The sequence below is a fragment of the Nitrospirillum amazonense genome, assembly GCF_007828045.1.
GTDB classification, from domain to species: Bacteria; Pseudomonadota; Alphaproteobacteria; order Azospirillales; family Azospirillaceae; genus Nitrospirillum; species Nitrospirillum amazonense_C.
In genome coordinates this window covers 57,672-115,342 of the sequence record NZ_VITN01000021.1, presented here as the reverse complement: position 1 = coordinate 115,342, position 57,671 = coordinate 57,672, and the positions used below count along the sequence as shown (strand labels likewise).

Genomic DNA, 57,671 nt, shown 5'->3' with positions numbered 1-57,671 from the left:
CAGCTGGCTGCCGCCCAGCGACAGGATCAGGCGGCCGCCGGTCTGGCTGTAGTTGCCGGTGACCGCCACGGTGCCGCCGATGGTCAGGTTGGCCCCGCTGTTCACCACCGTGTTGCCGCCGACATTGATGGCGTCGGCCAGCAGCAGATCGCCGGCGATGAAGGACACGCCCGACAGGCTGTTGACGATGGTGCCGCCGGCCAGGGTGCCCACCGCCCCGCCCCCTGGGCCACCCACCACCACCAGGTCATGGGCCGTCAGGTTGCGGATGTTGCCGGTCAGGGTGCCGCTGTTGACCAGCGTGCCCAGATTGCCGCTGGTGGCGATATAGAGCGCGGTGGCGGCGGCGATGGCGCCGCTGTTGGTCAGCGTGGCCAGGGTGCCGCCGATATAGTCGTTATCGACCATCAGCAGCAGGTCGCCGCCGGCGGTGAGGCCGCTGGACGCCAGGCCGGTGACGGCGGTGACGATGGTGGCGCCGGTGTAGGTGGAACCGGCCCCGCCGGCCACCAGGGTGCCCAGCGTGCCGGCCAGGTAGGTGGCGCCGGCGCTGACGCTGGCCACGACGGTGCCGCCGGTAATGCTGGCCGCGTCGGCCACCACCAGCTGCCCCGCGCCCCGGCTGAGGTCCAGCGTGCCGCTGGCCTGGCTGTAGGCGCCGCTGATGCTGACGATGCTGGTCAGGATCAGGTCGGACCCGGCGTTGACCACGCTGCCCGCCACCTGGTCGTTCAGCCAGAGGCCGCCGCCGGCGAACACCAGGTTGCCGCCGGTGACGGTGATGGTGCCCTGCGTGTTGGCGGCATAGCCGGTGAAGGTGCCGACATTCGTGCCGCTGCCGCCGGTGATGCTGAGGTCGCCGATGGTGGCGACGATGTCGCCGGCCACGATGCCGCTGTTGGTGAAGCCGGCGACCTGGTTGCTGAACCGCGCCGCGACCGGGCCCTGGATCAGACCGGCGTTGTCGATGACGCCAAAGGCGCCGGATAGGGCGACGGTGCCGCCCACCACGGTGCCGGTGTTGACCAGGCTGCCGATGCCGCTGTTGCTGAAGACGGCGCTGCCGCCGCTGAGAAGGCCGCTGTTGTTCAGCAGGTCCAGGCCATTGATGCTGACGGCCCCAAAGCGGCTGAGAATGCTGCCGCTGTTGAGGATCGTACCGGTCGTGCCGCCGGCGCTGACGCCGGCATAGCCGCCGCTGATGGTGCCGCTGTTGCGCAGCAGGCCGATGGCGTTGTCATAGACGACGCCCTGGCCGGCGGTCATGCCGGCGGTGAGCGTGCCGCCCTGGATGGTGCCCGCGTTCACCAACGTGTCCACACCGCCATTGACGTGGACGCCGATGGTGCCGCCGTCGATGAGGCCGCTATTCGCCAGCGTGCCCACGGTTCCGGCATCAACGCCACGGGCGCCGATGACCTGGCCGCTGCCGGTGATGGACAACAGGCCGATGCGGCCGTTGCCGCCGACGCCGGTGCCCATGGGTGCCTCGGCACGGATCACGCCGCTGTTCAGCAGGGTGCCGATCGTGCCGGCGTTGTCGATGGCGAAGCCGGTGCTGCCCGTGGCCCAGATGGTGCCGCGGTTGTTCAGCAGGTCGATGGTGCTGTTGGTGCGGCGGTTGTTGATGCCCGTGCTGGCCCCCTGGACCAGGCCGTCGTTGGTCAGGGCGCCGATCCGCTCCTCACTCTGGAGGCCCAGCTGGGTGCCGGCCAGCACGCCGCCGGCGCCAATCGACAGGCTGTCGATGGTGCCGCCTTGCGCCAGGTAGATGCCGTTGGCATTGCCGCCTATGGACCCGCTGTTCAGCAGGGACAGCACCCGGCCGCTGACGTCCACCTCGGTGATGGAGCCGGCATTGTCCAGGATGCCGATGGTGCTGCTGCCGTCAACGGCCACGGCGACACCGGCGCTGATGGTGCCAGTGTTGGACAGGCTGCCGATGCTGGCCTGGGTCAGGTTGATCCCGGTGGGGCCGCCGCTGATGGTGCCGCCGTTGCTGATGAGGGCGACCAGGCCGCCGGCGCCCAGGCTGCCCATCCAGCCGGTGTTGACCAGGCTGTCCAGGTGGCCGCCCAGGGCGACCAGCACGCTAGAGAGGCGGCCACTATTGTCCACGGTGCCCAGCGTACCCGTGCCGCCCACGGACACGCCGCCCATGGCGCCGCTGTTGGACAGCAGGCCCAGGGTGCCGGCGATGCCCACCTGGTTGCCGGCGGTGCCGATCACGCCGCTGTTGGACAGGGTGCCGACGCTGCCGATGGTGTCGATATGGACGGCCAGGCTGTTGCCGCTGAGGCTGCCGGTGTTGACGAAGGTGCCGATGACACCCGCCACATCCACCTGGAAGACGCCGCCCGTCAACCTGCCGCTGTTGGTGAAGCTGCCCAGGGTACCGGTGCCGGCCACCGTCAGGAAGCTGGAGGCCAGGCTGCTGACAATGGTGTCGCTGTTGCCGGCCGACGCCAGGCTGCCGCCGATGTAGTCGCTGGTGGCCACGGCCATCAGGTTGCCGCCGGTGGAGATGGCGGCCACGCCCTGGTAGCCGGCGGTGAGCGAGGTGCCGCTGTAGTCGGAACCCGCGCCCCCGGCCACCACCGTGCCCAACGTGCCGGCCAGATAGTTGCCGGTGGCCGTCTGGCCGGTCAGGGAGAAGACGGCGCCGTTGATGCTGGCCACGCCGCTGACGGCCAGCTGGTTGCCCGGGGCCATGGTGACGGTGCCGCCGGCCTCGGCATAGTCGCCGGTGATGCTGATGCTGCCGGCCAGGGTCAGGGCGATGCCGCTGTTGACCACCGTGTGGCTGCCCACGTCGATGGCGTCGTTCAGCGTCAGGACGCCGGACGCGAACACGACGTTGCCGCCGGTGTTGCGAATGGTGCCCTGGATGCTGGCGCCGTAGCCGGTGAAGGTGCCGCCACCGAACGTACCTGTGGATCCGGCGTTGTTGATGGTCAGGTCCCGGGCGGCCAGGTTGACGATGTCACCCGCCACCAGGCCATCATTCTGGAAATAGCCCAGGGTGCCCAGCGCACCGATGGTCAGGGCCGCGGCACTGCCGGCCAGGGTGCCGCTGTTCAGCAGGGCGCCCAGCGTGCCGTCGTTGGCGAGGCCGACGACGCCCTGGATGGTACCACTGTTGGCCAGGGTGCCGAGGGTACCCAACGCGCCGGCCGAGCCTTCGTTGAAGATCGCGGCGCCGTTGGCGCTGGTGATCAGGCCAGTATTGTCCAACCAGGCGATGGTGGGGCTGAGCGCGCCGCTGACCATATTGTCGATGCCGCGCGAGGTGCCGCTGATGGTCCCGGCGTTGGTCAGCGTGCCCATGCTGCCGCCGCCGGCGTTGCCGTTGCTGCCACCAACCCGCACGCCGGTGGGACCGGAGATCTGGCCGTCGTTGATTACAGCCGCCAGCGTGCCGGCATCGACCAGGCCCGTGAACCAGCCGTGCATGATGCCGGCGGTGCCGATGCTGACCAGGCCGATGGTGCCGCCGTTGTACAGGCCTTGCAGCACGCCGGTGTTGGACACGGTGCCGATCACGGCCCCCCAGTTGTTGGCCAGGGCCGAATAGGGGTAGGAGGACGCGATGGTGCCGCTGTTCTGGACCAGGCCGATGGATCCGGCGAAGTTGTTGACGGCGGCATAGCCGGTTCCGGCCAGGGTGCCGCTGTTGGCCAGGGTGCCCACCCGGCCGCCTATGCCGACGAAGACGGCGGTTCGGCCGGTGATGTCGCCCCGGTTGACCAGGGTGTCCACCCGGCCGGCCGTGCCGTAAGGGCTGATGGCCACGGCGCGGCCGCTGGCGGCGATGGCGCCGGTGTTGGTGAAGGTGCCCAGGCTGCCGGTGCCGGCGACATACAGGCCGGTCATGACACCGGTGATGGTGCCGGTGTTGTTCAAGGTGCCCAGCGTGCCGCCGATATAGTCGCTGAAGGCCACGGCGACCAGGGCATTGCCGGCGATGCTGCTGCCGATGTTGAAGCCGGTGAGGTCGGTGGTGATGGACAGGCCGGTGTAGTTGGCGCCAGCACCGCCGGAAACCAGGGTGGAGAGGGCGGAGCCCACGGTGTAGTTGGCTAGGTTGCTGGCGCCGGTGATGGTCAGGTCGCCGCCGGTCAGGGCCACGCTGCCGGACACGGCCAGCCGGCTGCCGTAGAGGTCCAGCAGCAGGCTGCCACCGGTCTGGCTGAAGTTGCCGGCCACGGCGACGGTGCCGCCGATGACCAGGTTGGCCCCGCTGTTCACCACCGTATGGCCGGTGACGTCGATGGCGTCCTCCAGCCGCAGCGCGCCTTCCGTGAAGGTCAGGTCGGATTGGGTATTGCGGATGGTGCCGCCGGTCAGCAGGCCCAGACCACCGGCGGTGTTGCCGGCGATGGCCAGCGCGTGGGCCGAGGCGTTGGTGATGCCGCCGCTGAGCGTGCCGCTGTTGACCAGGGTGCCCAGGCTGCCGGTGCCGGCGATGTAGACTGCGGTGACGGCGCTGAGGCTGCCGCTGTTGGTCAGGGTCGCCAGCGTGCCGCCGATATAGTCGTTGTTGGCGACCACCAGCAGGTCGTTGCCCACGGTCTGGCCGACGACGTTCAGGCCGGTCAGGTCGGACGCCAGCGTGACGCCGGCGTAGCTGGAGGCGGCGCCGGCCGCGACCAGGGTGCCTAGCGTGCTGGCCAGGTAGTTGCCGGTGGCGGTAACGCCCTGGGCCACCAGCACGCCGCCGGTCAGGCTGACGGCGTCGCTGACCGCCAGGCTCATGATGGACAGGGTGCCGCCCGTCTGGACGAAGGCGCCGGTGATGGCGCCGTTGCCCAGCGTCAGGGTGCCGCCGCTGTTGGTCACCGTCTGGCCGGCGGCGTTGATATCGTCGTTCACCAGCAAATTGCCGGCGGCGAAGGTCAGGCTGCCCAGCGTGTTGTTGATGGTGCCGCGCATGCCGCCGGCATAGCCGGCAACGGTGCCGACGGTTCCGGTGCCGCCGCCGGCGATGACCAGCGCGTGGCTGGTGGCGTTGGTGATGTCGCCCGCGATGACGCCGGCGTTGGCCAGGGTGTCCAGCCGGCCGGTGATGGACAGCGCGCCGTCCTGGCCGGCGATCAGGCCGGTGTTGACCAGGGTGCCGATGGTGCCGTTCAACTGCACCGCCGTGTTGGACCGGGCGGACAAGGTGCCTTGGTTGGTGACGGTGCCGATGGTGGCGGATGTGGCCACATAGGCCGCGACGGCGGTGCCGTCGATGGCGGCACTGCTGACCACACTGGTGGTCGAGGCGCCGAGGTAGTCGGTATGCGCCGTCACCAGCAGGTTGCCGCCGCTGACGGCGCTGGTGATGGACAGATTCCACCCCTGGATGGTGGCGCCGCTCACGCCCAGGGTGCCACCCGCCTGGGCGATGGTGCTGACGTCGCCCGCCAGGATGTTGGCGTTGCCGGCGTAGACCGTCACCTGGCCGCCCGCCAGGTCGATGTTGCCGCTGGCCCGCGCCGCGCCACTGGTGGCGACGACGTCCAGCTCACCCGCCGTCTGGCGGTAGTTGCCCAGCACGTTCAGCGGCGCGTTGGACAGGATGGTGGCGCCGGTGTTGCGCAGCGTCTGGGCGCCCACGTCGACGACATCGCCCAGGGACAGGCGGCCGGCGGCCAGGACCATGTCGGCGGCCCGGCTGCGGATGGTGCCGTTCTGGAAGGCGCTGGCCTGGCTGCTGTTGCCGACGATGGTCAGCACATGGCTGCCGGCGTTGATGACGTTGCCGTCCACCGTCTGTTCATTGTCCAGCACGTCCAGCACGCCGCCGACGGCGATGGAGACGGCGGCCAGGGTGCCGGACAGGCGCCCGCTGTTGACCAGGGTGCCCAGGCTGCCCGTGCCCGCCACATAAACGGCCGTGTTGGCGCTGATGCTGCCGGTATTGGTCAGAGTCGGCAGGCTGGCGCCGATGTAGTCGTTCTGGAAGGTGGCGATCAGGCGGCCGTTGCCGTCCACCGTGCCGGCCACATTCATGCCCGCCAGCCCGCCGACCGTGGCGGCGCTGTAGTTCGAGCCCGCCGCGGCGCTGACCAGGGTGGTGGCCTGGCTGACGGTGAAGTTGGCGGCACCCTGCCCCACCACCACGCCGCCGGCGACGGTGGCCTGGCCGGTGACCAGCAGTGGATTGGCGCTGTTGACCTGCAACGCGCCGCCGGCCGCCTGGGTGTAGGCGCCGGTGACGGTCACCGCCGACCCGATGGCCACGGCGGCGGCGCCGTTGACGACGCTGCCGGCCACCTGGTCGTTCAGCAGCAGATTGCCGCCCGCCAGCACCAGGTTGCCGCCGGTGACGGTGATGGTGCCCATGGTGTTGGCGGCATAGCCGGTGAAGGTGCCGACATGGGTGCCGCTGCCGCCAGTGATGCTGAGGTCGCCAATGGTGGCGACGATGTCGCCCGCCACGACGCCGCTGTTGCCGAAGCCGGTGACCGCGCCCGTGAACTGGGCCGCCACCGGGCCCTGGATCAGGCCCGAATTATCTATGCCCCCGAAGGCGCCGGACAGGGCCACGGTACCGCCGGCGATGGTGCCGCTGTTGACCAGGCTGGCGACGCCATTATTGCTGGAAACGGCCCCGCTGCCGCCGCTGATCAACCCGCTGTTGGTCAGTACGTCCAGGCCGTTGACGCTTATGGCCGCATGGGCGCTGACGATGCTGCCCTGGTTGTCGACGGTGCCGTGGGTCCCGAAGGCGCCCACGCCCACGTAGCCGCCGGTGATGGTGCCGGTGTTGCGCAGCAGGGTGAAGTCGTTGTTGAACACGACGCCCTGGCCGCCGATGAGCGTGCCGCCGAAGGTGCCCCCCGCGATGGTGCCGTCGTTCAGCAGCGTATCCAGCACGCCATCGGCCAGCACGCCGATCGTGTAGCCGACGATGGTGCCGCTGTTCGCCAGCGTGTTCATAGACTCCGCCACGATGCCGCGCGCGCCGGTGACCCGGCCGCTGCCGGTGACGGTCACCAGGCCGATACCGCCGCCGCCGATACCGGTGCCCAAGGGGAACGCGGCCGTGATGGCACCGCTGTTCACCAGTGTGCCGATGGTGCCCTGGTTGTTGATGGCGATGCCGCTGCTGCCGGTGGCCCATATGGTGCCCTGGTTGTTCAGCAGGTCGATGGTACTGGTGCCCCGGCGGTTGTTGATGCCGGCGTCGACGCCCTGGATCAGGCCGGCGTTCACCAGGGTGCCGATCCGCTCTTCACTCTGGATGCCCAGCTGGGTGCCGGCCAAAACGCCGGCGGCGGTGATGGACAGGTTGGCGATGGTGCCGCCCTGCGCCAGATAGATGCCGTTGGCGTTGCCGCCGATGCGGCCGCTGTTCAGCAGGGACTGCACCTGGCCGCTGACGTCCACCTCGGTAATGGAACCGGCGTTGTCCAGGGTGCCGATGCTGCCGCTGTCGGCCAGCCCGCCGATCCAGCCGGTGTTGGACAGGCTGCCGATACCGCCCTGGTTGGACAGGCCCCAGGCGTTGCCGGCCAGCGTTCCGATGTTGGAGAGGACGCCGACGGTGCCGCCGGCCACATGCAGCGCCTGGCTGGCGGCGGTGAGCACGCCGCTGTTGCTGACCGTGCCGATGGTGCCGGCGACATGCAGCAAGTCGCTGCCGCCGCCGGACAGGCTGCCGGTGTTGGTGTAGCCGCCCAGGCTGCCCGACGCCGCCACGTACAACTGGGCCATGCCGCCCGCGACCTGGACGGTGCCGCTGTTGCCCAGCGTCGCATAGGTGGTGCCGATATAGTCGTTCAGCACCAGGCCGGTCAGGGTGCCATTGGCCGCCACGCCCCCCACGGCCAAGCCATCGACGCCGCTGAGGTACTGCGCGCCGCTGTAGTCGGACGCGGCGGCACCCGTCATCAGCACGCCCAGGGTGGGGTGCAGGTAGTTGGCCATGGCCGAGAGGTTGTTCACCTGCACGGCACCGCCGCCGATGCTGATGGTGCCGCTGGCGCCCAGGGTGCTCGTGGCGTTCAGCGCCAGGATGCCGCCGCTCTGGCCGTAATCGCCCGAGATGCTGGTGGCGGCGGCCAAGGTGATGGTGGCGCCGGTGTTCCGCACGGCATGGCCGGTGGCGGTGATGTCGTCGTTCAGCAGCAGGGTGCCGGCCGAGAACACCACGTCGCTGGCCGTGTTGACGATCTGGCCCCGATCGCCATTGAGGCCGGTGAAGGTGCCGGCCAGGGTATCGCCGCCCTGGATGCTGAGGGTGTTCGCGCTGCTGTTCCGGATGCTGCCGGCAATGACACCGCTGTTGATCAGCAGGCCCAGGGTGGCATTGTTGCGGATGGTGAGGGCGTTGCCGGTGCTGCTGATCAGGCCACTGTTCAGGATGGTGGCGATGCTGCCGAGGTTGCTGACAGCCACAGCCCCCACGTCACCGGTGATCGTGCCGCTGTTGCGCAGGGTGCCGATGGTGCCGCCGTTGACGCCAACGGCGGAAATGACGGCCGAAACGGTGCCGCTGTTGTCCAGCAGGCCGATGATGCCCGCATTGACGACGACCGCGCCCACCCGGCCACTGACCAGCCCGGCATTGACCAGCGTGTCGATGGTGCCGCCGACGCCCTGGCTGCTGCTGTTGCGGAAGGCGAAGTTGCCGGCGGTGAGGATGCCGCTGTTGGCCAGCGTGCCGATGCTGGCGATGTTGTACAGGCCGGTGTTGGCCGCGCTGATCATCCCGCTGTTGCTGAGGCCGCCGATGACGCCGGTGTTGCGCAGCCCGACCGAGGCGCCGATGGCGTTGCTGAAGGTGCCGCCGCGCTGGTTGATGGTGGCGGCGTTCACCAAGGTGCCGATCGTGCCGTCGTTGCTGAGGCCCGCGTACTGGCCGGTCAGCGTGCCGTTGTTGGCCAGGCTGCCGATGCTGCCCGTCGTGGCGACATACAGCGCCGTCTGGCTGCTGATGGTATCGATGTTGGCCAGGCTGCCCAGGGTGCCGCCGATATAGTCGTTGCCGATCAGGGCCAGCAGGTCACCGCCGATGATGCTGCTGGCGATGTTCAGGTTGCCCACGCCGGCGGCGGTGACGGCCGCCCCGCCGGTCAGCGTACCGCCGGCATGCACCAGGGTGCCCAGGGTGCCGGCGAAATAGTTGCCGGTGACACTGAAGCCCGCCATGGCCACGGTGCCGCCCGTCAGACTGGCGTTGCCGCTGACGTTCAGTTCGCCGCTGGCCGGCTGTATCACCAGGGAACCGGCGGTCTGGCTGTAGTCGCCGCTGACGGCGATGGTGCCGCCCAGCGTGACGTTGGCGCCGCTGTTGACCAGGGTGTGGCCGGTCACATCGATGGCGTCCGCCATCGACAGGTCGCCGCCGACCAGCGCCAGGTCGCTCGCCGTGTTGGTGATGGTGCCGCCGGTGAAGCTGCCCACGGCGCCGCCGGTGCCGCCGCTGATGGACAGGGCGCGGGCGCTGCGGTTGACGATGTTGCCGGCGATGGTGCCGCTGTTGGACAGCAGGCCCAGCGTGCCGGTGCCGGCGATGTAGACGATGGTCCCGGCGCCGATGTTGCCGCTGTTGGACAGCGTGCCGAGGCTGCCGCCGATGTAATAGTTGGTATGGAAGCCCACCAGGGCGGTGTCGCCGAAGGCGTTGCTGCTGACGCCGCCGAACACCGCCATACCGGTGACGCCGGTGACCTGGGCCGCGCCGAAGTCGCTGCCGCTGCCGCCGGCGATCAGGGTCTCGACCTGGCCCAGGGTGGCGGTGTCGGTGGCCAGGCCCGCGAACACGGTGCCGCCAACGGTCCCCGCGCCGGTGACGGTGAGGTGGGCCCCGCCGCCCACGCGCAGGATGCCGCCCGCCGCCTGGGTGTAGGCGCCGGTGATGGTGACGGCGTTGGTCAGCGTGACGTCGGCGCCCAGGTTGCTGACCGTGTGACCGCCGACGTTGATGTCGTCGTTCAGCCATAGCTTGCCACCGGTGAACGCCAGGTCGCTCAGGCGGTTGAGGATGCTGCCCTTGCCGGTCAGGTTCTGGCCGGTGAAGGTGCCGACCAGGGTGCCGGCGCCGCCCTGGATGGACAGGTTGGCGGCCACCGTGTCGACGCCCAACCCGACCAGGTTGTTGTCACCGTTGACCAGGGTGCCAGCGATCACGCCGCTGTTGACCAGGGTGCCGATGGTACCGCCGCCGCCCAGGCCCAAGGCGTAGGCGGCATTGATGGTGCCGGTGTTGACCAGGGTGCCGATGGTGCCGCCGGCGTTGGCCACGCCGGCCGCCAAGCCGCCCAGCGCACCGCTGTTGCTGAGCGTGCCGATGCTGCCGGTGCTGGCCACATACACGCCATAGCCACTACCGCCTAGGGTGCCGGTGTTGTCCAGGCTGGCCAGGCCGGCGCCGACATAGTCGTTCAGGTAATGGACGACCAGGGCGCCGCCCTGCTGCGCCACGCTGCCGCTGAAGCCGGTGAGGCTGGCCAGCGTGGCGGCGCTGTAGTCCGCGGTGGCGGCCTGGATCAGGGTGGAGGTGTCACCCGCCAGGTAGTTGCCCCGGGCGTCCGTCAGCACCCGGCCGGTCAGCGTGGCGCTGTCGGCCGTCAGCAGGTTGGGGTTGGTGCCGATCAACAGGCCGCCGGCCATGCGCAGGGTGCCAGTCACGGCCACGGCGCCGCCCAGCGTCACCAGGGCGGGGCTGTCGATGGATAGCGTACCGGTGCCGGCGTTCACGGAATCGTTCAGCCGGATGGTGCCCTGGGTGATGTGGATGTCGCCCTGGGTGTGGGTGATGGTGCCGCCGGTGAAGGTGCCGATGCTGGCGCCGCCGGCCAGCATCAGGCTGGCGCCGGCGCGGTCGTCGATGACGTCGCCGGCGATCACGCCGCTGTTGACCAGGGTGCCCACGGCCGTGGCGCCGCCGGCGATGTAGACGGCGGTGGCGGCGGTGACGGTGCCGGTGTTGGTGATGTCGGCGCCCAGGCTGCCGCCGATGTAGTAGTTCTGCGCCGTCACCACCACGGCGCTGTTCGCGATGGTGTTGGTCAACGTCAGGTGCGCCAGGTTGCTGGCGATGGTCGCGGCGCTGTAGTCCGACCCCACGCTGCCGGTCACCAGGGTGGCCTGCTGGCCCGGCAGGAAATTGTCGGTGGCCACGCCCGCGCGCAGCTGGCCCGCGATGGTGGCCCGGCCATCGACGGCCATCTGGCCGCCCTTCCCCACCACCAGCGTGCCGGCGCTGCCCTGGACGTAGGTGCCGGTGACATCGATGGTGCTGGTCAGGGTCAGACTGGCACCGCTGTTGAGGGCGGTATGGCCGGTGACATCGACATCGTCATTCAGCAGTAGGCTGCCGCCGCTGAACACCAGGTTGCTCAGCTTGTTCTGGATCAGGCCCTTGGCGGCCTGGCCGGTGAACGTGCCGACGGCCCCGTTGCCGCCGCCCTGGATGGTCAGGTCGCCGGCGACGGTGTCGCTGGGCAGGAAACCCAGGACGCCGGTGTTGCCGTTGACGAGGTTGCCGGCGATGACGCCGCTGTTGATCAGCGTGCCGATGCTGTTACTGCCCTGGGCGCCCGCCATCAGCAGGGCGTACTGGGCGTTGATGGTGCCGCTGTTGACCAGCGTGCCGATGCTGGAGGCCGCCATCAGGCCGGCGTAGGAAATGCCGACGAGGGAATTGTAGGCGCCGGTGATGGTGCCGGTATTGGTGAAGCGTGTGGTGCTGTCGCCAAACAGGGCGACAGCACCCCGGACGACGCCGGTGTTGAGTACGCTGCCCACGGTACCGGACAGCCCGATGGCGGTGACGGCGCTGACGGTGCCGGTGTTGACCAGGGTATCGACGATGCCGCTGAGGACCACGGCCTGCTGGGTCCCGATGACCGCGCCGGCGTTGGTCAGGGTGCCGACGCTGCCAGTCGTGGCGACGGCGATACCGGGAAAGGCGCTGGTGATGGTGCCGCTGTTGGTCAGGGTGACCAGGCTGCCGCCGACGTAGTCGCTGCTGAACTGCGCCAGCAGCGCGCCGCCGCTCTGGACCAGGGTGCCCAGGACGATGGCGCTGCCCGTGCCGATGGTGCCGTTCAGGGTGGCGCCGCTGTAGGCGCCGCTGGTGGCGCTGATCACCGTCTGCGCCTGGCCGACGACATAATTGCCCAGGCCGTCCAGGCCCACCTGGCCGCCGGTCACCGTGGCGCTGTCGGCCTGCAGGGTGTTGGCGTTGCCGATCACCAGCGCGCCGCCCCCCTGCACATAGGTGCCGGTGACGGTGATGGCGCTACCCAGAGTGAGGGCGGCGGCGCTGTTGATGGCGCTGTGACCCGTGGCCAGGATGTCGTCGTTCAACAGCAGGTTGCCGCTGGCGAAGGTCAGGTCGCCCGTCCTGTTGTCGATCAGGCCCTTGCCGGTCAGGCCGGCGAAGGTGCCCACCGTGGTGCCGGTGCCGCCCCGCAGGGTGAGGTTGCTAACGACGGTGTCCACCTGCCCGGTCCATGCGCCGGTGGCGTCCCCGTTCATGATGGTGCCCTGGATCAGGCCGCTGTTAACGATGCCGCCCAGGCTGGAATTGCCATAAAAGCGGAGGGCTGTGCGGGCGCTGATGGTGCCGGTGTTGACCAGGGTGCCTAGAACGGCGCCGTATTGCCCCACTATGGCGATGGCTTGGCCACCGGTCAGGATGGCCCCGGAGTTGACGACGGTACCGATCATCGCGTTATAGCTGGAGATGGCCGTGCCGCTGCCACTGACGCGGATCGTACCCTGGTTCAGCACCGTGCCGATGCTGCCGTAGCTGTTGCTGATGCCGCCGCCGCCATGGTCTGCCGCCATCAGGCCGTTGTTGACGACAGTGCCGATGGTGGCGAAGTAGCCCGTCAACAGGCTGACACTGGCATTACCCACGCCGGTGAGGGTGCCGCTGTTCGTCACCAGGGTGGCACGCGTGAACTGCAGGCTGATGTCGCTGCGACCGCTGATCAACCCCCGATTGTCAATAGTGCCGATGACGTTCGAGCCGCTGTTGGCGCTGAAGATACCGGCACGGCCGGTTATGGTGCCGGTGTTGGTGATCTGGCCGACGGTGCCGCCATTGTTGACGATGGCGTAAATGCCGTAGACGCTCAAATCACCGGGGGCGTTGGCGACGGCGATCACGCCGGCGTTGGTGATGGCGCCGATGGAGGCCAACTGGCCATTGTAGATGGCCGCCGTGTCCTGGTGCAGGGTGCCGGCGGCGGTCACGGTGATGGTGCCGCCGGCCTGATTCTCCAGCAGGCCCAGGGTGTTGTAGTTCAGGATGGGGCGATAGGCGCCCGTGACCAATCCGCTGTTGCTGAAAGTGCCGAGGCTGCCGGTGCCCCCGACCTGCAGGGCCACGGCACCCGCCAGCGTACCGCTGTTGGACAAGCTGCCATAGCTGGCGCCGATGTAGTTGCCGGTGGCGAACAGCGCCAGGTTGTTGCCGGCCACCGTGCTGCCCATGCCGGGGATGTTGCTGCCGATCACCGTGGCGCCGGTATAGCTGGACCCGGCGCCGCCGGCCACCAGGGTGCCGTAGATGCTGCCGACGAGATAGTTGCCGGTGTCGGAGAGGGCGGCGGCCGCGACGGTGCCGCCGCTGATGGTGGCGGCACCGCTGACTACCAGTTCCGCCCCTGTGGCCAGGGCCAGCGTGCCGGTCGCCTGGCTGTAGTTGCCGGTGACGTTGACCACGGTGGTCAGCGACACGGCGGCCCCGGTGTTGGCCAGGGTGCCCGTGCCGACATTGACGGTATCGTTCAACAACAGGCTGCCGCCCGCCAGCACGACGTTGGCCAGCGTGTTGGTGATGGTGCCCTGGTTGGTCAGGCTGCCGCCCGTCAGGGTGCCGGTCGCGGCACCGGTACCGCCCAGGATGGTCAGGTCGTTGGCGCTGTCGTTGGTGATGGCGCCGGCGATGGTGCCGCTGTTGGCCAGGGCGCCCAAGCTGCCAGTGCTGGCGATGTACAGGGCCGTGGGCCCGGACAGCAGGGTGCCGCTGCCCACCGTGATGGTGCCATAGCCGGCGCCGATGTAATCGGTGGTGGCCAAGGCCAGCAGCTGGTTGGACGTGGTGCCGTCGCGCAACTGCAGGTGCCCGTCCAGCGCGGTGGCGCCCGTCAGGCTGCCGCTGTAGGTCACGCCGCCGTCAGCCTGCACCAGGGTGCCGGCCGTGTCGCCCACCATATAGTTGGCGGCCGCGTCGCCGGTCAGGGTGGCCTGGTACTGGCCCGCCAGCCCGGCGGCGCCCGTGACCGACAGCCCGCCGGCCGTGCCCATGGCCAGGGTGCCGCCCAACTGGTTGTAGGCGCCGGTGATGGTGACTGGCGTGTCCAGGGTCAGGGCGGCGGCGATGTTGGTGACGGAATAGTTGGGGACGTAAATGTCGTCGTGCAGCAGCAGGGCGCCGGAGGTGAAGGTGACGTTACCCATCGTGTTGGAGATCATGCCCTTGGCCAGCATGTTCCCACTGGTGAAGGTGCCCACCGTGCCGTTGTCGCCGCCCTGGATGGTGAAATCCGTGCCGATGGTGTCGCTGGCGTAGAGGGCGCCCGTCACCGTGCCCGCGATGACGCCGGCGTTGATCAGGGTGCCGATGACGGCCCCGTTGTGGTTGGCCAGCGCGTAGCCGCTGTTGCTGGAGTTCAACAGGGTGCCGGTGTTGATCAACACGCCGATGGTGCCGGCGTCAGTGTTCATGATGGCGCCCGTGCCGCCGCTGATCACGCCGCTGTTGATCAGCGTGCCGATGCTGGCGATGCTGGCATAGTTCAACACCCCCATCCCGCCAGCGACGATGGTGCCGCTGTTGAGCACGGCGCCGATGGTGCTGCCGGCATAGTTGACGATGCCGTTACCGCCATAGCCCGTCTCGGTGATCAGCCCGGCGTTGGCGATGGTTTCGGCCCTGGCGCCTTGCAGCAGATTGATACCCGTCGCGAACACGGCGGTGCCGCCGATGGTGCCGGTGTTGGTGATCAGCCCAGCCTGGGCGTTATACAGCTCGATACCTGAGGCGGCGGCGGTGATGGTGCCGCTGTTGGCGATGGTGCCCACGGTTCCGCCCGTGTCGACCTGGACGCCGTTCCTGGCGACGACGGTGCCGCTGTTATCCACCACGCCGATGGTGCCGCTACGATCATAGACGCCGATGCGGGTGCTGCCCGTGAGGGACATCAGCCCGCTGTTGCTGAAGGTGTCCAGGGTGCCGAGGCTGCCCACCAGCACACCGAAGGTGCCCGTCAGGGTGCCGGTGTTGGCCAGGCTGCCGTAGGTGCCGCCGATATAGTTGCCGGTGGCGCCCAGCAGCAGGTTATCGCCGACGACGATGCCGCCGACGCCCCCGATCGCCGCGCTGTAGTTCGTGACCGTGACGCCGTCATAGCGGGACCCGGCGCCGCCCGTCACCAGGGTGTCCAGGATGGTGCCGGCCAGGTAGTTGCCGGTGGCGGACAGCGCGCGCGTCGCCACCAAGTCGCCGCCGGTGATGCTAGCCGCCCCGCTGACCGCCAGCGTGCCGCTGCCGCCCACGGACAGGACGCCGGTCGCCTGGCTGTAGGCGCCGCCGACGCTGACCAGGGTGGCCAGCGTCAGGTTGGCCCCGCTGTTGATCAGGGTGCCCGTGCCGACATTGACCGTATCGTTCAACAGCAGGCGGCCACCCGCCAGCACAACGTTGGCCAGCGTGCTGGTGATGGTGCCCTGGTTGGTCAGGCTGCCGCCCGTCAGGGTGCCGGTCGCGGCACCGGTACCGCCCAGGATGGTCAGGTCGTTGGCGCTGAGGTTGGTGATGGCGCCGGCGATGGTGCCGCTGTTGGCCAGGGCGCCCAAGCTGCCGCTGCTGGCGATGTACAGGGCCGTGGGCCCGGACAGCAGGGTGCCGCTGCCCACCGTGATGGTGCCGTAGCCAGCGCCGATGTAATCGCTGGTGGCCAGCGCCAGCAGGGCGTTGGTGGCGGTGCCGCTGGTCACGGCCAAATGGCTACCCAGCGCGGCGGCGTTCAGCGTCAGGTCGGCGGTGTCGCTGAGGGTGCCGGCCGCCAGCAGGGTGGCAACGGTGTCCCCCACCAGATAGTTGGCGGTGGCGCTCCCCCCGGCGGTGGCCTGGATCACGCCGGCCACAGTGGCGCCGCCACTGACCGTCAGCCCGCCGCCGTTCAGCACCAGGGTGCCCGCCGCCGACTGGCTGTAGTCGCCGGTGACGGTGATGATGCTGTTCAGCGCGATGGTGGCCGCCTGGTTGCTGACCAGGTGGCTACCGGCGTTGATGTCGTCGTTCAGCAACAGGCTGCCGCCGGTGACGGTCAGGTTGCTCAGCCGGTTGTCGATCAGGCCCTTGTTGGCCAGGGTCTGGCCGGTGAAGGTGCCCACCGTGCCGCCGGTGCCGCCCGCGATGGTCAGGTCGCCGGCGATGGTGTCGCCAAAGGAGGGGTTGCCGTTCTGGACGGTGCCGGCGATCAGTCCGCTGTTGACCAGGGTGCCGATGCGCGCGTCGCCGGTCAGCTGGATGGCGGTGGGGGCGGTGATGGCGCCGCTGTTCAGCAGGGCGCCGATGGTGGCCCCGCCGTTGGCCTGGATGCCGTCCCGGGTGGTGGCGATGACGCCGCTGTTGATCACGGTGCCGATGGTGGCGCCCGCTTGGTCGGCACGGATGCCGGCCGCCCAGCCGGTGATGGTGCCGCTGTTGGTGATCAGGCCGATGGTGCTGTAGGCGCCGTAGACGCCGGCCACAGGCGTGCCGGCGCCGGCGAAGGCCAGGGTGCCGCCGTTGGCGATGGTGCCCAGCGTACCCCAATACGCCCCGATGCCATAGACGCCGCCCAGGATGGTGCCGCTGTTGCTGATCAGCGTGCCGCCGCCGAACTCCTCATAGATACCGATGGTGCCCCGGATCAGGCCGCTGTTGACCAGGGTACCGATGGTGCCAAGGGTGGGGAAGTTCTGGCTCTGGTTGTGAATGCCGATCGAGCCGGTGATGGTGCCGCTGTTGTCCAGCAGGTCGATCTGGCCCTTGTTCCGCAGCCCGTCGCTGGATGCGCCACCGGCGATCAGGCCCGCGTTGGCCAGGGTGCCGATGCTGCCGCCCACCGTGTTGAGGATGGCGGTGGCGCCAGCGGTGATGGTGCCGAGGGCCTGGTTCTCCAGGGTGCCGATGGTGGCCTGGCCGCTGACCTGGATGCCGCGCCCGGTGGCGGTGATGAGGCCGCTGTTGGCGATGGTGCCCAACGTGCTTGCGTTCGCCACGATGCCATAATTGGCGCCCAGGATGGTGCCGCTGTTGCTGACCAGCGTGCCGCCGCCGAATTGCTCATAGATGCCGATGGTGCCCCGGATCAGGCCGCTGTTGATCAGGGTGCCGATGGTGCTGAGGGCGGAGGAATTCTGGCCCAGGTTGTGGATGCCGATCGAGCCGGTGATGGTGCCGCTGTTGTCCAGCAGGTCGATCTGGCCCTGGTTCGCCAGCCCATCGTTGGCTGCGCCACCGGCGATCACGCCGGCGTTGGCCAGGGTGCCGATACTGCCGCCCAGGGCGTTGAAGACGCCGGTGGTGCCGCCGCTGATGGTGCTGAGGGTCTGGGTGTCCAGCCGGCCGATGATGCCGACGTTGGTGATGCCCCTGTGGGTGGCGGCTATGGTGCCGCCCGCCTGGTTGGTCAGGGTATCGACGGTGCCCGACCGCACGAAGATGCCGTTCGGCCCCAGTATGGTGCCGCTGTTGCTCAACTGGCCGAGGGTGCCGGTGGCGTTGACGCCCACGCCGGTGTGGCTGCCCGCGTAGGCGCCGATGGTGATCAGGCCGGCGTTGCTCAGGGTGCCGATGCTGCCGCCGGCCTGGACGCCCGCCCAGGTCACCCCGAAGGCACCCGACACGGCTATGGTGCCGCCCACCTGGTTGGCCAGGGTGCCAATGGTGCCATCGCTGAGGATGCCGCTGACGACGGCGCCGATGTAGCCACTGTTCAACAGGGTGTCGATGCGGCTGTGGTTGATGATGGCAGCACCATTGAACAGGTTGGTGCCGCTGGACACGACAATGCTGCCGTCGGCCAGGTTTTGCAGCAAGCCGATGGTGCCGTTGATGAACTGGGCGTTGTCGACGATGACGCCGGTGTAGGCGCCCTGGATGAGGCCACCGTTCGTGAGGGTGTTGATGCCGCCGTAGACCTTGATGACGCCGCTGTTCCCGCCGGTGATGGTGCCCCCGGTCCGGTTTTGCAGCAGGCCGACGGTGCCGTCGGTCTCGATCGCCAGATAGCCGCCAGCAATGGTGCCGGCGTTGCTGAGCGTGCCAACCGTGGCGGCCGTGCCGTTGTTGGAACTGGGGCCGACGACCAGGATGGCGAAGGGGCCGCCGATGCTGCCGCCCACCTGGTTCTGCAGCAGGCCGACCGTGCCCCGCACCAGCATGCCCAGGCCAAAGCCGCCGCCGTTGCTGATGGTGCCGCTGTTGCTGAGCGTGCCGATGGTGCCGTTGGCGTTGAAGCCGCTGCTGCCGCTGACCAGGACCAGGCCGGCGTTGTCCAGCGTGCCGATGGCGCCCAGGTTGGTGACGCCGTTGGCCAGGGTGCCGGCGTTGTCCAGGGTGCCGATGCTGCCCAGGTTGGTGGCGCCGTTGGCCAGGAGGCCGGTGGCCTCGTTGCGGAAGCTGCCCAGGCTGCCCGTCGCGGCCACGTACAGGTTGTCGATGGTGCCGGTGTTGACCACGCTGGCCAGCGTGCCGCCGATGTAGTCGTTGCCCGCCAGGGCCAGCAGGTTGCCCGCGTCCGTCCCCTGCACGATCACTAGGGGGCTGACGCCGCTGCTGACGGCGAAGGCCATGCCGCCGTAGGTGCCGCTGCCGGCGGCGACCAGGGTGGCCAGGGCGTCGCCCGCCACATAGTTGCCGCCCACGGTCAGGCTGGCGAGGGAGGCCGCGACCACCCCGCCGCCGATACTGGCCGTTCCGCTGACCACCAATCCGTTGGCGCCCAGATTCAGGGCGCCGGCGCTCTGGCTGAAATCGCCGGTGACACTGACGATGCTGACCAGGGTCAGGGAGGCGCCGCTGTTCACCACGGTGTGGCCGATGGCGTTGATGCTGTCGTTCAGCAGCAGGTCGCCGCCGGCGAAGACCAGGTTGCTGAAGGTGCTGGTGATAGTGCCCTGGCTGTTGGCGGCAAAGCCGGTGAAGGTGCCGACCGTCCCGCCCGTGCCGCCCACGATGGACAGGTCCTCGTAGACGGAGAAATTGTCGCCATTGATCACGTCACCGGCGACAAGACCGGAATTGACGAAGTAGCTGATGCCGCCACCGTTGGTCATCACCAGGGCGCGGGGGGCGGCAACGGTGCCGCTGTTGATGACGGTGTTCTGCCGCGCACTCAACCGCATGCCGATGCCGGAGGAGGAACCCACGGTGATGAGGCCACTGTTGATCAGCGTGTTGATGGCGACAGGGCCGCGGATGGCGGTGCCGGAGTTCGCGACGATGATGGTGCCGCTGTTCTCGACGATGCTGGTGGGATTGGCGCTGACGAGGCCGCCGCCGGCACCGGTGACCGTGATCACGCCGCTGTTGGACATAAGCCCGACCACAGCCTGACTGAGGATGCCGAACTGACCGATGATGGTGCCGGTGTTCGACAGGGTGGCGACGGAACCCCCGTCCACGCGGATGCCAAGCTGTGTGAAACCGCCGCCGGCCGAGACGTCGATCAGCCCGGTGTTGACCAAGGTGCCGATATGGGCGCCGGATTGGACATGGAGCCCGACCTCGCCGCCGGACAAGCTGCCGGCGTTGACCAGCGTGCCGATACTGGCGCTGCCGGCGACGTAGGCGTTGGTGCCGCCGGTGTGCACCGTGCCGGTCAGCGTCAGGCTGCCGGCCGTGCCGCCGACGTAATCGTTGGTGGCCTGGGCGACCAGATTGCCGCCCGCAGTGCCGGCGCCGATGGAAAGACCGCCGATTCCGCCCGCGAAGCTGGTGGCCAGCCCGGTGTAGGTGCCGCTGTTGGCGGCGACCAGGGTGGCCAGCGTCTGCCCCACCAGATAGGTATTGCCGCTGGTGATGCCGGACAACGTGGCATTGACGGTGCCGCCCGTCACATTGGCGTCGCCGCTGACCACCAGCTCCGCCCCGGCGCCCAGCGCCAAGGTGCCATCGGACTGGCCATAGTTGCCGGTGACGCTGACGATGCTGGCCAGGGTGACGGAGGCACCGCTGTTCACCAGCGTGCCGCTGGCGCCGACGGTGATGGCGTCGTTCAGCAGCAGGCTGCCGCCGCCCAGGGTCAGGTTGGCCAGCGTGCTGGTGATGGTGCCCTGGCTGCCGGAGACACCGGTGAAGCTGCCGATGGCGCCGCCCGCGCCGCCGAAGATCATGACGGCGCTGTCGCCGTCCAGCAGCAGATTGCCGGAGATCAGGCCGCTGTTGACGATGGAGACCAGGGTGTTGCCGGCGGCGATTTCAATGGCGTTGCCGCCGCTGGACACGATGGTGCCGCTGTTCACCAGGGTGGTCAGGGTGACGTAGCCGGTGCCCCCCGTGCCGTCCAGGTACAGGGCGCGGGTGGGGCCGGTGATGATGCCCTGGTTGAGCAGCAGGTCGTGCCCGCCGGCGATGTATTTCAGGGCGGGGCCGCCGCCGACGGTGTTTTCGCTGATGGTGCCGGTGTTGGCGATGACCAGGTTGTTGGCGCCACCGCCCATCACGTACCCGGTCGTACCGCCGGTGACGGGGGGAGGGTCGGCGGCCACCGCCCGGCTGGACGTCAGGGCGGTGCCCATGGCCAGAAGGGATGTGCCCGCCAGCAGCAGCGTGCGCGACGCCTGGCCCGTCCTTTTCAGGTCCTTGCGCGCGTCCAGCATCATCTTGCCCATGCCCATTCCCCTTAACCAGCAACCCGACCTTCGCCGGCGCCACCCCCACGCGCCGGAACGCGCGCGGGGGACAACGGTCCCAGCACCTCTGAGTACCCGAGTAACCCCCTCGGTGAAAATTTGCATCAAGATAGTAGAGACATAATCGTCAGGCATATCGGTGAAGGTTATGTACGGCACATAAACGGAAAATGTGGGAAAATACAGCATGGTTATGGTCTTTGCATTGGCGTCATAAAACACCATCATTCTTCAATTGCTTTTGAAAAATGCACAGTTTGGCCATATATGTGCAGCAGATAACGGCAAGATATTCTGACGTAATCTCCACAAATGACTGGAGTGATTTATTCGGAATGCCTGAGCATGCGTTTCCTGTCCTGTGCCCCGACAGCCGGCACACCAGTTTGGAAACAGGAAAGGGGGTGCGCCGGCCACGCGGATCTCTCGCTATGCGCCGCCCGCAAAGCTGTCCTTAAACCGGCCCCGCATCTAGGATTTCCAGCACCTTGCAAACGCCCGGCTGGCCGATCCGGGCCCGCCTCCCGCGCTCTGAAAGGGCTCGCGATTCAGCCCGCCGGAAGATGGGTCCGGCCTCTTCCTTTTACATACGGCGGAACCGTTGGTGGCAGAACCGTGCCGGAGCCGACCTGCCCAAAAGAGTAGGGCGGATCGAAGGCCGATCCGCCCTGCGCGGACCGGGCGATTGCGCTGATTCAATTGGGGACGGCTGATAAGGACGGGAGCCCTTGGCAGCAAGGGCCTGGCGCGGGAGGCAAGTCCCTCTGCGAGAGCACCCGCTGTGACCGGCTATTCCTTGCGGTGGCGCAACAGCCAGACGACGGTGGAAATCTGGCAGGGGGCGGCCGCCAGGGTGAAGACGGTCACCAGGACGCTGCCACCAACACCGCCGGGCTGGGTGAACAGCAGGCCCAAGGCCACGATTGTAGCCACGACCTCGACCGCGAAGATGGCGCTGAGCAACAGGCGAACCAGGCCCTGGGTCCGGCTGGGCACGCGGCCCCAGAAGATCAGGCGGAAGCTGAAGACCAACGCCCAGCTGAACAGGAAACCGACCAGCCCGGCCCCATCCAGCGCTTCCACCGGATCAAGCTGCGCCCGCAGCTTGAGCGAACCGTCCAGGCCAATGGCCAGGAAGGTGATGCCCACCACCGCGAGCGCCAAATGGAAAAGGTATCCGGGAGAGGGGCGCCTGGATGCCGCCGCCATTGTCGGCGCGCCAGGGCCAAAAGGGGTCGGAGTAGTCCGCATCCGTCACTCTTTACGATAGCGAACCAACCAAATAATAGTACCTATTTGGCAAAGTGTTGCCAGGATAGTGAACCACAGGATAATGATAGAACTGCTCTCCCCACCGACTATATCCCCTCTGGGTTGCGTGGAAACCAAGAATAGAGCATAGGCAGTCAACAGCACTTCGCCACACATTATAAGGCTGAGCACCGTGCGTGTCAGATTCTGATAATGGCGTGGAATTCGCCCCCAAAATATCAGACGAAACGCATATAGCAAGAACCAGACGAAGATCAGGGCGGGAAGGCCAACACCATTGATCGCATTGAAGGCATCCTCCTGGGCCCTTATGTCCAACGAACCCCCAACCGCCGTGGCGCCAAAAACGATGCCTACCAACGCGAAGCCGAGCGACGCATAATAGCCGGGGGACGGCTTTCGCCAAGAATGTATTTGGGTTGTGTCCGTGGTCATCTGTGCACCGAAACGCTGTGAACCTGAAGACGCCGGGCAATCTCATGCAGTGCTGATTCATCGCTCATTATTTCCTCTCTTATCAAGAGGGCACCCGAGCCGACGCCGGCCGCGCGAGGTGCAACTTCCAGCGACATACCCGCTTGAATCTGTTTCGCACGAAGTTGTGACCGCAAATGGGCGCGCTCAGCAATTTGCGCATATCGTTCCGCACGCGAGGCATTGGCCGTCCGAGCGGCCATCGTTTCCGCTGCCCGGGCAGTGGTCGCATCCGCTTGCAATAATTCTCGTGCTTCCGCCAGCTCTTTCAAGGCTTTTGGTCCGCCAACAACGATATCGGGCAAGGTCATCACCGTCGCCACGATGCGCCAGGCTTCGGTCTGCTTCTTGAATGCCTCTGCCCGCTCGTCATCACCGGCCAATTCCAGCGCGTAGGCGCCGCCATCCATGCCAAGCAACACGGCACCGCCAATAAAGCCGGCAATACCCAAGGCCCCTAGACCCGTGGGCAGCAAAGCCAGCGAGGCCACGACGCACAAAACGTCCAGCGCCACGCCCAACCCGTCATCACGATGCGAAGTAAACATGCGATTGAGGGCGCGCCCCATCGCTTGGCTCATGGCCAGGTCGGCCTCGCTCTGCGCGATGGCAGCCTTGCCCTGCGCTTCCAGGCAGCTCTCCATGAAGGCCTTCACCCGATGCCAGAAGTCGGGCGGCGGCTGATGCTTGGGCGGCGGAGCGGGAATGTGGCTCCACTGGAAGACGAACACGTCGCCGAAACCGCCGGCGTCCCGCGTGGGGCCGCGCAATGGATAGACGAAGCCATTGGTGGCCCAGGAAATCCCGACGCCAGGCCCGCACACCTTATCGACATAGGCGCACAGGCAGGTCGTGGCCTCGGTCTCGTTGCGGAAGGGCCCCCAATCACTGTTCAGGACGACTGCCAAGGCATTTCTCCCAATCTTACTTATCTGGATTTAAGGATCTAACGAATCTATTGAGGCTGGCGCGGCGGGGGATGCAGGTATTCTTCCAGGGTGGGGCGTGCCGGACAGTCGATATCCTTACGCACGTACAAATAGTCGTTGGACCGATCCGCCGGTTTGAAGCAGCGCTTATACCCGTGCGCCGACGCCCAAAAATCGCCGGCGAAGATGCCGATAAGCAGCGTGGCGACGAAGGCGATGGCCGAGATCTGAATGATCCGGATCTCAAGGGTCATCGGCTTCCGGTATTTCCGGGCCATCGCGACGTACATCGCGATCCGCAGTCCATATAGGAAAGGTCCGGCGAAGAAGCAGAACACATACCTGTCGAACAGCACGTGATCCGGATGCGTGTCGAACACCAGCAGGTCGGGATAAGACGCCCAGATCAGCCAGATGCAAAATATAAGAAGCAGGTCGAAAAAATAAAAATACCGAGTCCTCAAGGACGGCCGGCCTTGTCCTTTTTCACAGAGATGAACATTCGCGGCGGTCATGATCGTCAGCCTGCTTGAACCCGGGCGGTGCCCAGCGCGGCGTGAGCCACGCGGGCGCGAAAGATGCCCGCGTGGCTGTCGCTGCCTTGACGACGTTCGGCTTACTGGGCCGCGGACTTGGCCGCCGCCGCCGACAGGTCTTGGCACAACGGACTCAGGCCCGATGGACATGACGATGCCGACAGCGTCTGGATGCTGCCCAGATCCTTGGTATCCAGCGTGGCGTCGACATGGCGCAGCACGAAGCCCTTGAGTTGCGGGTTCCGTTTGATAAGCGCGTCCAGTTGAGGCAGCGTCTTCCAGTGATCGACCAGCAACCGCGCCACCGCCTCGGAATTACCCTCGGCGATCTCGCCATCATCGCAATGCCCGTACTTGGCATAGGCGACACTGACTTTGGCCCAGCTGTCCATTTGATCGACCATCTCGTCGGCCTTTTCCGCATCCTGCGGCGTGCAAGTCTTCCCGGAAGCCGGCCCTATGCCGATCAATGCCATACCGGCCGCAGCGCACAGGGCGGCGGTGATGCAAGCGCGCCCAAGGCTGGATTTACGCATATGCGCGCCCCTGAAGGCTTTGGTGGTGGTTCACGATCGAAGCTATGCGCGCCGCCGAGGCATCGTTATTGAAGACCTCAATCGTCGCCAACGGATCCCGGATCATAACACCGCAAATGGCAGCCATCGCTTCGTCCGAGGTGCGGATGCACCCCATGGTGGGGTGTTCCGGGCCCGGCAGGTGGCGGGCGTGCGCGCGACCGGAGTGGACACCGATGCCCGGATGACCGGGGACATCGAAGCGGATGATGCCGTGCAGGCCGTAAGGGCCATCCGCCGACGCGGTATGATGGTGGGGCCGGATACGATCCTGGATCGTGTAGATGCCATTATGGATGTGACGGATGGTCGCGTGACTGTCGACGTTGTTATACGCGGCCCAGGTTCCGACTGCGCTGCCCGAAGCATTGATCAGCGCGATCTGATGCTTCACGCCGTCGAACTGAAGCTTGGACATTCGGCAGAACTCCCCTGTTCTAGGCTGGCTCGGATTGCCCCGACTCTGTCGCTTGGAACCTGATTGCCCCTCTGCAGTTCGGGTATGGAACCGGGCGCGAATGGGACACTGCGCAATGGGGAAAACGGGGGGGAGAGAAACCTGTGGGCGTGCGAACGCCCACAGGTCGCCCAAAACCGATCAAGCCGACTTGGTGGTGGCCAGGTCGTAGGAGGCGATGATCGGGGACTGCGGGTTGTGCTGGCTGTCGTACGGGGTGTACTTCATCTCCACCTTGGTGAAGTTCAGCACGATCTGCTCTTCCGGCCGGTCGCTGGAGGCCGAGATGTTGTAGGACGAGATCAGGGTGTTGGTCAGGGTGAACTCGATGTAGGTGTCGCCAGGGTTGCCGCTGGTGACGATGTGGATCTTGGCGGTCACGCCCGAACGGCCGCTGCAGGCCTGGGAGAACAGCTTCACGGAGGAGCTGTCGCTGGTCTTGGTCAGCACGACTTCACGCACCGACGGCTCGGAACCTTCGCGGTTGGCGGTGGCGCCGGCCAGGGTGTTCATGGACCGGGTGACACCCCACTGCAGGGTCTTGATGTCCGTCCACTGCTGGTGGTTCTGCTGGGTGGCGTCGCCGGAGATGCCGTCGATCTGCAGGTAAATGGGCATTCGTAGTTCTCCTCACTTCATGGACTTTGGTTGAACGCGGGTTTGCGTCGGTGCACCGGACTGGCGGGCGGCCAGCGGCCGGTGCGGTAGGTACGGTGCGCCGGGTGACCCCAAGCGGCTTGGGTCCGGGCGGTGCCTTGGCGGCTTATTCCGCCGCGGACTCCACCATCGGCCTTTCGGCCAGTGGCACCGTTTGGATGTCGATCCGGAAATCCCCGGTCTCGTCATCCCAATCCACGGTCGCGGCGGCGACGGTGCGCCGGGCGGCCAGGGTTTCCAGAAGGCGCTTGGACAGCGCCGGCATCAGGCTGCGCGACAGCACATGGTCGATGGCGCGGGCCCCGACGTCGCTTTCGCCGCACCGGGCCACCAGCCGTTCGACCACAGCCGGCGACACGGACAGGGTGGCGCCATAGGTCTGCTCCACCCGCTGGCGCAGGCGGCCCAGCTGCAGGCCGACGATGTCGCGCAGGCGTTCCGCCGTCAGCGGCAGGTAGGGCACCACCGTGACCCGGCCCAGGAAGGCCGCCTTGTAGTGCTTCAGCAATTCCGGATGCAGCGCGGCCGTCAGCCCCGCCAGATCCGGCAGGGTCTCGCGGTCGGCGGCCAGCGCCGTCAGCAGGTCGGAGCCGGCGTTGGACGCCATCAGGATGGTGGTGTTGCGGAAGTCGATGTCGCGGCCTTCGCCGTCGCGCAGCACGCCCTTGTCGAACACCTGGTAGAAGATGTCCTGCACGCCGGGGTGCGCCTTCTCCATCTCATCCAGCAGCAGCACGCCGTAGGGCCGGCGGCGCACCGCCTCGGTCAGGATGCCGCCCTCGCCATAGCCGACGTAGCCGGGCGGCGACCCCATGAGGAGGGAGACCTTATGCTCCTCCTTGAATTCCGACATGTTGATGACGGTCAGGCTCTGCTCCCCGCCGTACATCATGTCGGCCAGCGCCAGGGCGGTCTCGGTCTTGCCCACGCCGCTGGGGCCGGCCAGCAGGAAGATGGCCGGCGGCTTGCGCGGGTCGGCGATGCCGGCGCGGGCGGTGTGCAGCACATCGGCGATCAGGTGCAGGGCGTCGTCCTGGCCCACCACCCGCTGGCCCAGGCGTCCTTCCAGGCCCAGCACCGTCTCGATCTCGCTGGACAGCATGCGGCCCACGGGGATGCCGGTCCAGCGCGCCACCACCTCGGCCACCGCCTGCGCGGTGACGTCGTGGTGCATCAGGGGCTGCTCGCCCTGATGGTCGGTCAGGTCCTGGTGCAGGCGGGCATGACGGCCGCGCAGGGCGGCCGCCTCCGTGTCGCCCTGCGCCGTTTCCAGCGATCCCCGCACGCCGACGATCTCGTCGATCAGGCGTCGCTCTTCCGTCCAGCGCCGGTGCAGGTCGGCCTGGCGCACCTGGGCGTTGGCCAGCCGTTCATCCAGGGCGGCGATGGCGGCGCCATGGTCGGCGCCCAGAACCGTCTCGCGCAGCAAGGAGGCCTTTTCCGCCTCCAGCCCCTCGGCTTCGCGGGCCACGGCGTCCAGCGCCTCGGGCCGTCCGGCCTGGCTCATGGCCACCATGGCCGCCGCCGTGTCCAGGACGCTGACGCATTTGTCGGGCAGCTGCCGGCCGGTGATGTAGCGGTGGGACAGGTGCACCGCCGCCCGCACCGCCGCGTCCAGGATGCGCACGCCGTGGTGCTTCTCCAGCGTCGGGACCAGGCCGCGCATCATGGCGATGGCGGTCTCTTCGTCCGGCTCATCCACCTTCACCGGCTGGAAGCGGCGGACCAGGGCGGCGTCGCGCTCGATGTAGCGCTTGTATTCCGCCCAGGTGGTGGCGGCCACCATGCGCAGCGCACCACGGGCCAAATCCGGTTTCAGCAGGTTGGCGGCATCGCCCTGCCCCGCCTGGCCGCCGGCGCCGATCAGGGTGTGCGCCTCGTCCACGAACAGGATGATGGGCTTGATCGAGCCCTTGACCTCATCGATCACGCCCTTCAGGCGGTTCTCGAACTCGCCCTTCACCCCGGCGCCGGCCTGCAGCAGGCCGAGATCCAGGGTGCGGATGCTGACCTCGCGCAGGGCCGCCGGCACCTCGCCCGCGGCGATGCGCAGGGCCAGGCTTTCCACCACGGCGGTCTTGCCCACACCGGCCTCGCCCACCAGGATGGGGTTGTTCTGGCGGCGGCGGGTCAGGATGTCGATCACCTGCCGCACCTCGGCGTCACGGCCGGTGATGGGGTCGATGCGGCCCTGGGCCGCCTCCGCCGTCAGGTCGATGGTGTAGGCGTCCAGGTTGGGGGTACGGCCGCCGGGCTTGCGCGCGGCCTGGCCGTCAGGGGCGGCGGCGGCACCCTCGGGAACCTCGGCCTCGATCAGGGCGTCCAGCGCCTGCGGGTCGATGGCTTCCAGCGCGGCGGCCAGATCGCCGAAGGCCAAGGCGCCCTTGTCGTCGGCCACCAGGGCCGCCAGCAGGTGCAGGGGCGACACCGCCCCCGCCTTGAAGCGCAAGGTGGCCAGGAACCAGGCCTCGCGCATCAACGACACGACGCGCGGCGAGAAGGCCGGGGCGCGGCTGCTGCCGGTGCGGCAGCGGGCAAGCCCACGGTCCAGCGCGCGCTCCAGCGCCTCCGGCCCCAGGCCCACCTTGGGCAGCGCCTGGCGCAGGCCGGTGTCCGGCCGGTCGAGCAAGGCGTGCAGCCAATGCTCGATCTCAATCTCATAGTGGGTTTTGGCCATGGCGCCGCCCGCGGCGGCTTCAAGCGCCCGGCGGGCCGTGGCATCCAGCCCATCGACCAGCGTCCTTAGATCCATCGAATCCATTTCAAGACCCGCGCTTTTGGTTGACGTATTCCCCTATCCCCATCGTCCGGCCCAGGTCCGCCGATGGCACGACTGCAAAAATAAAACTCAAACGGCGATTGGAACTTACCCAATGGTTATAGTATCGAATTTTCCATCTGTTATTATGCCGTTCATGTAACATTACATTAATAGAACGGCATTACTTCCGATATATGCTTCAGGTGATACTAATCGGTGTCATTGATACTGATGATTGCATCGTCCGGGTCGTGCAGCATGGGCAGCGACGCCAGCCAGCTGTCGTAGCCCAGGCGCGGGGCCGTGCCGTCCCGCCCGTCCAACTGGCAGGGCGGCACCTCCTCCCGGTGCAGCACCAGCTGCACGTCGAAGCCCAGCTCAGGCCCGGCATAAAGACGCGCCAGTTCCACCAGGCGCGTCAGCCCCGGCCGGCCCGGCAGATGGTCCATGAACTGACGTCGCGTCAAGGGGCCCAGGATGATGCGGAACTGGCCCTGCACGTCCCACATGCGGGCGCCGGCCACGGCGTCCACGCCCAGGCGATTGTAGGACGGCGTCTTGCCCCCTAGCCTGAGGCAGGACTGCTCCTCCGCCGGAATGGCGATCCAGCGGCCGGCGAACTGCTGCACCTTGACGGGCAAGCCGCAGGCGTCGGCCAGCATGCGCTCCAGCGAAATGGCGGCGCGCGGCTGCTGGCTGAACAGGCCGGCATAGTAAACCGCCACCTCATCCCGCACCGACAGGCGGCCGCGCAGGTGCCCGGTGCCAAAGCCGGCGATGCCGAACAGGGCGGCCGTGGCGGCGTCCCCGCCCTCAAGCCCGCGATGCTCGTACAAGGCGGGCAGACGATAACGCCGCCAGGCGCGGAACAGCAGGGTGGCGATACGGTCGTTGAACAGGTCGAGGAAGGCGGCGAAGCCCGGCGTGCGGTCGCGCAGGCTCCGGATGGCCGTCTCGGTATAGGCCTGCGGCAGGGCCGAGACGGGCCCCGTCAGGGTCATGACGTTCAGATCCAGCCGGGCGGGCTGCGCCGCTTCGCCCTCTTCCCCGTCTTCAGCGGGGTGAGGCAGGTGCAGACGCTGGATCTCATGCGCCGGGAAGCACAGCGATTGGTGCGCGGCGAAGCGGATGGGCAGCTCATCCTCTTCGGCCGAGGCGCCGAACTGCCGCTCCAGCAGCTGGATGGCCCGGAACAAGTCGAAGCGGAAGGGCTCATGCCGCAGCATGTCCAGCAGGGCGGGCGAACCGCCCCCCAATGAGGTGTGCGTCGGCAGGGGCACGATGGCGTTCATGCCGTCACCTTGGCGCCGATGCGGGCGCCCCAGCGGACCAGCGCCTCCTTCCGGCCCTTGGCCCGCACCGTCAGCCGGGTGAAGGAGTTGATGGAGGTGTAGAGGGCGAAGAAGCGCTCCAGCACCGCCGAGGGCAGGTAGATGCCCATGGCGCCGGCCCGTTCCGGATCCATGACCAGGTCGATGTCCACGCCCCGGCACAGGGCGGCGAAGTCGGCGTGCGGCGCCCGGGCCGTGGCGCGGCGGTAGCCGATGCCGGTGACGCTGTCGATGATGGCCCGCGTCTCCGGCGTGTCCTTCAGGTCGTAGAGCTTCAGCAGCTCCCGCAAGGCCGCCGCCCCGCCCTGGCCGTCCCCCTTTTGGCCATCCATCAGCGACAGATGGTTGAGGTTGAGGTGGGAAATCAGGCGCCAGCGGGCGCCGTCGCCCGTTTGCGGCCGCACCACGGCCGTGGGCGGCGTCAGGCAGGTGACGCCGGCGATGGGCCCGCCCTCGGTCAGGTGCATGCGCGGATGGCCGCCGCCGAAGGGCAACTGCGCCGGCAGGTCGCGGTTGAAGCACAGGGTTTCCACGCTGACCGTCCAGTCGGGCGGGGCGTTGGGGTTGAGGCCCAGATCGACCAGCGACAGATACATTTCGCTGCTGGCGTCGCGCCCGCCCCGGGGGCGGCGCATGGCGTGCCAGAAATGCTGGTGGCGCGACGGGTCGGTGCCGTGATGGTTGCCGTAGAGGGGCAGGAACTCCGCCTTCTCCCCCCGGGGGGAGGAGGCCCGCACCCGTTCGATGGCGTAGATTTCGCGCGCCTCCGGCCGGCGGGCGTCGGCCTGCACCAGATATTCGGTGGCGTCATGGCCCAGGATGATGGGTTCGGCCGACTGCCGGAACAGGTTGACCACCGGGGCGCAGCCCAGGGCGAACACCTGGGGGCGCACCAGCCGCTCCCCCTCGGTCCAGACGCGGTCGAGGTAGAGGTAGACCTCCATATGCTGGCCCACGCCGCGCAGGGACCGCGCGCTGAGGCCATGCAGGTCGATGAACAGGAACTTTTCCGGGAAGGCGAACAGCTCGCTCAACAGGCGATAGCCCAGGAAGGACTGGGCGCCATAGGGCACCATGCCGTCCTCGGGCTCGAAGCCCACCGGGGTCAAATGGTCGGGCCCCAGCTCCACGGGATTGGGGTCGTTCACATCCTCCACCACCGCCATGCCGACGACGTTGTTCAACAGCAGCTCGTGCAGGGTGAACGCCACCTCCGGCGGGCCGGAGAGGAACAGGCGCAGGCGGTCCACACCCAGGTCGGTCAGGCCCTGCCCTTGGGCGGTGGAGCTGATCTTCAGCCGCAGCACCGACTTGGCCTGGCGGGTCGCCGCCACCAGGGGGGCCGCCGCCGGCAGGGCGGCCAGGCTGGCCGCCGTCACCTCCACGGGCCAGATCTCGGCCGGCATGGTGGTCTGGAAGCGGCAGGCCTCGCCACGAACCGCCTCCGTCTCCACCTGCGCGCCGCGCGGCACGGTAAAACTGCCCGTCAGTTCCGGCGCCGCCTTCATCTGCACGATGGCCATGGAGGGCAGCGGCGTCACGTAGTGGGGATAGAGCACCCCCAGCAGGGCATCGGTCAGTTCCGGAAAATCATCGTCCAGCTTCTGGCGCACCCGCGCCGTCAGATAGGCGAAGGATTCGATCAGGCGGGCGACGTGGGGGTCGTCCACCGTGGTCGGGCTGATGCGGAGGTTGCCCGCCACCTTGGGATGCTCACCCGCGAAGCGGGTCGCCGCCCGCCGGATGGCCGCCAGTTCCTGGTTGTAGAAGGACAGGAAGGTGTCAGGCATGAGGGTCGCCCTTGATCAGGAAGGTCTGGCTGACGGGGTCCAGCACGGATTCGAAGACGATGGGCTCCGGCGAGGGATCCAGGCGGATCACCGCCTCCACCCGGAAGCGCAGCGTGCGGTCCAGGTTGCGGCCGCCATTCAGCAGGGTGACCGCCACGGACGACAGGCGCGGCTCGAACTCGCGGATGGCCACTTCCAGCGCGCGGCCGAAGGCGGCCTGGCGCTCCGGTGCCGCCATGCTCATGGCCGTGAAATCGGGGATACCGTACTGCAGGGGGGACCGGTGCAGCTCACCGACATCGTTGCCCAGCTTGCCCGGCCGCCGCCGCGTGTTCAGCATGGCCTCCAGATCCCGGCGGATGGAGTTCTTGAGCTGCGACAACGCCGCGTTCCAGCCCAGGCTGCGCACGGCCGGCCCTTCCACCGGCTGGATCAGCCGGTCGAGGACGGAGGGCACGATGGTGGCGGGCTGTTGCGCCGGCATGGCTTACGCCGCCTCCACATCGGCCTGGGTTTCATCGAAGCGCAGGGTGGTGAGATCGGCGGCCCCCACGGCGTCGTCGCCGACCAGGAAGCAGCGCTGGCCCCGCCCCAGGATGGCGCCATCGCGTTCCACCCAGTCGGTCAGGCGGCCCAGCCGGTGCTGGTCGGTCAGGCCGTCGGCCCCGGCGCCGGCATAGATCATGGGCATGTACAGGCTGCCGGCCGTGCCGTCGCGCAGGGTCAGGCGCAGGGGCCGCCAGATCAGGTCGGACAGCCGCTTCGCCGGCGCGAAATCCAGGCCCAGCACCTCGTCCACGCCGACCCAGAAGTACTTGCCGTCGGCGCTCAGCACCTCCAGCAGGCCGCCGCAAGCGTCGTCCAGGTCGCGGAAGTCACTGAAAGCCGCGCCCTTGTGCTGGCCCGTGGTGGCGCGGCGCAGCGTCTCCGCCTCCGCCAGCGTGGCGGCGGCCCCCTGCCCGTCCCCGGCGCGGGCCTTCACCCCCGCCTCCAGGTGCAGACGGGCGGCGGCGGTGATGGCGGTCAGGAATTCCGGCGGCCGGCCCTCGCGGTACCAATCCTGGCGCGCCGTCTCCGCCCGGATCAGCTGGCGCAGCAGCGACACCGGCATCATGGAGCCGGGGTCCTGGTTCAGCACGACGGACAGCTGGTTGTCCGCCCGCTCCAGCTGTCCCGCCACGCACAGGATCTCCGCCAGCAGGTAGCGGGCGCCGGTGTCGGTGGGTGCCTTCTGCACATGCGCGGTGGCGGCGGACAAGGCGCCGGACAGATCGCCGGCCTCCAGGGCGTTGGTCATGGCGGTCTGGCTCATGGGGTCCTCTCCCGTCAGGCCTGCGGGCCGACGAGTTCCGTGACCAGGCGGAAGCTGGTCTGGACGTCGTCGAGCTGGAAATGCGGTTTCAGGTGGATGACGCAGCCGAAGGCGCCCGGCCGGCCCGCGATGTCACGGACCTGCACCTCAGCCTCGCGCAGGGGATAGCGGGCCTTGAAGGAGGTGCTGGCGTCGTCGTTGGCCAGGCAATAACCCCTGAGCCAATCGCGCAGATGTTCCTCGAAATCATGCGCCGTGGCGAAGGAGCCGATCTTGTCCCGGCCGATCATCTTGATGTAGTGCGCGAAGCGCGAGGCGCAGAGCACGTACTGCAGCATGGCCGACAGCCGGGCGTTGGACGTGGCCGTCGCCCGGTCATAGACCTTGGGCTGGTGCAGCGACTGGCAGCTGTAGAAGACGCAGGCATCGACGTAGCTGACCCGCGACAGGGGCACGATGCCCAGGTCGCTCAGCTGCTTTTCCTGCCGGTCGGACAGGTAGACATCCAGGGGTGCCGCCGGGGCCGCCGCCCCGCCCAGGGTCGGGAAGGTATGGCCCGGGAACCGGTCCACCAGGCCGCCGCCGTTCAGGTCGTCCGGCGCGCCCCGGATGTCGGCGAACCAGCCGTACTGATGGAAGGCGCGCATGACCACGGTGGCGAAGGCGAAGGCGGCGTTGCCCCAGAGATAATCCCCCGCCCCCGGCCGGCCCGTGCGTTCCATGAAGCGGAAGCCGTCGATGCGGTTGGGATCGTGGCGATAGGGCGGCCGCATCATCACCTTGGGCAGGGCGATGCCGATGAAGCGGGCGTCATCCGCCTCGCGCAGGGCCCGCCAGCGGATGAACTCATGCCCCTCGAAGGAGCGGGCGAGATCCACGTCGCTGGCCATGTCGCCGAAGCTGTCCAGCCCGAACAGCGCCGGCGAGCAGCTGGTGACGAAGGGGCAGAAGGCCGCAGCCGCCACGGCGGCGATGGCCTTCAGCGTGCCCACGTCGTCGGTGGGGTGGTCGGCGTCGCGCTGATGCTGCACGGCGTAGTCGCCGATCAACAGGCCGAAGGGCTCCCCACCGGGCGTGCCGAACTCATCGCTGTACACCTTGGTGAACAGCTGGCTCTGGTCGAACTCGATGGCGCGTTCGAAGTCGCGGCACAGTTCGCGCCAGGATACGTCCAGCACGCGGATCTTGATGGCGCGGGTGGAGGCCGAGGCCTCCACGAGTTGAAGCAACCCGCGCCACGACGCCTCCAGCTGCTGGAAGCGGGGATTGTGCAGGATGGCATTGACCTGGGCCGTGAGCAGAGCGTCGATCGCCGCGATCAGCTGGTCGATGACCAGGCGCTTGTCGGGATGGCGGCTGAGGTCCAGCCGCCAAGCCGGGGGCGCGTCGGGCCGGGGAACCCGGCCTTCCGTCGTGTCGATGCGTCGTTCCACCCCCGGGGCTGCCGCCTCAAGGGTCTGTTGCATCAGAGCTTGCTCGGTATCCGTGCCACCATGCGCAGCGAGGTCGTCAGCTCCTCCATCTGCAGCCAGGGCCGCAACCAGGCGATGGCGTTATAGGACCCGGGCTTGCCCGGGATTTCCTTCACCGTGATCTTGGCCTCGCGCAGCGGGTAGGCGGCCTTCATTTCCTGGCCGGCGCCCTCGTTGGCGTTGACGTAGTTGTTGATCCAGCGGTTCAGCCAGGCCTCGCAGTCCTCGACCTCCAGGAAGGAGCCGATCTTGTCGCGCGCCATCACCTTCAGGTAGTGGGCGAAGCGGGACGTGGCCATCATGTACGGCAGGCGCGCGGAGATGGCGGCGTTGGCCGTGGCGTCCGGGCGGTCGTACTTCTTGGGCTTCTGCACCGTCTGGGCGCCGAAGAACACGGCGTAGTCGGTGTTCTTGTAATGGCAGAGCGGCAGGAAGCCCAGCTTGCCCAGCTCGGCGTCGCGGCGATCGGTGATGCCGATCTCCGTCGGGCACTTCTGGTCGGGGTCGCCATCATCGCTGACGAAGACGTGGGTGGGCAGGGTTTCCACCTTGCCGCCGCCCTCGGCGCCGCGGATGGCCGTGCACCAGCCGTACTTGGCGAAGGCCTCGGTGGCGCGCGAGCCCAGCACGTAGGCCGCGTTCATCCAGCAATACTCGTTATGCTCCAGCGCCAGCGACTTGCCCGAGGGGTCCAGGGGCGCCTCCTCGAAATTGAAGTCGTCGACGCTGAGGGTGGCGGCGCCATAGGGCAGGCGCGCCAGCACGCGCGGCAGGGTCAGGGTGGTGAAACGGCTGTCCTCGCTGTCGCGGAAGCTGCGCCACTGCGCGTATTCCGCCGTCTCGAAGATCTTCTCCAGGTCGCGGGGCTTGGCCAGCTCCTGGTAATCCTGGAAGCCGAACAGCTTGGGGCTGGCGGCGGAGACGAAGGGGGCGAAGGCCGCCGCCGCGATGCTGGAGATGCTGGACAGCATCTGCACATCCTCGGGGTGGTTGGTGAACTCATAGTCGCCGATCAGCATGCCGTAGGGCTCACCGCCCGGCGTGCCGAACTCGTTCTCGTAGAGCTTCTTGAACAGCTCGCTCTGATCGAACTCCACCGCCTTGGCCAGATCCTTCGCCAGCTCGCGCTTGCGCACGTTCAGCACGCGGATCTTCAGGTTGGCGCTGGTCTCGGTGTTCATGACCAGGTGATGCAGGCCGCGCCAGCTGCCTTCCAGCTTCAGGAATTCCGGGTGGTGCATGATGGCGGCCAGCTGCTTGGACAGCTTGGCGTCGATGGCCTTCACCGCCGCGGTCAGCGTCTGGGTCAGGTTGCGGCTGTAGGTGACGGTGCCGCCCAGCGCCTCTTCCGTCAGGGTGCGCAGCAGTTCCTGCACGCGCGCCGGCTCGGTCTGCTTGGTGGCGCCGATGGCCTGGTCCAGCAGGGAGAGGCCTTCGACGGTGCCGGCCGCGGCTTCTTCGCGGGATACGGTCAGGGTGTCGGTCATCACTTCACCTCCTCGGCGGTGGCGCCCAGCTGCTGCGACAGCTTGCGCAGCTGGGTGTCGTCCTGAAGAATGGATTCCAGCAGGTCTTCCAGCTGGGTTGAACGGTCGGCCTTGGTCAGCAGGTCGCGCAGCTGGTTGCGCGTCTCCAACAGCTTGCGCAGCGCCGGCACCTGGCGGACGATCTGGCCGGGCTCCATGTCCTCCAGCGAGGAGAACTTCAGCTCCACGGCCATCTCGCTGCCGTCGTCCTCCAGCTCGTTCCGCACGCGCAACGACAGCGACGGCTTCATGCGCGCCAGGATCTCGTTGAAGTTGTCGCGGTCGATCTGGATGAACTTGCGGTCCTTCAGCGGCTTCAGGTCATCCGTCGGGTCGCCGGAGAAATCGCCGAGCACGCCGACCACGAAGGGCAGCTCCTTCTCGACCATCGCCCCATCGGTTTCGACCTCGTATTTGATGTGCACGCGCGGCTTGCGAACCCGCTCGAGCTTGTCATGAACGCTGGCCATCTACCTTCTCCTACCCATGGGTTGCTGCATGTCGTCTGGGGTCGCCCCGAAACGGAATTGATTGGTCATCAGGGGTTATTGTCCGTTGCCCTGCACCGGCCGGATGCCGGCGGTGGTCAGCAGGGTGTTGCGGGCACCCGCGTCCGCCAGCAGCTCGGCCAACAGTTCGGGCAGCGGCATGCGGCCGCGCCGGACCAGGTCCTCGATGGTGTAGGACAGGGGTGAATGCGGTTCCGTTCGGCGGAAGTACTGGCCGATCTCCGCCAGCAGGGTCAGCGCCTCTTCCCGGCTGGTGATGCCCTTGGCCGGGCGCAGCGGCGCCGCCGCCTCGTCCACGACCGGGGCGCCGGTGGCGGAATGCAGGATGACGTCGGGCACGGCGGCCTCCTCCACCTCTTCCTTGGCCGACAGGCCGGTCAGGAACACCACCGCGTCCTCCACCTCCTCCAGGATGTGGGTGATGGTGGAGGTGGGCGGGGCGTCGGCGCCCGCCCGTTCGGTCAGCAGCCGGTCCAGGTCGCGGAAGGCCTGGCGGCAGGCGCGGATATCGGCCAGCAGCGCCCGGTTGCGCGTCGCCGGCACTTGGCTCATGCGCTGGGACAGGGCGTCCAGCGTGGGCGGCGGGGTGCGGCCGGGACGGCTGCGCGTGTCCGGGGTCTGGCTGGCGCGCTGGGCCAGGGCGTAGTGCCAATAGGCGATGGGCTGGTCCTCGCGCAGCAGCGGCACCTTGCGGATGGGCTGGATCAGCGTGCCCTCCGCCCCATGGCCGTTCAGGCCGCCGATGGGCGCCAGACGAACCGCGATGCCATCCTCATCCGGCTGGGGATGAACACCGTCCCAATACTGCTCCACCAGGCCGGCCAGCAGGCGGAAGCCATCGGCCAGGCCTGCGAAGCCCTCCAGCCGCACGGCGGCCTCGGTCAGCCAGACGGCGACCTCAATGTCCTTGGTGCGCTGGGCCAGGACGCCGCGCGCCAAGTCCTGGATGCGCTGCCATTCGGCCAGCGAGGTCTGGGCCTCATCCTCGGAATCCGCCCGCCGCTCGATGGCGCGGGCGGTGGCGCGCAGATCCTTCAGCTGGAAATAGGTGGCGTCCCCGCCGTTGTGCACGCGCAGATCCGGCCCGCAGGGCTGGTCGCCCGGGATGGGGGCCAGCAGGGCGGGAAGGTCCAGGACGCCGGGGGACACGATCACGCCGTTATCCATCATGCACCTTTCCGCGACGGCCACAGCCGACCCCAGAAGCCGCCCCTGCCCCCGGCAGCGGCGCTAGCATCCAGTGCACGCAGCAGGGCGGCCAGGTCCGTGGGCCGGCGCTTGGGATCGGGCTGCAACATCGTGGCAACCACGCCGCGCAGGCGGTCGGGCACGGCGCTGATGTCGGGAACCTGGCGCCGGGCGGCCATCGCCTCCTCCACCGTCTGGCCCATGGCCAGCTTCTCGCCCCGCGCTGCGGCGACGATGACCAGGCCCAGGCTGTAGATGTCGGACGCGACGCCGATGGCGCCGCCGTGCATGCCCAGCTGCTCCGGCGAGGCGAAGGAGAACTTGCCGGCGAAATCCAGCCCGTCGCGCGGGGTGACGCCGTTGCGCATCTCCCGCGCCACGCCGAAATCGATCAGCTTGGCCGCGGCCGGGTTGTCGCCGGGCAGCAGGATGTTGTCCGGGCTGACGTCGCGGTGGACGATGCCGACGGCGTGCACCGCCGTCAGGCCCGCCGCCAGGCGCCGCAGCAGGGCCTCCAACGCCGTCAGGCCCAAAGGCCCGCGCCGCAGGAAGTAGGACAGCGACTGGCCGTCGATATACTCCAGCACCAGCATGGACCGGCCGTCGCCGTCGCGGTACAGGCCGGCGCAGCTCACCACGGCGTCATGGCGGATGCGCTGCAGCAGGCGGCCTTCCTCGTGGAACAGGCCCACGATCTTGGCGTCGTCGCGGTATTCCGGAATGATGACCTTGATGGCCTGGTCGGTCTTCAGGTCGCGATGGCGCACCCGGTAGATCTCACCCATCCCGCCGCGCGCCAGCAGGGTGCGCACGATGAAGGTGTTCAGCATGGTGCTGCCCGGCGCCACCGACCAACCGGTGGGATCGGCCTTGGGCGCCCCCGGCGTGGCGCTGGCGGCCGGTTCCGGCCCATCCTCCCATGGGCGCTGGGCGGCCTGGATGTGGCGGTCCAGCGCGGCACGGGCGCCGCTCAGCAGGTCCAGGGAGGCGACCTCGTCGAGGCCGGCGCGGTGCGCCTGCGCCCGGACCCCGGCGATGAAGCCCGCCACCTGACTTTCCACCACCTCGCGCGTCGGCACCACCGGGGTGGCGTTCGGCGCGGCGATGTCCGGCGCCACCATGACCTCGGTCAGTTCGGCCGGGGCGAAGCGGGTCAGTTCATCCGGCGCCTCGGGGCTCAGCAGCAGCGAGGTCATCTCGTCCGGCTGCTGCGGCTCCTCGTTCGCCACGGCGGCGCCCGGGTTGGTCAGGACGGCGGCCTGGCTCATTCCGCACCCCCTTGGCGCACGTCCTCAAGCGCCGGCGGCTGGGGCACCGGCGCGGCCGTGGCATGCATGGCGGCCTCGGCCACCGGATGATCGCTTTCAGGCACGTCGACGATGACGGCCGTCAGGTTGTCCGGCGCGCCGCTGACCAGGATGTTCTCGACCAGGGCGTCCACCGTCTCGCGCGGGGGCATGCCCCGCATCAGCGTGGCGATCTCCGTCTCGCTCAGCACCTTGGTGACGCCGTCACTGCACAGCAGGAAGCGGTCGCCGGGCTGGATGACGTCCTGCACCATGTCGATCTCCAGCGTGTCGGCGGCGCCCACGGCGCGGGTGACCAGCATGGTGGCGCGCTGCTGCTGGTTGATGCCGGCGGCCACGTGGTCGGTGGTCAGCTGGCGCAGCCGACCGTCGCGCAGCAGGTAGATGCGGCTGTCACCCACCCACAGGCAATTGAAGCGGTTGGCGTAGATCAGCAGCACCACGGCGGTGGAGGCGATCAGCGCCTGGTCGCCCAGGGTGGCGGCCTGGGCGCGCAGCTTGTCGTTGGCCTCGACCAGGGCCTCGCGCACCTCTTCCACGAAGCCGCCGTAGGACAGCGGCGGCATCACCGCGTCCAGCGCCTTCACGGTCAGGGCGCTGGCCACCTCACCCGCCGAATGGCCGCCCAGGCCATCGGCGACGCACCACAGGCCCAGGTCGGGCCGCAGCAGCAGGGCATCCTGGTTGATGGTGCGGCGGGTGCCGGGATGGGTGCGGCCGTGGCTGGGCAGCGCCACCACCGGACGCAGCAGCAGGATGGGCAGTTCCTCGTCCGCCAGGTGCAGCGCCGTGTCGGCCGGGCGTTCCCAGCCCCAGCGCTCCCAGCGCCCGTCCAGGAAGGCGGCGTAGTTCTGCGGCGCCGGCAGGCCCGGGGAGATCAGCAGCGAGGACGCCACCTTGTCCGACCCGGTGGTCCACCACAGGCTGAAGCGGTTGTTGAAGCCGATCAGCACCTGGTCCAGCAGTTCGGCATAGGCGCCGCCCAGGGCGCCCCGGCCGCTGGCGCCGCCATTATTGGCCAGCCCGACGCGGAAGGCGCTGCTTTCCACCGGCCCGCGCGTGGTGTCGTAGGGCGGCGCGCCCAGCACCCGGGCGGCCTGGTCAAAGCTGTCGAAGTTGAAGTCGTCGTCCAGCGAGGTCAGCGCCAGATCCTCCACCTTGTCGAACCAGGCGCGACCGCTTTCGATCAGGCGGATGGGGGCGACGCAGCCGGGCAGCGGCGTCGCCAGCACAAGGGGGAAGTAGCGCCCCACCCGGTCGACGCTGGGCATCAGCACGCCGGCCATGGCCGTGTCGCCGCAGACCCCCGGCCCCAGAACGAAGCGCCAGACCGGCGTGTCCAGGTAGCTGGGCAGCCACGCCTCGCCCATCTGCCGCTGGCTGGTGGCGAGCGACGCCTGCAGCCATTCGTCCAGCGGGCGGACGATCGCTGGGTCCAGCCGCCGGGAGACGAAGTCCCCCCGCGCCGGGATCTTGCCGAAGAAACCCGGCTCGTGAGCCGAGACGGCGCCATTCAGAAAGAGACTGGACAACGGAACGCCCTCAGTTCTTTGAGGATGAAGGGGTTGAGCGAGGTGCTGGACTTCACCTCGAAGCCGGCGTTGTGGGTGCCGGAGGCGAAATTGACGCGGAAGTTGTCACTGCCCAGGGGCGTGACCGTGCCCTGGTCCACCAGGTGGAACAGCGACCAGGGACCGCTTTTCAGCACGCTCTGCGGCAGGCCGTCGGTTACCTCGAACACCACGCGGCTGACGCCGTTGGGGTCGTTGTCCGGCCATTGGAGCGAAGCCGGCCACTGCGGCCCGTGCTGGTATTCGATCTGCTGGCCGCCGCTGGCGAACAGCACGCCGGTGGACTTCGGATCCAGGGTCACCGGCGTCACCTGCAGGGCGACACGGGGCTGCTGGCCGCCGTCGGGGAAGAAGGCGTCGCGGATCTGGGCGGCATACTGGAAGGAGGCCAGCACACTGTCGGGAATGCCCAGGCCGGTGTCGCCCACCTTGGTCCAGCGCCACTTGGTGCCCGAGGTATCGACCAGCGTCTTCAGATGGTTGTTGAAGAAATTGTCCAACATGCCGTTGGGGGCGAACAGCCGGGTGAAGTCACCCACCGAGATTTCCTTGCTGCTGTCCTTGGCGAAGGGATAGCGGCCGTTGACGGCGCGGGTGCAGAAGCCGCCCACCTCGCCGCCCCAGAGATTGCTCAACTGGGCCCGGGCACCGCCCACCGACTGTTCCGACGCGCTGCCGGTGATGGTGGCGATCCAGCCGTTGACCGGGCGCGGCATCTGCGCCGCCTGGGTGTTCAGCATCTGGATGGGGCCGCCGGCACCGCCGTGTGAGGCGCGGGTGTACATGGCCATGCGGCCGTTGCCGGGCCCGCTGGCGACGTTGCTCAGTTCCTGATAGGCCTCGCCCAACAGGCGCACCAGATCCTCCGCCCGCGCCGGTGCGCCGTTGCTGGGCGTGACGAAGTCGGCGATGGGCTGGAAGTGCTGGGCCACGGCCACGGCGCCGGCCGGCGCGTCCGGCGTGGGCAGGGCCGCCGGGGCGGGAGCACCGCCGGGCCCCGGGATGGCCTTGGGCAAGCCCGGCAGGGGGACGATCTGCGTTTCCGCCGCAATGTCCTTCAGCAGCTTCAGCATCGGCATGTCGGGGCTGGACACCAGGTTCAGCACAGCGATGGTCTGCTGCATGTCGGCCAGCGGCACGATGCGCAGGTCGCCCAGCATGGTGTCCCACTGCTGGATGTAGTCGGCGTAGTACAGCTGCGTCACCCGCTCGCGCAGGTCATCGGCCTGGGCCGCCTGCTGCGCCTGGGCGTTGGCCCCGGCGGGCTTGTCACCCAGCACCCAGCTCTGCCCCTGCACCTCGGCGATGACGGCGGAGAGCGCCGGCTGGAAGGCCTTATAGCCTTCCGGCGTGTATAGGCCTGGGATGCCCTCGGTCAGCGGCTTGCCGGAGACGCGGGTGAAGACATGGTCGGCCGTGGCGCCGGCATGGTCGACGGGGCGCCACTGCGGCAGCTGGCTGATGCCTTCGTGCTGGCGGACCAGGGCGTAGACCCGCTCGGCCGGGGCCAGCTTTTCCAGGCTGCGCCGCGACTGGGTGATCAGGTTGGCGTCCAAGGGGATGGGCGTCAGGCTGCCCCGGGTCAGCAGGCTGTCCAGGTGGCGTGCCAGGTCGTCGCGCAGGCCCTTGTTGGCCTCGCCCGGCCAGGTGGCGGCCCAGTCGGCCACCATCCACTGGCGCACGGCGGCGGCGTCCAAGGGGCCGCGGCTGCCCAGCATCAGGTAGATCTTGAGCGCGCCGGCCACGAAGTCGTCGTCATCCTCGTGCGCCCGGATCTGGTCCTGCAGCCGCACCAGCAGGCGGGGCAGCATCAGGCCGTTCAGCGCCCGGTGGTACACGGCGGCGTGTACCGTCTTCAGCTTGTCGCCCTGGTAGAGGCCGAAGGTCAGCCACTGGCTGGCCACACCCTCGTTGTTCTCCAGGCCCGTGGGCAAGTTGCGCAGGATGTTCAGCGGCTTGACCACGCGGGCCAAGTCGGCGTCCGTCACGCCCTGGCTGGGGATGCCGGCGGCCGCCTTGTCATAGGCCTGCAGGCCGTCATCGATCAGGGCCACCTGGCGCTTGTTCTCCTGGTAGCCGGTGCTCCAGGCATAGGCCAGTACGGCCAGGATGACGGCGGCGGAGGCGTACGTCGCGATGCGCAGGCGGCGGCGGCGCTGCTCCACCTTGGGGTTCAGGCTGACGACGGCGGCCTCGGCGAAGATCACCTCGTTGAACAGCCGGGTCAGGAAATAGCTGCGGCCCTGGCGGTTGTTGGCCGGCATGCGCACCGGATCCAGGCCGAAGGTGGCGGCGATGGTGGCCATGGTGCGGTCGATGGGCATGCCCACCTGCACGCTGCTGGTGAAGTAGCTGCCGCGCAGCAGGGGCCGCGTCTCATAGGGGCTGGCGCGGAAGATTTCCGTGAGGATCTCCAGCAGCGCGTCGCTGAGGCTGGCCACCTGGTTGGGGAAGTTGAACACCAGGCCGCGGCGCTCGATGTCCGCCTCCTGCTGCACCCGTTCCAGCAGCCGCTCGTTCAGGCGGATGACCAGGCCCTCCAGCTCCTGCGGGAACTGCTCGACCACGCCGGGGCTGTCGGCGGCGCCGTCGTCCAGGGGGAAGGTCATGCCCCAGACCTGTTCGCGTTCCGACTTGCCCAGGTTGTCGAAGTATTCGACGAAGCCGGGCACCAGATCGACCTTGGTGAACAGCATGTAGACCGGGAAGCGCAGGCCGAAGCGGTCGTACAGCTCGTTCAGGCGCAGGCGGATGGCGCGGGCGTGGTTCAGGCGCTCGGTGGGATCGGGGGCCATGAGGTCGGCCAGGCTCATCACCACGATGGCGCCGTTCACCGGCTGGCGCGGGCGGTAGCTTTTCAGCAGGTCCAGGAAGCCCAGCCAGGCGGCCTGGTCCTGGTGCGGATCGCTGTCCTGCGTGGTGTAGCGGCCGGCCGTGTCCAGCAGGATGGCTTCGTCCGTGAACCACCAGTCGCAGTTGCGGGTGCCGCCGATGCCCTTCAGGGGGTCGCGGCCGATGGTGGTGGACAGCGGGAAATTCAGGCCCGAGGTCAGCAGGGCCGAGGTTTTGCCCGAGCCCGGCGGCCCGACCATGATGTACCAGGGCAGCTGGTAGAGATAGCCCCGGCCCATGCCCTTGCGGCCGGCCTTCTTGCGCAGCTGGCTCAGCGCCTCTTGCAGGCGGTCGCGCAGCAGGCGGAGTTCCTCGGCGGAGGCGGCGTCGGCGCCGCGGCGCTTCTCCTCCTCGCTGGGGTCGGTCAGGTCGTGGACCATGCGCCGGTCGGTCTGCCGGGCCTTCAGGTTGACCTGAAGGTTGAAGGCGGCCCAGGTGGCGAACACGGCGCAACAGGCGATCAGGCGCACCAGGTCGCCTTCCAGCGGGCGGTGGCTGCCCACCGCCACCAGGGCGCCGAAGAACCAGATGACCAGGGCGAAGCCGATGGCCCATACCAGGGACCAGGCCCAGCGGGCGCGGAAGGGCTGCGCCAGAGCGGAAATCAGGGGCTGCGCGAAGTAAACGCTGCTGGGGACGTTCATTGGGCCGTTCCCTGGTTGGCAGTCGGGGCGGGCGTCGCGGTCGGGGTCGCCGAGGCGGCCGACGGCACCGGCTGGGCGGCCGCGGGCGAGCTCAGGATCACATCGATGCGACGGTTGGCTTCCCGGCCGGCGTCCTGGTCGTTGGTGGCGATGGGCTGGGTGTCGGCCATGCCCTGGGCCTTCAGACGGGACTTGTCGGCCAGGTGGGTGGCGATGACGGCGGCGACCGCGTCGGCACGGGCCTGTGACAAATGCCAGTTCGACGGGAACCGGATGGTGCGGATGGGAATATTATCGGTATGCCCCGTGATCAGCACAGCGCCGGGCCGGGTGTTCAGGGCCTCGCCGATACGGTTCAGCAGGGCGGTGTAGCTTTCGTTCACCTCGCTGCTGCCGGACGCGAACATGCCGGCGTTGCGGATGCGCACGACGGTGTCCGTGCCCTGGGGCACCACGGTCACCAGGCCCTGGGCGATCTCCGGCGCCAGGAAGGCGCGGAACTGGTCCAGATCCTTGGACTTGGGCTGCACCGGCGCCGTGGGCTGGGCCAGGGCGACGCTGGGCTGTCCCACCGGCGGCAGGGTGGCCATCTTTTCCAGCGTGGCGTCGGAACTGCCGTTCAGCGCGAAGCTGAAGCCCGTGGCCATCACCGTGATGATGATCAGGGTGGCCGCCATGACGGTCCAGAACTCGATGCTGGGCAACAGGGGGCGGAAGGGTGCCTCCACCCCGCGCCAATGCACCGACAGCTCACGCTCGGCCTCGCCGCGCCGCTGGGTCAGGATGCGGTAGAGGTTGTCGCGGATGCGGGAGTGTTCCAGCGAGCCCTGCGGCAGGATGCGCAGCCGGCCCTCGAAGCCCAGCGACAGGCACAGGTACATCAGCTCCAGCACCTGGAAGTTGGCGGCCGGATCCTTCAGCAGGTGGTTCAGCAGATCGTAGAAGCGCTCACCCCCGGTCACGTCGATGTGGAAGGTGATGACCATGCCGGCCCGCGCCCAGGTGCTGCTGGCACCCCACGGGGTGTTCAGCACGATATCGTCGATGGTGGCGCACAGGGCGTAGTGGGCGGCGCGCGCCGCCTCGTTGGTGACGCCGGTGCCCTGCGCCCGCTTCTCGAAGGTCTTGATCTCGTCGGCGACGCGCTCGCGCAGTTCCTCGATATTGGACTGGGCGGCGGACGTGCGCAGGCGGCGGGCCAGCGTCAGGATGGGGCCGGCGGCGGCCACCAGCGGGTTGAGGCCGCCCAGCGTCAAATCGACCGTGTCTTCCGGCGCGTAGTCGGTGGGTGGCGCCACCAGTTGCACCGGCGCCGAACGGCGGCCGCCGGGCGTCGGCTTGATGATGGTCGGCTCGTGGGCCGTCTGGCCGTAGCTGGGATAGGACATCACGCACCCCCCTTGATGGCCCACAGCTCCATTTCGATCTGCGCGAAATCACCCGCCAGGTGCAGGGCGATGCCGCCGGACTTTTGAAGCTGCTTGAAATGCTGGCTGCTGCGGTCCAGCTCGAAGAAGACTTGGCCGCTGCGGTATGGAAGCTGGCGGGGCGCCACCGGCAGGGGCCGGACATTGATGCCGGGCAGCGCCACGTTCACCAGCTGGGCGATCTGTTCCACCGGGCCGATCTTCACCTGGTTGGGGAAGACGCGGCGCAGGTGCTCCACCGGCATGTCCGCGTTCACCGCCAGCACGAAGGTGGCGTTGAACAGCAGCGACCGATCGACGATGACGCCGACCTTGATGCCATGGCGGCGGGCCTGCAGCGGGATGGCGACGGCGGTCTGCTCCAGCACGGCGCTCAAGGAGGCGCGCAGGTCGGAGAAGACGGGCCGGAAGGTGTTCTGCAAATCCTCGTGCCGGTATTCGGGGAACACGGCGGCGCGCTTGGCCTCGGTGGTGAAGGTGGCCAGTTCCCCCGCCACCTCGACGCAGAGGCGGTAGAACCGCTCCGGATGCAGCATGGGCGCCGTGGCGGCGTAATGGCGCAGCAGCGGCTCATACCGGTTCACGGTCTGCAACAGCAGGAAGTCCGCGATCTCCGCCGCCCCCTTGGCCGAGGGGCCGGACAGACGGCCGGCCAGGGCCTCGGCCCGGTGCTGGATCAGGGCCTGCAACTCGGTCAGGAAGGCGGCCAGCGGCGCCTGGGCCGCGACCGAGGTGACCGGGGCGATGAACTGCTCATCCAGGATGATGGCGCGGTCGGACCGCACCTCGACCACCCGGGCGATGGCGATCTTTTCATATCCCGCAAGCGGCTGCGTCTCCGGCGCCAGACGCAGGCGCAGCCGGGCGACATCCATGGCCGCCGCCTGGTCGCTGCCGAGGTTGGCGTCCTCCGCCTCATACCGCGCCGGGACGAAGCGGGTGATGGCGTCCTCGGAATTGGTCAGCCCCACCTCGGCGCCGCCCGGCTGGCGCACGGGCAGCGTCAGGTAGATGACGCAGTTCTTGGTGGTGTCGAACAGCTCCAGCGGCGGCGGATGGTCGGCCTCGTCCGGGATGGAGAAGGGCGTGCCGTCGGGCAGGATGCCCTTGGCGGAGACGATGGCGAACTTGCCGATGCCCAGCAGTTCCCGGTTTATCGTCAGCTCGCTCAAGCCCCAGGAGAAGGGGGTCAGCGGTTCGGTGCGCGCGTGCAGCAGCCGTTCCACATGGCGGTCGGCTTGCTGGAAATGCTGGACACGCAGGAACATGCCCTCGGTCCAGACCACGCGGTTGGCGGACATCATGGCCGGGGCCTCACTTGGTGGGGGTGCGCTTGGACGCGTCGGCCGCCGCCGCGGTGCCGGGCGGGGTGCCGGCGTCGGCCGTGTCGCGCTTCACCACCAGGCCGTTGGCGCCGACGGTGACGTTCAGCGTCACCGGGCCGGTGTCCGGCAGGGCCACGACCTCCCGCCAGTTGGCCTGGTCGATGGCGCGATAGGCGGCGACGATGCCGACGTAGTGCACCTTGTCGTTCTGCGGCAAGACCATCTGCTTCTTGTCGCCGGGCTGCAGCACGAACTCGTCCCGGCCCAGCTGGTCGGTGCCCAGTGCCTGGGTATCGTGCTGGATCAGCTGAATGGGGGCGGCGATGGTGAACTTGTCCTTGGACGCCAGCTGGTAGACGCGCGTCACGATGGGCGACGGACGGCCCAGCGTGTCGGGATTGGCGTCGGGCCCGACGTTGATCGACACCGGCACGGTGGTGCGCACCGGCGGCGGGGGCGGCGGCTCGTGCGAGCAGGCCGCCAGCTGCAGGACGGCACCGGCGAGCACGGTGGCGAGGGCCGCACGGCTCATGGGGTGCTGGGTGGAACGGCGGGCGGTGGTCGTGGCGAAAGGCATCGTCTAGAGGACCCTGTTAGTCTGGGCAGTCTCGGGGCTGGGGTTATCCCCAGGCGGCTGGCGGACGGGTGGAGGTGAGGCGGGTGCCAGGCGGGGACGAAAGTGATCCCAGGCGGTTCAGAGGCTTCTGAACTGCTGGGTGTAGGCGGAGGAAAATTTGCTGCCGAGGGGCGGTCCCGACGACTGTTCGCCCATCATGCGCTGGTGGACCTGCTCGTACCGTTCCCAGCAGCGGGCCTTGTGCACCTGCGGCAGCATGGAGGCGCTGACGTCGTTCTTGATGGTCTCGGGCGACAGCTGTTCCAGCACGTCGCCCACCACCGTCTTCATGCCGGCGATCAGGGCCACCTCGTGGGCCTTGATGTCGCGCAGGCTTTCGCGGATGGCCTCCGGCGCGTCCATGAAGCCCATGACCCGCCGGCCGATCAGCACGGACAGCGTGCCGTCCAGGTTGGCGGAGAACTTCAGGGGATTGTTCTCCTTGGCGCGCAGCAGCGTGTGCTCGATGCGGAACTCGGATTTCAGGAAGGCGCGCAGTTCCAGCAGCTCACGCAGGCCGTTGACCGCCTCGCGCAGGGCGACGCCCATCTTGTGCATCAGCGCCGGGGCGTCGGATGCGTCCACCGCGTCCAACGGCAGGCCGACGCCGGCCAGGAAGGCCTCGAACACGTCGTTGGGGATCTGGGGGGGCGGGTTCTGGGGGTTGGGAGCCTGGGGGTTGGGAGCCTGGGCGGGCGCCGACTGGAGCTGAGCCTGGGCAAGGGGCGAGGCCTGCGCCGCCGGCTGAGGCGGGGCGACCGGGACGGCCTGCGCCACCGGAGGCACGGCCGGTGTGGCGAGCGCCGCCGGGTTCATGGTGCCCAGCCCCACGACGGGTGCGACGGCGGGGGAAACGGGAGGGACCCGCGCCACGGGGGTGGCCACCGGCTGGGGCCGCACCTGGGCGGCGGCGGAGTTGATGGGCAGGATGGTGGCGCCGGCGCCATTGACCGGACCAGCGGCCGGACTAGCCGGGGCGGGGCTGGAAACGGCAGGGTTGGCGACGCGGGCCGTGGCCTGGCCGTTACGGGTCCCGGCGAAGGCCTCCGCCATCACCTGGGCGGCGGCGCTGACGGACTCCAGCTCATCCTGCGCCGCGACGCCATCGACGCCCTCGGCCTGCCAGTCCATGGGGATGACCGGGTGCTTGACCTCAGGCGCCTCGAAATAGGCGCCGGTACCGGAATGGGCGGCCAGCGACGGGGCCAGCGCGCCACCGAACGGCGCCTCCACCTCCGCCTCCCCTTCCCCCAGCATGTCGGTCAGCTGCATCTCGGCGACGCGGTCGCCGGCCAGGACCTGGGTCAGCGAGGGGACATAGCCGGTATGGCCGTTGTTGAGCCCCTCCAGGCCGTAATCCATGTCTGGATCAGCCAGGGCCCCGCTGGTCATGCCCGATCCGGACAGGGGATGGCCAATGCCGGCCACACGGCCGGCGCCGTTCACCGTCGCCATGGGGGACACCGAGGCCGCGGGCTGGTCGCTGATTTCCAAGCGCAGGGTGCAGGGGCCCAGATTGATGACATCGCCGTCATTCACCGGCTGGCTGTTGCCCCGGCCCAGGGGGGCGGCCGCCCCGCCGACGTAGACGCCGTTGGTACTGGTGTCCGTCACGAAATAGGTCTGGCCGCGCAGATCTATCCGGCAGTGCTGCTTCGACAGGTGGCGCTGGGGGTCGTTGACCACCCAGTCGTTCTCGGCGCCACGGCCGATGGTGAAACTGGCGCCATCGCAGACGCGGGTTTCGCCTTCGGATATGGAGCAGTCCCCGGCCGAAAGAACACGTAAGACAAGGGCCATCTGATCCTCGCTGCGCAAGGACGGCATTGGCGACGTCACTGAGAGGTCGACAACGTGTCCAATCTTTTAACGATAAATTTACCAAGCAATGCACGCTGATATAATTCGGAAGATAGTTCCGTCGACCCCCCAGAAACGGTTCTCGGCGGCTTATCCAGATAGAGGTAGAGATATGGGCGGACCGCATCGGCCCCCAGTCATAGGGCATAGCTTCAAAGTATATTTTGAACACAATTTTAATCGATATTTTAAGCAATCGCCTTTGTAATTGCTGGGGAAATTCCGGAAGCCTATTCCTTATCCCGTGGCTCTATAACTGCCGGAATGAAGCGGATATATATCTACAAAACCTAGGTCATATGACCCGGCGGACAGGTGCCCTGACACCCCTTGGAACCAGCTTTCCGCCCCCCGGTCCAACCCAATAACGCGTTAATACGAAGGTGCCTACCCCCCTGAACCGCGCGGAATCCCTTGGGTTTACCGCCGCCTTGCAGTGAAAGCAGGCGTTCCGGCCGGCAATTGGGTCCGCCATCAGGATATGCGGCATCAAGCTTCCTATACCGGAAGGGCGTAACCCTTCGTGGAATGGCCAAAGCGCCGGCAGCAAATCAGAATTGAAGCACGGGCGTTCAATTCTACAGTAACGGCCGATTTTTAAAGCTACATCAACATGAAGCCACCTCCCATTCACCTGCGGTTAAAGAATAAATTGCGTCACTTTCTTGCCGTATTCATGACGGCATAGGAAACGCGCCAGCACGCGCGGCCCTTGACGCCCCGCCGCCGGCCCATAGTTCTGTGTCGCGCCGAAGTTACAGGGGCGGTCTGAAAGGTTTTGAAATCACACCGTGTGAACGGTGGGTTAACAGATGATGACAGTAGCAGCCAGGCGGCCATGCCGCCGCGACTGAGGACGTTCGGCGCGCATCCGTCCGCCGGGCATACGAGGATTTGATGGACGGTTACACGCAAGCGGAACGGTTGCTGGGGATCGAGAGCCCCTTGGGGCCCGACCAGCTTTTGCTGGAAGCGCTGGAGGGGACGGAGGGCGTGTCGATGCCCTTTGAGTTCCGCGCGACCGTGCGCGCCATGGACGACAACGTCGATCCCGCCGCCCTGGTGGCACAGAGCGTGGACCTGAAGCTGCGCCTGGATGACGGCGTCTACCGCGTCTTCAACGGCGTCGTCGCCTCGCTCACCGGCGGCCATGCCGCCTCCCGCGGGCAGCGGCACTATGTCCTGCGCGTCGTCCCCCGCCTGTGGTTCCTGACCCGCACCAGCGACTGCCGCATCTTCCAGAACAAGACCACCCTCGACATCCTGGAGACCATCTTCGGCGAGTTGGGCGTCACCCAGTACGACTTCTCCGGCGTCAGCGCCCCGCCCCCGCGCGAGTACTGCGTGCAGTACCGCGAGACCGACTTCGCCTTCGTCTCCCGCCTGATGGAGGAGGACGGCCTCTACTACTTCTTCCGGCATGAGGCGGGGAAACACACCCTGGTCCTGGGCTCCCAGACCTCCGCCTACCAGACGGGGGATGAGCCGCTGATCCCCTTCAGCGCCACCTCCTCCCGCTCCAACCACATCACCGAGTGGCACCGCAGCCACGCCTACCAGGCCAGCGCCTGGGCCATGACCGACTACAACTTCCAGACCAGCAAGCTGGACCTGAAGCGGACCATCCCCACCGTCTCCAGCTACAGCCAGGATCCCCAGCACGAGCACTTCGACTATCCCGGCCTGCACGACAGCGCCGGCGATGGCGAGCGACGGGCCAAGCTGGCCATGCAGGCGGAGGAGGTGGAGCGCGAGACCGTGCAGGGCGCCAGCGACTGCCGCTCCATGACCCCCTGCGGCCGCTTCCAGCTGACCGACCATCCCGTCGCCGCCGAGAACGGCGCCTATGTCGTGCTCTCCGCCAGCCACCGGGCCAGCGACCTCAGCTATGAGGGCGGCGGCGCCAGCCATTCCGGCTACGCCAACCACTTCACCTGCCTGCCGGCCGCCACCCCCTTCGTGCCCCGCCGCGCCACCCCCCGCCCCACCATCTCCGGCCTGCAGACCGCCGTCGTGGTCGGCCCCAAGGGCCAGGAGATCCACACGGACAAGCACGGCCGGGTGAAGGTGCAGTTCTTCTGGGACCGGCGCGGCCAGTCCAACGAGGGCAGCTCCTGCTGGGTCCGCGTCGCCCAGGGCTGGGCCGGCCGCGGCTTCGGCGCCCAGACCATCCCCCGCATGGGCATGGAGGTCGTCGTCGCCTTCCTGGAAGGCAACCCAGACCGGCCCGTCATCCTGGGCTCCGTCCCCAATTCCGAGACCACAGCCCCCCTCGGCCTGCCCGCCCAGAAAACCCAGACCACCTTCCGAACCGCCAGCAGCCCAGGCGGCGCAGGCTTCAACCTCTTCACCCTGGAAGACAAGGCCGGCGCCGAGGAAATCGCCTTCCACTCCCAAAAAGACCTCTCCATGGTCGTCCAGAACAACGCCTTCGAGACGGTGACCAAGGCGTCGGTGCGCCAGGCGGGGCAGGTGCTGGCCTTCAAGGTGGGCAACAGTTCCATCCAGTTCACGCCGGACAACATCATCCTGTCCAGCAACGGCAGCACCGTGGTGATGGACAAGGACGGCATCCGCCACAAGGGCGGCAAGATCTGGCTGAACATGAAGGAGCCGGCGCCGGCCAAGCCGCCGGGCCAGGACTTCAAGGCCGAGGGCTCCGCCTGGGCGGCCAACAAGACCACGGGTCCCGTCACCGCCAAGGTCCTGGGCGCGGAAGGATCGATCACCGCCCACGCCGACCCGACCAAGGCGACGGTGGACGCCAAGGGCGAAATCGCCATGGCCCGCATTTCCGCCAAGGGCAAGAACAGCTGGGGTGAAGTTTCCGGCGGCATGGACATCTTCGCCGCGGAGGGCACGGGCCACGCCGGCGTCACCACCAACGGCCTGGGCGCCCAGGGTGAGGCCAAGGCGGCCATGCAGCGCGTCACGGTCGAAGGCATCGCGGGCGACCTGAACAAGGGCGGTGGCGGGGTGAAGGGAACGGGCGAGCTGTTCTCCGCCGACGCCAAGGGCCAGGCCCTGCTGGGGGACGACGGCCGCTATATCGGCGCCGCGCTGGGCGGCAAGGCCGGGGCCCGCGTGGCCCAGGCCAGCGCGGAAGAGAACGTGACCATACCCATCGGCTGGCTGCCCGGCGTGCCCGATGACTGGACCATCGCCGTGAAGGGCGAACAGGGCGTTTCCGCCGGCAGCGCCGGCATCGGCGCCGGTGGCTACGGCTACTACGACCGGGTGGACCAGCGGACGCATGCTGGCATCTTCGGCGATATCGAAGCCGGCCTGGGCATCAAGACCGGCCTGGACGCCAGCATAGGCCCCGCCCCCAAGGGAGGTGCCCCATGACGCCCCATGTCCGACAGGACCGTGGCGTCCTATTCTTCATCCTGGCGGCCGGCCTGCTTGCCGCCCTTACACCGCGTACCCACGCCGCGGAGACCATCACCGCGAAGGAACGACCCATGGCAGACCTGCGAACCACCGTTCAAGCCACCCGCGCGGAGGTGGAGCGCGACTATCTGCACCAGGCTTTCCCCAGCCCGGTTCCGGCCTTCGCCTTTGAAGTGATGATTCCCAAGAATTGGCAGTGGTTCGAAAAGGACGGGCGGCCCGCCAAGGCGGACGGCGGCCTGCAACTGCTGGCCCGGTACGGCGGGCAAAGCCAGGACGCCATCATCGAGGTTTACGCCCAGCAGATCGAACGCGAGGTGGCGCCGGAGGATTGGCTGGATCCCTGGATGGCGGCGAACCACTACACCGTGGTGGCCCGCCGCAGCATTCCCTCGGACGCGGGGCGCAACGCCGACGTGCTGGCCTCGCGCACCGTGCAAGGCCAGCCCTATCTCTACCGGCTGCGCACCTTCAAGAACGGCAAGTTCATCTATCTGCTGCACAGCTTCGCCCCCGAACGCCGCTATACCACGGCGGAGGATACCTTCCTGGTGGCGGCCGCCTCCTTCAAGCTGACGGAGGCCAAGCCCCAGCCCTACATGGAAATCCTTCAGGATGTCGCCTTGAACAAGGTCTTCCAGCTGGGCTTCAAGGTGCCGGCATCCTGGACGGTGCGGGCAGACGAAAGCGTCGATGCCGATTGCCAATCCTGGGGCTTGTCCAATGGCACGGGCGCGGACCGGGCCGGCATGATCAACGTCTACACCGCCCCGCGCGGCCGCTTCCGCGCGCCCGACCAGATCGCCCATCTGGTGGCGGACGGGATGCGGCATCTGGGCGCCAGTTTCGCTGACGGCACGCTGCGCGAGGTGTCCACGGGCACCGCCGGTGTTACCTTCTGGACGGCGGACACCCCCGCGACGCTGAGCGAGCGCTCCGCTCTGGTGCGGCAGACGGTGATCGCCACGGCCAAGGGCTGGGCGGTCTTCACCCTGGTCACGCCTGCCGGCCCTTCCGATCCCTACCTGGTGACGGCCATCAACAAACGCGCCTTCGACATCGCCATCACCAGCCTGTTGACCGCCTTGGCTCCGGCAGGCTGATCCGCCATGTCCCTGTCTCCCCCCACCACCCCACCGCCGACCCTGGGCCTGCTGGCCTCCTTGGCCGCGCGCCTGCCGGATCGGGAGCGGACGCCCAGGGCATTCCTGGCCCTGTTCGGGCTGCTGGGCGTCTGCCTGGCCCTGCTGGCCCTGGGCGGCAAGTCCATGTCCATGGTGCTGGCGGCCCCCCTGCTGGCTGCCGCCGGCGTGGCGGCGCTGTCGCTGTTCCTGATGGTCGGCCTGCTGCAGTGGCGTGCGGCCATCAAGGCGTGGGTGGCCAGGACCGGGGGAACCGGCGCGTTCCCCGGCCTGTGGCGCCTGTTCCTGGCGCCCTATCGCAAGGCGGACGTCGACCACATGGTGGCGATCGGCCGCCTGCCCGAGTTGATGGCCTTTTCCATGATCATGATCATTGTGTCCGGCCTGGTGATCGCCGCCCTTGTCGGCGTTCGACCGGCCGGCGCCCAGCCTATGTGAGGGCCCCCATGGACGGTTACACGCAAGCGGAACGGTTGCTGGGGATCGAGAGCCCCTTGGGGCCCGACCAGCTGTTGCTGGAAGCGCTGGAGGGGATGGAGGGCGTGTCGACGCCCTTTGAGTTCCGCGCGACCGTGCGCGCCATGGATGACAACGTCGACCCTGCCGCCCTGGTGGCACAGAGCGTGGACCTGAAGCTGCGCCTGGATGACGGCGTCTACCGCATCTTCAACGGCGTCGTCGCCTCGCTCACCGGCGGCCACGCCGCCTCGCGCGGGCAACGGCACTATGTCCTGCGCGTCGTCCCCCGCCTGTGGTTCCTGACCCGCACCAGCGACTGCCGCATCTTCCAGAACAAGACCACCCTCGACATCCTGGAGACCATCTTCGGCGAGTTGGGCGTCACCCAGTACGACTTCTCCGGCGTCAGCGCCCCGCCCCCGCGCGAGTACTGCGTGCAGTACCGCGAGACCGACTTCGCCTTCGTCTCCCGCCTGATGGAGGAGGACGGCCTCTACTACTTCTTCCGGCATGAGGCGGGGAAACACACCCTGGTCCTGGGCTCCCAGACCTCCGCCTACCAGACGGGGGATGAGCCGCTGATCCCCTTCAGCGCCACCTCCTCCCGCTCCAACCACATCACCGAGTGGCACCGCAGCCACGCCTACCAGGCCAGCGCCTGGGCCATGACCGACTACAACTTCCAGACCAGCAAGCTGGACCTGAAGCGGACCATCCCCACCGTCTCCAGCTACAGCCAGGATCCCCAGCACGAGCACTTCGACTATCCCGGCCTGCACGACAGCGCCGGCGATGGCGAGCGACGGGCCAAGCTGGCCATGCAGGCGGAGGAGGTGGAGCGCGAGACCGTGCAGGGCGCCAGCGACTGCCGCTCCATGACCCCCTGCGGCCGCTTCCAGCTGACCGACCATCCCGTCGCCGCCGAGAACGGCGCCTATGTCGTGCTCTCCGCCAGCCACCGGGCCAGCGACCTCAGCTATGAGGGCGGCGGCGCCAGCCATTCCGGCTACGCCAACCACTTCACCTGCCTGCCGGCCGCCACCCCCTTCGTGCCCCGCCGCGCCACCCCCCGCCCCACCATCTCCGGCCTGCAGACCGCCGTCGTGGTCGGCCCCAAGGGCCAGGAGATCCACACGGACAAGCACGGCCGGGTGAAGGTGCAGTTCTTCTGGGACCGGCGCGGCCAGTCCAACGAGGGCAGCTCCTGCTGGGTCCGCGTCGCCCAGGGCTGGGCCGGCCGCGGCTTCGGCGCCCAGACCATCCCCCGCATGGGCATGGAGGTCGTCGTCGCCTTCCTGGAGGGCAACCCAGACCGACCGGTCATCCTGGGCTCCGTCCCCAATTCCGAGACCACAGCCCCCCTCGGCCTGCCCGCCCAGAAAACCCAGACAACCTTCCGAACCGCCAGCAGCCCCGGCGGCGGCGGATTCAACCTCTTCACCCTGGAAGACAAGGCCGGCGCCGAGGAAATCGCCTTCCACTCCCAAAAAGACCTCTCCATGGTCGTCCAGAACAACATGTTCGAAACCGTCGGCAAGTCCATGGTGAACGTGGCGGGCGAGATGGTGGTGCTGCAGGTGGGCAAAAGCTCCCTGCAGATGACCACCGACCACATCATCCTGACCAGCAACGGCAGCACCGTGGTTCTGGACAAGGACGGCATCAGCCAGGACGGCCAGAAAATCTGGCTCAACTGCAGCGGCTGATACCAACGCGCGCGATCCCAAGCCAGACACCTTCATTTTCCCGGGAGATTTCCGGATGTTCGACCTTCCCGCCCTGATCCAGCCCGGCGCCATCGGCGCCAGCCTCGGCATCCAGCCCTACACGCCCCTGTCCATGTCGGCGGCGCCGGCCGGCTTCGGTTCCGCCGGCGACCTCGGGGCGCTGGCCAACGCCGCCGCGCCGGCCCTGCCCTCCTCCGTCGGCGCCCCCCTGGGCAGTGCCACGCAGGCGGCCCAGTTGCTGAATGGCGGCTCCGGCTTGGCCAACCCGTCTTTGGGCGCGCCCGCTCTCGGCGCTCCTTCCCTGGCCAGCCCGGCCATCCCCGGCGCCTCCAGCATTCCCGGGGCATCGACGGCGTCGGGCCTGTCCAACCTGGCGTCGGCCGCCGGCGTGAACACCGGGCTGCCGGCCATGCCCCAAGCGCCCTCGGTTGCCGCCCCATCCCTTTCGGCCGCCCCCACCGTAAGCACGCCCCCCCTGGCAATACCCGGGTTCACGTCCCCGACCTTGCCCTCCACGGGCCTGGCGCAGCCGTCCTACACCCCGCCTTCGGCGATCGCATCCGCCGCGCCGCAGGCTGGATCGTGGGGCCAAGGTGGCGCCCTGCCGGGTGTCCAGGCATCCAGCTACCAGGCGCCCACTTATCAGGCCCCCAGCCTTCAAGCACCAAGCTACCAGGCACCCGCCTTCCAAACCCCGGGCGCGGGGCAAGCCCCCTTGCCGGGTCAAACACCGACCCTGGGCCAGACCGCCTCGGCCTTGCCCAGCACCGGCAACGCGGACGCCGACAGCGCCGTCGCGGTCGCCCGCATCCTGGGCCAGATCTAAAGGAAACCCGCCATGCCGCAGACCTGCCGCACCCTCGACTTCAGCATCCAGCTGCCGGACAGCTGGATCGACCGTTCCATGGTGGCCTGGTCCGCCCCGCCCAGCGGCAGCCCGGTGGTGCCCAACATCATGATCGCCTATGACCGGCCGCAGGCGGAGGAAGGCCTGGGCGCCTACGTCAACCGGCAGCTGAAGGACCTGATCGCCCGGGCGCGCAGCTTCCAGCTGATCACCCGGCAGGACGTCATGCTGGCCGGCCGCCCGGCGGTGGAACTGCTGTTCCAGTGGGACGGCGGCGCCGGCCCTATCAAGCAGCGCCAGATCTACAGCCTGCTGCCCGACGGCCGCTGCATCACCATCGTCAACACCGCCCGCCTGACGGAGTTCGCGGACGCCGACGCGCAGTTCATGCAGATCCTGAACAGCTTCGCCTGGCCCGGCCCCACGGCCACCGCCTGATCCCAATAGCGCCCACGCCGCTTTCGACCCGCCTGACCGGAGCGACCGGATGATCCTTATCGCCGAACCCCGCGCCCCCTTCCCTGGACGGGAGGGCTGACATGTCCGGCGCGCCGCAATACGGGGCCGCCCGGCTGGGGGATCCCATCCAGCACACCAGCGCGCTGTCCGGCTTCATCGCCGGGGCGGCTATCGGCCTGGGCGCCGCCCTGGCGGTCATCGCCGTGGTGGGTACGGGCGGGGCGGCGCTGGGCGTCATCGCCGCGGTGGGCGGCGCCATGGCGGCCACCGGCGGCGGCGCCCTGCTGGGCGAGGCGCTGGGCAGCACCTTCGCCGACCAGACCGGCGTGATCTCGCCCGACTGCTCCGACAATGTGC

Annotated in this window: 31 protein-coding genes (2 of these 31 cut by a window edge); 7 read left to right on the top strand and 24 right to left on the bottom strand. The window is 68.3% G+C overall.

Features of this window, described 5'->3' with window-relative positions; translation table 11 throughout:
* The 24 genes from FBZ89_RS24640 to tagH all read right to left on the bottom strand — a co-directional run.
* The coding region annotated (locus FBZ89_RS24640; protein ID WP_145753044.1) for an S-layer family protein crosses the window boundary (this coding region is incomplete at its 3' end): on the bottom strand, positions 1-20,835 show 20,835 of its 23,893 nt. The annotated region extends 3,058 nt beyond the left edge of the window.
* A gap of 810 nt (positions 20,836-21,645) precedes the next feature.
* Positions 21,646-22,020, bottom strand: coding sequence for a hypothetical protein (locus tag FBZ89_RS24635; protein ID WP_145753043.1), 375 nt, complete (start codon positions 22,018-22,020; stop codon positions 21,646-21,648).
* Positions 22,021-22,110: 90 nt separating this feature from the next.
* The gene (locus tag FBZ89_RS31020; RefSeq protein WP_186457559.1) at positions 22,111-22,563 is read right to left on the bottom strand and encodes a hypothetical protein; all 453 of its coding nucleotides are present in this window, start codon (positions 22,561-22,563) and stop codon (positions 22,111-22,113) included.
* Positions 22,560-23,510, bottom strand: a complete 951-nt coding sequence (locus tag FBZ89_RS24630) for a DUF2968 domain-containing protein (RefSeq protein ID WP_145753041.1) — start codon at positions 23,508-23,510, stop codon at positions 22,560-22,562. The genes FBZ89_RS31020 and FBZ89_RS24630 overlap by 4 nt, the downstream gene beginning before the upstream one ends.
* 47 nt (positions 23,511-23,557) lie before the next feature.
* Positions 23,558-24,046, bottom strand: a complete 489-nt coding sequence (locus FBZ89_RS24625) for a hypothetical protein (protein WP_145753039.1) — start codon at positions 24,044-24,046, stop codon at positions 23,558-23,560.
* A 101-nt stretch (positions 24,047-24,147) separates the two neighbouring features.
* A complete protein-coding gene (locus FBZ89_RS24620; protein ID WP_211115352.1) occupies positions 24,148-24,603 on the bottom strand; it encodes a hypothetical protein in 456 nt (151 codons plus the stop codon).
* Complete coding sequence (locus FBZ89_RS24615; RefSeq protein WP_145753037.1) at positions 24,596-25,060, bottom strand: L,D-transpeptidase; 465 nt, start codon at positions 25,058-25,060, stop codon at positions 24,596-24,598. Before FBZ89_RS24615 ends, FBZ89_RS24620 begins: the two co-directional genes overlap by 8 nt.
* Before the next feature lie 180 nt (positions 25,061-25,240).
* Positions 25,241-25,717 carry an Hcp family type VI secretion system effector gene (locus tag FBZ89_RS24610; protein ID WP_040848882.1) on the bottom strand — a complete coding sequence of 159 codons (477 nt, stop codon included), beginning with the start codon at positions 25,715-25,717 and terminating at the stop codon, positions 25,241-25,243.
* 145 nt (positions 25,718-25,862) lie between these two features.
* Positions 25,863-28,508, bottom strand: a complete 2,646-nt coding sequence (tssH, locus tag FBZ89_RS24605) for a type VI secretion system ATPase TssH (protein WP_246172544.1) — start codon at positions 28,506-28,508, stop codon at positions 25,863-25,865.
* A gap of 218 nt (positions 28,509-28,726) precedes the next feature.
* On the bottom strand, positions 28,727-29,809 hold the full coding sequence (tssG, locus tag FBZ89_RS24600; protein WP_145753034.1) for a type VI secretion system baseplate subunit TssG: 1,083 nt from the start codon (positions 29,807-29,809) through the stop codon (positions 28,727-28,729).
* A complete protein-coding gene (tssF, locus tag FBZ89_RS24595; RefSeq protein WP_145753032.1) occupies positions 29,806-31,638 on the bottom strand; it encodes a type VI secretion system baseplate subunit TssF in 1,833 nt (610 codons plus the stop codon). Before tssF ends, tssG begins: the two co-directional genes overlap by 4 nt.
* Complete coding sequence (gene tssE / locus FBZ89_RS24590) at positions 31,631-32,122, bottom strand: type VI secretion system baseplate subunit TssE (protein ID WP_004273669.1); 492 nt, start codon at positions 32,120-32,122, stop codon at positions 31,631-31,633. The genes tssF and tssE overlap by 8 nt, the downstream gene beginning before the upstream one ends.
* A 3-nt stretch (positions 32,123-32,125) precedes the next feature.
* Positions 32,126-32,950, bottom strand: a complete 825-nt coding sequence (locus FBZ89_RS24585) for a type VI secretion system accessory protein TagJ (protein WP_145753030.1) — start codon at positions 32,948-32,950, stop codon at positions 32,126-32,128.
* A gap of 14 nt (positions 32,951-32,964) precedes the next feature.
* Complete coding sequence (gene tssC, locus FBZ89_RS24580; protein WP_145753028.1) at positions 32,965-34,416, bottom strand: type VI secretion system contractile sheath large subunit; 1,452 nt, start codon at positions 34,414-34,416, stop codon at positions 32,965-32,967.
* The gene (gene tssC / locus FBZ89_RS24575; protein ID WP_145613992.1) at positions 34,416-35,909 is read right to left on the bottom strand and encodes a type VI secretion system contractile sheath large subunit; all 1,494 of its coding nucleotides are present in this window, start codon (positions 35,907-35,909) and stop codon (positions 34,416-34,418) included. Before tssC (FBZ89_RS24575) ends, tssC (FBZ89_RS24580) begins: the two co-directional genes overlap by 1 nt.
* Positions 35,909-36,418 (bottom strand): type VI secretion system contractile sheath small subunit, encoded by a 510-nt coding sequence (gene tssB / locus FBZ89_RS24570; protein ID WP_040845788.1) that lies wholly within the window; start codon positions 36,416-36,418, stop codon positions 35,909-35,911. Before tssB ends, tssC (FBZ89_RS24575) begins: the two co-directional genes overlap by 1 nt.
* A 75-nt stretch (positions 36,419-36,493) precedes the next feature.
* Positions 36,494-37,627 carry a type VI secretion system protein TssA gene (tssA, locus tag FBZ89_RS24565; protein ID WP_145753026.1) on the bottom strand — a complete coding sequence of 378 codons (1,134 nt, stop codon included), beginning with the start codon at positions 37,625-37,627 and terminating at the stop codon, positions 36,494-36,496.
* Positions 37,624-38,913: a serine/threonine-protein kinase gene (locus tag FBZ89_RS24560; protein ID WP_145753025.1), complete on the bottom strand. Its 1,290-nt coding sequence runs from the start codon at positions 38,911-38,913 to the stop codon at positions 37,624-37,626. The genes tssA and FBZ89_RS24560 overlap by 4 nt, the downstream gene beginning before the upstream one ends.
* Positions 38,910-40,484: a type VI secretion system-associated protein TagF gene (gene tagF, locus FBZ89_RS31655; RefSeq protein WP_246172542.1), complete on the bottom strand. Its 1,575-nt coding sequence runs from the start codon at positions 40,482-40,484 to the stop codon at positions 38,910-38,912. Before tagF ends, FBZ89_RS24560 begins: the two co-directional genes overlap by 4 nt.
* Entirely contained in the window at positions 40,466-44,059 is a 3,594-nt protein-coding gene (gene tssM, locus FBZ89_RS24545; protein ID WP_145753023.1) for a type VI secretion system membrane subunit TssM, read from the bottom strand. The genes tagF and tssM overlap by 19 nt, the downstream gene beginning before the upstream one ends.
* Positions 44,056-45,447, bottom strand: a complete 1,392-nt coding sequence (gene icmH / locus FBZ89_RS24540) for a type IVB secretion system protein IcmH/DotU (RefSeq protein WP_145753021.1) — start codon at positions 45,445-45,447, stop codon at positions 44,056-44,058. The genes tssM and icmH overlap by 4 nt, the downstream gene beginning before the upstream one ends.
* Entirely contained in the window at positions 45,447-46,790 is a 1,344-nt protein-coding gene (gene tssK / locus FBZ89_RS24535) for a type VI secretion system baseplate subunit TssK (RefSeq protein WP_145613987.1), read from the bottom strand. The genes icmH and tssK overlap by 1 nt, the downstream gene beginning before the upstream one ends.
* Before the next feature lie 10 nt (positions 46,791-46,800).
* Positions 46,801-47,388, bottom strand: a complete 588-nt coding sequence (gene tssJ / locus FBZ89_RS24530) for a type VI secretion system lipoprotein TssJ (RefSeq protein WP_145753020.1) — start codon at positions 47,386-47,388, stop codon at positions 46,801-46,803.
* Between the two features lie 117 nt (positions 47,389-47,505).
* Positions 47,506-49,227, bottom strand: coding sequence for a type VI secretion system-associated FHA domain protein TagH (gene tagH, locus FBZ89_RS24525; RefSeq protein ID WP_186457558.1), 1,722 nt, complete (start codon positions 49,225-49,227; stop codon positions 47,506-47,508).
* 957 nt (positions 49,228-50,184) lie between these two features.
* Here tagH and FBZ89_RS24520 point away from each other — a divergent pair.
* The 7 genes from FBZ89_RS24520 to FBZ89_RS24490 all read left to right on the top strand — a co-directional run.
* Positions 50,185-52,635, top strand: a complete 2,451-nt coding sequence (locus tag FBZ89_RS24520) for a type VI secretion system Vgr family protein (protein ID WP_145753015.1) — start codon at positions 50,185-50,187, stop codon at positions 52,633-52,635.
* Positions 52,632-53,783, top strand: coding sequence for a DcrB/PsbP domain-containing protein (locus FBZ89_RS24515; protein ID WP_145753013.1), 1,152 nt, complete (start codon positions 52,632-52,634; stop codon positions 53,781-53,783). The genes FBZ89_RS24520 and FBZ89_RS24515 overlap by 4 nt, the downstream gene beginning before the upstream one ends.
* 6 nt (positions 53,784-53,789) lie before the next feature.
* The gene (locus FBZ89_RS24510) at positions 53,790-54,260 is read left to right on the top strand and encodes a hypothetical protein (protein ID WP_145753011.1); all 471 of its coding nucleotides are present in this window, start codon (positions 53,790-53,792) and stop codon (positions 54,258-54,260) included.
* 8 nt (positions 54,261-54,268) lie between these two features.
* On the top strand, positions 54,269-55,987 hold the full coding sequence (locus FBZ89_RS24505) for a type VI secretion system Vgr family protein (RefSeq protein WP_145753009.1): 1,719 nt from the start codon (positions 54,269-54,271) through the stop codon (positions 55,985-55,987).
* A 55-nt stretch (positions 55,988-56,042) separates the two neighbouring features.
* Positions 56,043-56,834, top strand: a complete 792-nt coding sequence (locus FBZ89_RS24500) for a hypothetical protein (protein WP_145753008.1) — start codon at positions 56,043-56,045, stop codon at positions 56,832-56,834.
* Positions 56,835-56,846: 12 nt separating this feature from the next.
* Positions 56,847-57,293, top strand: a complete 447-nt coding sequence (locus FBZ89_RS24495; protein WP_145753006.1) for a DcrB-related protein — start codon at positions 56,847-56,849, stop codon at positions 57,291-57,293.
* 101 nt (positions 57,294-57,394) lie between these two features.
* Positions 57,395-57,671, top strand: the beginning of a protein-coding gene (locus FBZ89_RS24490; RefSeq protein ID WP_145753004.1) for an RHS repeat-associated core domain-containing protein. 4,142 nt of this gene lie beyond the right edge of the window; the window shows 277 of its 4,419 coding nt (coding positions 1-277); the start codon lies at positions 57,395-57,397; the stop codon falls past the right edge of the window.

Bases quoted from the DNA above. Each gene is read 5' to 3' on its own strand.
- FBZ89_RS31020 (WP_186457559.1), bottom strand. From the start codon at position 22,563: ATGACCACGGACACAACCCAAATACATTCTTGGCGAAAGCCGTCCCCC.
- FBZ89_RS24625 (WP_145753039.1), bottom strand. From the start codon at position 24,046: ATGACCGCCGCGAATGTTCATCTCTGTGAAAAAGGACAAGGCCGGCCG.
- FBZ89_RS24620 (WP_211115352.1), bottom strand. From the start codon at position 24,603: ATGCGTAAATCCAGCCTTGGGCGCGCTTGCATCACCGCCGCCCTGTGC.
- FBZ89_RS24615 (WP_145753037.1), bottom strand. From the start codon at position 25,060: ATGTCCAAGCTTCAGTTCGACGGCGTGAAGCATCAGATCGCGCTGATC.
- FBZ89_RS24610 (WP_040848882.1), bottom strand. From the start codon at position 25,717: ATGCCCATTTACCTGCAGATCGACGGCATCTCCGGCGACGCCACCCAG.
- tssH (WP_246172544.1), bottom strand. From the start codon at position 28,508: ATGGATCTAAGGACGCTGGTCGATGGGCTGGATGCCACGGCCCGCCGG.
- tssG (WP_145753034.1), bottom strand. From the start codon at position 29,809: ATGAACGCCATCGTGCCCCTGCCGACGCACACCTCATTGGGGGGCGGT.
- tssF (WP_145753032.1), bottom strand. From the start codon at position 31,638: ATGCCTGACACCTTCCTGTCCTTCTACAACCAGGAACTGGCGGCCATC.
- tssE (WP_004273669.1), bottom strand. From the start codon at position 32,122: ATGCCGGCGCAACAGCCCGCCACCATCGTGCCCTCCGTCCTCGACCGG.
- FBZ89_RS24585 (WP_145753030.1), bottom strand. From the start codon at position 32,950: ATGAGCCAGACCGCCATGACCAACGCCCTGGAGGCCGGCGATCTGTCC.
- tssC (WP_145753028.1), bottom strand. From the start codon at position 34,416: ATGCAACAGACCCTTGAGGCGGCAGCCCCGGGGGTGGAACGACGCATC.
- tssC (WP_145613992.1), bottom strand. From the start codon at position 35,909: ATGACCGACACCCTGACCGTATCCCGCGAAGAAGCCGCGGCCGGCACC.
- tssB (WP_040845788.1), bottom strand. From the start codon at position 36,418: ATGGCCAGCGTTCATGACAAGCTCGAGCGGGTTCGCAAGCCGCGCGTG.
- tssA (WP_145753026.1), bottom strand. From the start codon at position 37,627: ATGATGGATAACGGCGTGATCGTGTCCCCCGGCGTCCTGGACCTTCCC.
- FBZ89_RS24560 (WP_145753025.1), bottom strand. From the start codon at position 38,913: ATGAGCCAGGCCGCCGTCCTGACCAACCCGGGCGCCGCCGTGGCGAAC.
- tssM (WP_145753023.1), bottom strand. From the start codon at position 44,059: ATGAACGTCCCCAGCAGCGTTTACTTCGCGCAGCCCCTGATTTCCGCT.
- icmH (WP_145753021.1), bottom strand. From the start codon at position 45,447: ATGTCCTATCCCAGCTACGGCCAGACGGCCCACGAGCCGACCATCATC.
- tssK (WP_145613987.1), bottom strand. From the start codon at position 46,790: ATGATGTCCGCCAACCGCGTGGTCTGGACCGAGGGCATGTTCCTGCGT.
- tssJ (WP_145753020.1), bottom strand. From the start codon at position 47,388: ATGCCTTTCGCCACGACCACCGCCCGCCGTTCCACCCAGCACCCCATG.
- tagH (WP_186457558.1), bottom strand. From the start codon at position 49,227: ATGGCCCTTGTCTTACGTGTTCTTTCGGCCGGGGACTGCTCCATATCC.
- FBZ89_RS24520 (WP_145753015.1), top strand. From the start codon at position 50,185: ATGGACGGTTACACGCAAGCGGAACGGTTGCTGGGGATCGAGAGCCCC.
- FBZ89_RS24515 (WP_145753013.1), top strand. From the start codon at position 52,632: ATGACGCCCCATGTCCGACAGGACCGTGGCGTCCTATTCTTCATCCTG.
- FBZ89_RS24510 (WP_145753011.1), top strand. From the start codon at position 53,790: ATGTCCCTGTCTCCCCCCACCACCCCACCGCCGACCCTGGGCCTGCTG.
- FBZ89_RS24505 (WP_145753009.1), top strand. From the start codon at position 54,269: ATGGACGGTTACACGCAAGCGGAACGGTTGCTGGGGATCGAGAGCCCC.
- FBZ89_RS24500 (WP_145753008.1), top strand. From the start codon at position 56,043: ATGTTCGACCTTCCCGCCCTGATCCAGCCCGGCGCCATCGGCGCCAGC.
- FBZ89_RS24495 (WP_145753006.1), top strand. From the start codon at position 56,847: ATGCCGCAGACCTGCCGCACCCTCGACTTCAGCATCCAGCTGCCGGAC.